Genomic DNA, 57671 nt, shown 5'->3' with positions numbered 1-57671 from the left:
TGATATAAAACTTCAGCTAATTCATTGGCATCTTTTACTTGTTTAACACCACAACCAATAATACGACCATACGTTGCAAGCTGCTCATACGCACCAATTCTGTATGTATCAGTGGTGATTAGGGCAACTTTGTCGGCGCCATACTTTTGTGCGCCTAATGCGGCAAGTTTAGCTACTGTGGTTGTTTTACCTACACCAGTAGGCCCAACAAGTGCATACACACCCCCTTGGCGAAGAATTTCGTTGTTGGTGGTTTGCATTTGATCTTCAACCATTTGCAATAATGCTTTCCAACCTTGCTGACGCGATACGTCATCTGGGATAAAACACGCCATTTGCTCTGCAACGTCTTTATCTATTCCCATGCCAACTAAACGGTCAATCATGCATGCACGTGTAGGGTCGCGACGTGCCATATCTTGCTGCATTAAACCCGATACTTGGTGTTCTAGTAACTGGCGAATTGCGTTCATTTCATCACGCATCGCGCTCATTTGGGCGCTTTCATTGTTATTAGTTTGAGGACGCGGAGCCACAGGCGTATCTAAATCGTCAAAGTCTTGATCTAAGTCATCAAAGCCTAGGCTGTCTGCTTGGGTTTGCATGCGTTTTGGCGCTTCATTTTCGCGAGCAAACATATTTGTCGTACGTGGCTGTGCTGGCTCTTGGTAATGCTCAGACGTATCAATACCTGATTGCGAAAACATAGAGGCTAACTCAGGAGAGCGAGGGCGTGGCGACTGGCGCTCTAATAAAGCTTGTAAGCTATCAGCTACTTTTGCTTGTGGCTCAGGTTGCGCACGCTTAGGCTCTGGCTTTACAAAGTTATGAGTAGGCTGTTGCACGGCTCTTTGCGGAGCAGGCGCTGCCTGTGGTTGTGCTGCGGCTTTAGGGGCTGCTTTGTCGTAATCTACTGCGGCAACAATTTCTACACCATTAGCGAGTTTTTTGTTCGACATAATAACGGCATCAACACCTAGCTCATCTTTAACTTCTTTCAGTGCGGTGCGCATATCTTTGGCAAAAAAACGTTTAATCTTCATGGTTCAACCCCTGTTAAAATCTTTATTGTTGGCCTACTGAGCTGACAATCTTGATCTGTCTTTCATCTGGTACCTCTTGATAAGACATCACCCTTAAACCCGGTATGGTGTACTTAACAAAACGAGATAACACAGTGCGTAACATTCCTGACGTTAGCAATATTGAAGGTTCTCCGGCCATTTCTTGATTCTGATGCGCTTCGTTTAATGATGTTTGAAGTCGCTCAGCAAGGCTTGGTTCTATTCCGGCACCTTCGTCGCCTGCATTTTGTAATGACTGATGCAACATCTGTTCCAACTCAGGCGCCAAGGTTATGACAGGGATTTCTGATGACATTCCCACAGCGTCTTGAACTATTAAACGGCGCAGCGAAATACGCACTGCAGCTGTTAAAACATCGGCATCTTGACTACGTGGGCCGTACTCTACAAGGGTTTGAACAATAGAGCGCATATCACGAATAGCCACCCCTTCGTTTAATAAATTTTGCAGTACTTTTACAACGGTTGTCAGTGGTAGTACTTCTGGCACTAACCCTTCTACTAAACGTGGATGGCTTTTAGCTAACATATCAAGCAGGTTTTGAACCTCCTCATGCCCTAGTAATAATGCGGCACTGTTAGTTAATAACTGGCTAATGTGGGTGGCTACCACTGTGGCTGAGTCAACCACTGTGTAACCTAGTGACTGTGCTTCGTCTTTTTGATCAGGCTTTATCCATACCGCATCTAAGCCAAATGCAGGGTCTTTGGTTTCAACCCCTTTAATAGGGCCAAATACTTGCCCTGGGTTGATGGCCAGTTCATCGCCATGTTTGAGTTCGCCTTCACCACTTGAAACACCCATCATGGTAATACGGTACGCATTAGGGTCTAACTCTAAGTTATCGCGAATATGTACAGGCGGTACTAAAAAGCCAAGCTCCTGAGATAGCTTTTTACGCACCCCTTTAATTCGGTTGAGCAGCTCACCACCTTGAGATTGGTCAACAAGCGGAATAAGCCTGTAGCCAACTTCTAAGCCAATAACGTCAATTTGTTGTACATCGTCCCATCCAAGCTCTTTTTGCTCTTGCTTGTTTGCAACACCAGTACCGGCAACGGTACCACTTTCAGCCTCTTGGGCTGCTAGAGCAGCGGCTTTTAATTTTTGCTGCTGAGTAAAGTAAGCTAAGTAGCCGAGTAGTGCGCCTAAACTTAAAAAAGCAATATGAGGCATACCCGGAACTAACCCCATAATGATTAAAATACCTGAGGCGATAAATAATGATTTTTCGTTACCTAATTGGGCTTTAAATTGCTCACCCATGTTATGTGATTCGTTTTGGCGAGTAACAACAATAGCAGTACCAATAGAGAGCAGTAATGAAGGAAGCTGCGCCACAAGGCCGTCACCAATGGTAAGTAAAGTATATACTTCCATTGCGCGGCTAAAGCTCAAGTCGTGTTGGATCATGCCCACAAATAAGCCGCCAACAATATTAATAATTAATATCACGATACCGGCAATGGCATCGCCTTTTACAAACTTACTCGCCCCATCCATAGAGCCGTAAAAGTCGGCTTCGCGGGTTACTTCACTGCGGCGCTCACGTGCTTGCTCTGCACTAATAAAGCCAGCGTTTAAGTCGGCATCAATCGCCATTTGTTTACCCGGCATAGCGTCTAGCGTGAAACGAGCCGATACTTCAGAAATACGCCCAGCACCTTTGGTTATTACAACAAAGTTTATGATGATCAGAATTAAAAACACCACTAAACCTACCGCGTAGTTTCCGCCAATAACCACTGAGCCAAACGCTTCAATTACCTTACCAGCCGCATCTCCCCCATTGTGACCCTCAAGGAGCACCACGCGTGTGCTGGCAACATTTAGGGCTAAACGCATAATTGTAGCGATTAACAGTACCGCCGGAAACATGCCAAATTCGAGGGGTTTCATGGTGTAAACAGTCACCAGTAAAACAACTAAGGCAAGGGCAATATTAAATGAAAATAATATATCAAGAAGAAATGGCGGCAGCGGTAAAATAACCATACCCAGCGCTGCAAGTACTAGTAGCGGTGTGCCAACACCTTTGGCATACTCTTTTTTATCTTTGTTAAGTTGTTGTAATACCGCTTTAAAATCCATAACTCTACAATTCAATAAATTGACACTAGCCTGAAATTGCAATAACTATTCCAAGTATAGAGCCAGCAATAGATTCATTGAGTATTGATACAAAATTTAAAGCAAGTGAGAGACAAGAGCGAATGGGCTTTATGGTTTGAATTTGCAGCCCCATGTTGGTATTTAGGCAAGGCGCTCCTGTAAAGTGTGGTTAGCTCAGCTTACCCTAATCGTATTTAAAATCATCCGGAATAGGCAGTTTAGTCTTAAGCGGGATGGGGCGCTTTCCGCGGCCTTTTTTAAACCGTTTAAGCTGAAATACATAGGCTAAAACTTGAGCGACAGCGGTAAATAGCTGATCTGGGATCTGTTGGCCTATTTCGGCGGTATGATAAAGCGCCCGCGTAAGCATAGGAGATTCTACAATCGGTACTTCGTTACCTTTGGCTATTTTACGAATTTGCATAGCCATTTCATCTATCCCTTTGGCAAGTACAATCGGTGCACCTGCTCGCTCAGTATCGTATTTTAGCGCCACAGAATAGTGAGTAGGATTGGTTACAATTACGTCGGCATCGGGGACATCTTGCATCATCCTTCGCTGCGACATTTGCCTTTGTGTTTGCCTAATGCGCGCTTTAATTTGCGGATCACCCTCTGAGTTTTTGTACTCGTCTTTGATCTCCTGCATGGTCATTTTAAGTTGTTTGTTGTGGTTATAACTCTGATAAGGCGCATCTATTGCGGCAATAATCACCAAAGTGCACGACAACCCTAAAAACATCCACGAGAGTATTTCAAGGGCATGAATTATATTACTAGGTGCGCTTTCAATACTTAAGTGCAAAATTTCATCAAAAAAAGTTTGAATCAAAAACACCGCAAAAATAGCCACCAGCGCAAACTTTAATATAGATTTTACAAGCTCTATCGCTGCTTGTGGGCCAAACATACGTTTAAAGCCCTTCATTGGCGACATTTTACTGGGTTTAGGTGCTGCAGCTTCCCAACTAAAATTAAAGCCGCCGAGTAAGGTATTTCCTATAAATGCTGCAATAACAATAATTAAAACAAACATCGCCATAGGAAACAGCAACGCACTGGCCACCTCACTCCACACCGCAAACATTTTAGTGGTGTCGTAGGTTTCACTGCGATTTAAAGACAGCATCCTGCCCATAATATTGTATAAGCCTTTGCCTATTTCCGGCCCATATAACAGCAACGAAATTGCAGAAAAAATAAGTACGAACATAGTACCTAGTTCTTTTGAGCGTGCTATTTGACCTTTCTTTTTAGCATCTTCGAGCTTTTTGGAGGTGGGTTCTTCTGTTTTTTCTTGTCCTGAATCTTCAGCCATTGCCCCTCCTACACCGTACAGCCAACAAGACTACACATTAGCTCAATCATTTTTAACCACTGAAACTCAAATTGGGTTACAAAATTACCCAAGGTAGCCCAAATAATCATTAAACCGGCAACTAATGTAAACGGAAAACCTATTGAGAAAATGTTTAATTGCGGTGCTGCGCGGGTCATAATACCAAATGAAATATTAATAATGAGCATGGCCGTAAGGGGGGCTAAAGCCAATACCAGTGCAGTGGTAAACATCCAGCTGCCCCACGTTACTATGTCCCAGTAATGATCAACAGCCCACCACTGGCCGTTTATAGGCAACACCGAAAAACTATGCACCACCATTTGAATCATCATTAAATGGCCATTAAAAACAAAAAATAACAAGGTCGCTAAAATTAAGTAAAACTGGCCAACTGCAGGCACACTCGCACCATTTGAAGGGTCTATAACAGAGGCAAAGCCCAAACCGGTTTGCATTGCCAGTATTTGCCCAGCAAGCACAAAGGTATTTAGCATTAGCGTAGAGGCAAACCCTATTGCAACACCTATCAACATTTGCTGTATAACCACCAGCACCATTTCAAAAGAAAATAAATTAGTAAATGTTGCAGGAGGCAGCGCTGGCACCACTAAAAACGTTACCACTACCGCCAATCCCATTTTAATGCGGGTAGGTACGTTTTGCGCGCCTAAGCCCGCCATAATCATGATCATAGAGCTGATACGAACTAAAGGCAGTAAAAAATCACTTAACCATTGAATAACAACAGAAAAAGGAAATTCCACAATTAGCCTGCAATTTCAGGAATGAGTAACACTAGGCGGGTAAAAAAGTCCATTAGCTCTTGAGTAAGCCAATGCCCACCTACAATAAGTGCCCCAATGGTAATTAATAAGCGCGGTAAAAAACTTAGGGTTTGTTCATTAATTGAGGTTGCCGCTTGGAACACCGCCACCACTAAACCAACAAGTAAACCAGGTACCACAATAGCTGATACCAGCTTAATAACTAAAAACAGTGCATCGCTAAGAATATCAACAAAAATTTCTGGTTCCATGTTGTACTCCTAATGTTTAAAAGTGCGAATGTAAAACATGGTTTATGTCCCTAAGCCAAAGCTTTTGGCTAACGTGCCCATTACTAAGCTCCAGCCATCGACCAGTACAAATAACATTATTTTAAAAGGCAAGGACACTATCATGGGCGAGAGCATCATCATACCCATGGCCATTAATACCGAGGCAACCACTAAATCCACAATTAAAAACGGTATAAAAAACATAAAACCAATAATAAAGGCGGTTTGTAGTTCGCTGGTCACAAATGCAGGTATTAACACAATAAGCGGTGTGGCCTCTGGCGAGTCAAGCTGGTCATAACCGGCTATTTTGGCAAACGTTTCTAAGTCTTTTAATCGTACCTGCGAGAGCATAAAGGCCTTCATGGGCTCCTTTGCAAGCTCTAATGCTTGTACCGAAGTAACTTGTTCATTTAAATAGGGTTCTATCGCACGTTCGTTAACTTGCTGATAAATAGGCGCCATAATAAAAATACTTAAAAAAAGCGACATCCCTAATAAAACTTGGTTTGAAGGTGTTGATTGTAAACCAATGGCTTGGCGCAAAATGGCCAGTACAACAATAATACGGGTAAACGAAGTCATCATAATTATGGCGGCAGGAATAAAGCTCAGCGCCGTCATAATTGCCAGTACTTGCAAGGTTACAGAGTAATCTTGCGTCCCGTCGGCATTGGTTGTAATGGTTAGAGCGTCTATGCCCTCTGCACTGCTTGCGGCAGGTACAAATAACACAGCTAAAATAATCAGCAGCCACTTTATCATAGGGTTAATTCTTTTTATTTTGATTCGTTTGCGGGTTTAGTAGTTTGCTAAATCGCTTAGCAAGTTCTGGCAGTTCTTTTTCACTTAACGGCGTGTCTAATTTATGTAAGTAGTTAATACTGTGCGGGGTGACCCCTAATAAATGCTGTGTATTATCTATTTCAACCACCATTAAGCGCTCTCGAGAGCCAAGCGGTAAGCTTCGTACCACTTTAAATTCTTCGCTATTAGCTAAATTTGGGTTAAGTTTTTTAACAAAAAATGCCAGCACTACAATCAGTACTAGCACCGCAACCAACGACAACACCATAGACAAAATGTCGGCCGTAGGTGTTAACGTTTCTGCCTTTGTAAATACTGAGTTTGTTAAAGCAGCAAGGGAGCTCATCGTAATTTTTTGATCCGCTCTACCTGGCTAATAACATCCGTTAAACGAATACCAAATTTATCATTCACTACAACCACTTCGCCATGGGCAATGAGCGTACCATTTACTAATACATCCAGTGGTTCACCGGCTACACGGTCTAGTTCAACAACAGAGCCTTGGTTTAGCTGCAGTAAGTTACGAATATTTATTTTAGAGCGCCCTACTTCCATAGAAATGGTCACAGGAATATCTAAAATTGTATCGAGTTTACGCTTTTCGTCACCGCTAAGTTCATGTTTAGCATCACTTAGTTCATCAAGCTCTGCTACATGCGCTTCGGCGCTCTCATCACCGCCTTCGGCTTCAGCTAAGGCTGCTGCCCATTCGTCCATTGTGTCTTGATCATCGCTCATACTTTTAACCTTTTAATCAATTACCAGTCTAAGTCTACACCGTCAGAAAGGTGTAAATCATCTTCTAGTTCTGCTAATTCTGCATCTGAATCAATTTTCTTGCCGCCTTTGGTAAATACATGCAGCTCAGATTTAACTGAATCAGGGCGTTTAATTTTTTCACTAATTTGTAGCGCAACGTTATCGCGAGAACGACCCATTTTAGCTCTAAATGTAGGTAACTCCTCAACAAATACCGTAATATGCTCTGGCATTTCTACCGGTATAATATCGCCCGCTTTAAGTTCCATTATTTGTTTAAGAGACAAATCCACCTCAAGAAGTTGAGTCGACATATCCACCTCAACGTCCATAATTTCATCGCGTAAAGCTTTGCTCCAGCGCAAATCGGTGTCTTCTGTATCCGATTGTACACCCGCATCTAATAGCTCTCTAATGGGTTCAAGCATTGAATACGGCAAAGCGATGTGAAAATCGCCGCCACCACCATCTAATTCAATATGAAAAGAGCTAATAACCACAACCTCAGTAGGGCTCACAATGTTAGCCATTGCTGGGTTTACTTCTGAATCGAGGTATTCAAACGACACGTCCATAACCGGCGCCCATGCTTCCTTGTAATCTTCAAAGATAATTTTTAGCAGCATTTGCACGATTCGACGTTCGGTAGGGGTAAATTCGCGGCCTTCAATTTTGGCATGGTAACGCCCGTCACCACCAAAAAAGTTATCTACCAAAATAAACACTAAACGTGCTTCCATGGTGATAAGGCCAGTGCCTTTTAGCGGTCTAAAACGCACCATATTTAAACTTGTTGGTACAAATAAGGTATGAATGTATTCGCCAAATTTAATCATTTGTACGCCATTAATCGACACCTCTGCGGTGCGGCGCATCATGTTAAATAAGCTTATTCGCATATGACGAGCAAACCGCTCGTTAACAATTTCCAGGGTCGGCATGCGACCACGCACGATCCGATCTTGCGAAGAAAAGTCGTACTGTAATGTACTGCCTTCGCCGTCTTCACCTTCGTGTATATCTTCCTCTTCGACTTCATCAACGCCGTGTAAGAGTGCATCAATTTCGTCTTGGGATAATAAATCGCTCACGCTAGCCCCTTATTGCATCACAAAGCCGGTAAACAATACCCGCTCAATTACTTTTGTGCCTTCAACATCATTTAGCGCAGCTTGCACTTTTTCAAGCGCAGTAAAGCGTAATGTTTCTTTGCCTGCACTGGTGCTGAGCTCATCAGCTGTGGTGGTTGAAAACACGCTTAATAAGGTGCCTTCAATCAGTGGGATGTGCTTTTTAGCGGTTTCTTCATTTACATCGCCACGCACAAGTAATTGCACTTTTATTTGTACAATTCTATCTCTGCTTGACCCAGGTACATTAAACACAAAGGGTCTTGGCATAGCAACATACAAGGCACTGCCCATTTCAGCTGAAGAGCCTGAAGGTGTAGCCGAGTCGCTTTGCGCTGCGGTTGTTGTTTCTTCATCTAATGTTTCAACGGGTGCATTATCGCCCGCCATAAAAAAATAGCCTGCACCACCGCCTACAACAAGCAGGACTGCCACTATGATTATGATCAGCTTTTTTTTGCTTTTACCGGTTTCTTCTATTTCTAAACTTGTTTCTTCGGCCATTGTGATTCCTTTTATAGCAAAGGTACTTGCTTGTTTTAGTTATTATAATAGCAGTACTTAGGCATAGTAATCTATTGATGATGAAGTTTGTTGTCGAGAACTATGTGGGTTAGCTCCATCTTGCTCATCATTTTTGTCCTGCTGTGTATTTTTATTAGCCGTTTGACCTTGTGATTGCCCTTCGCCTTCATCGCTTTGCTCACTACCAGATTGCCCGTAAGAAATCGTACTTTCACCTAAATCAATTCCCTGCTCGGCTAACATTTCACGTAAGCGCGGCATTGATTGTTCAAGTGCTTCTTTAGCTTGCTGGTTTTGCACTACAAAATTTATTTGTGCTTGTTCAGCATCACTTCTGATACGAATTTGCATACTGCCCATTTCTGGCGGATCTAAGCGAATTTCAGCTTCTTTATTGCTAATGCTTAGCATTGAAGATACACGCTCTTGAAGCATTTTAGCTGCATCACTTTTAACAATATTAATAGCCTGCATCATGCTTGCATCTATATTTACCTGCTTAACCTGCGCGGTGCTGCTTTGTAATTGCTGCGACTGTATAGCTTGGCTCTCTAAAATAGACTGCTCATAACGAGCGTTGTCGTACTGAGTATTTATTTGTGCCTGCGTGTTATTAATGCCATCGGTTATCAACGTAAACACCTGAGCTACACGCGATAAACCAGTATTTGTTTTAGGCTCTTTAAGTAAGCTTTCCTGCTCGGCCTCTAGGGCGTTGAACTCATCTGGACTTACACCGTCCTGCTCAATACTAGAGGGTGCTTCAGCATTAATCATGGCTTTATTTTGCGGTGTATTCGCATTCATTGCAGCATTACTGGCTTGCTGCGCATTTAAAGCCGCATTTGCAGAGCTCGACACACTTTGCGCTTTGCTCTCACTAAGCTGCGTATCAAGCATAGTTTGTAAGTTGCTTATTGTTTCATTTACTTTTTTGAGCGTATCACCTGTTGGTTGCTCGTTACTCACATAGCTTTTTAATTGGCTAAGTAGCGCCTGCTTTTCATCGCTATTTAAGTTTTTTAACTGAGATTGAACTAGCTCACCGCGCGTGCTTGTCTCTTTTTCGTTTTGTACGACAAATTCTGTCAGTAATTGTTTAACGGAGCTTGCACGATCATCACTTTCACTTGGCGTGGTTTCAGTAAATGAGCTTTTAACGTGCTCGTTTAATTGTGCTCGTTGCGCTTCGCTTAATGAGTTGAGTACTTTAGATGTAGTTGATAGCTCTGATTGCGTAGATGAACGAGTCAGTTCTTTGGCTAATTGCTCTATGTCTGCATCGCTTATAGGCAGCGCACTTTCAGCATTTAATACAGTGCCTGGCGCTTTTGTATTCTCAGCACCTTTACCTTCATTATTTACAGAGGCTGCACTGCTATTAGTTTTATTAATTTGTGTTTGCACCGCTTCTGCTATTGGATTTTTAGCGGCACTACTTGCTAGGCTCTCATTTTTTAAAGACGGGGCTAAATTTTCTCCAGCGCTTTGCTTAGCTGCTTTAGTTTCAAGCTCGGCGCTCATAAACGCGCTTTTTTTGCCATTGCTATTATCGTCAGCTAAAAGAGTATCATCGGCTTTAGTCGTTATGGCATCGGCTTCATCAGTTTTACCTAATTGCGAAGCTAAAAAATTGACACTTTTATCACTCTTTTTAGCACTTAAATCGCTAAAATCATTATCGCTACTGCCGTGTTTTTTTACACTTACGTCAATCACTTGCGAGGAGTTTATTTGTGCTAAAACGCTATCGCCAGATAATAACGTATCTTGCGTGTCATCACTTGATGAAGCTGTCGGTTTTTTGCTATTGGCTAGCTGCTTATCATCTGTTGGCAATAAAGAGCCTGTTTGGCTAGGAGCCTCAGAATTAGCAGGCAATACAAAGGGTTTGTCTGCATCTTGTAGCTGGCTTAAAAAAGCATCACCAGATTCGTTACCTCCAGGTAAGTTATTGTCTTTAAATGCTAAAAAAGAGTCTTTTTCAGCTGTTGCCAACATTGAAATATCGTTTATTGCCATAATTCACCTACACAGCACTGCGGCAAGTTGCCACCGCACTTTGCCAAAATTAATTACCACCTACCAATAAAGCAATAAACGCGCCAGAGTTATAAACTTTTACGGCGCTGAAAGAATTGATTAGCAGAAAACTCGTCCAGCATTTTTTGCTCACTCTTTGCCATTAGCGCCGCCGCTTTTAGGTTTTGTTTTTCAATTAATTTTGCTACGGCTTTTGCTTTTACCTGCTGCTTTAACCACAAAGCTTTACGCTGTGTTACAACTTGCTTTGCGGTATTGACCGTACTGGCTTGCTGGCGAATCGCTTCTTCAATTTTTGCTATAAAGGCATGGTACTGACCAAAGCCCGCGCTTGATAAACCAGACTTTCCTTTCACATGTAATTGCTGAGAGTATTCTAATCTAAAGTTATTTAACCCTTGCAGCTTTTGTTGGTTAGCTTGTAAATTTTGATTGGCTTGTAAGTAGCTCATGCGCAGATTTTCTTCTTTGTCGTTTTCGAGCTTAAGCAGTAAATCGAGCTTATTTTTTGCCATTATGCTTGTCCTAGTAATTGAGCTAGGCCGTGTAAACCATCGTCGTAACTTATTACATCGCGCATACCTTGCTGTAAAAACGCATTTACGCGCGGCATCATATTTATAGCTTGATCAAGCATTTGGTCAGCCCCTTTTTGATACGCACCTAAGGTGATCATATCTTTATTTTGCTGATACATTGAATAAACTTGTTTTAATACGCGGGCCTGCTGCATATGAGGCTCAGACACCACTTGCGGCATAACACGAGAAATTGATTTTTCGATATCTATCGCGGGGTAATGACCGCTATCGGCTAAGTCACGCGAAAGTACAATATGCCCATCTAAAATAGCACGTGCAGCATCGGCTATTGGGTCTTGCATATCATCGCCCTCACTAAGCACTGTAAAAAACGCAGTGATAGACCCTTGCCCTTCGCCGCCATTACCCGCTCGCTCCACCAGCGCCGGTAATTTAGCAAATACAGAAGGCGGATACCCTTTTGTTGCAGGAGGTTCGCCAACCGCTAGCGCTATTTCGCGTTGCGCCATGGCGTAACGGGTTACTGAATCAAGCAATAACAATACGTTTAAACCTTGATCACGAAAGTACTCAGCAATGGTCACCGCACTTTCACAGCCTTTCAAGCGCATAAGGGGCGATGCATCAGCAGGAGCAGCTACCACAACAGAGCGTTTGCGCCCTTCTACACCGAGTATCTCTTCAATAAATTCTTTTACCTCACGGCCACGCTCACCCACTAGGCCAACCACAATAACATCGGCTTCACTGCCGCGGGTCATCATACCTAAGAGGACCGATTTACCAACACCAGAGCCTGCAAACAAACCCATACGCTGGCCTTGCCCTACAGTAATAACTGAGTTTATAGCCCGTACACCTACATCCATAGGTTGGCTGATTGGTCTTCTAGCGAGGGGGTTTATGGGGTTTTGTGCAAACTTTAAATAGTGTTCGGCGTTAATTTTTCCCAGGCCGTCAAGCGGACGACCTAAGCCATCTACAACGCGGCCCAGTAGGCTCATACCAACGGGCAAGCCGGTATCATTTACTTGTGGAATAACACGCGCACCGGGTAACACACCGGAAATGTGGTCATTAGGCATTAAGTAAAGGGTTTGCTCACTAAAGCCCACCACCTCAGCATCTACAAACCCTGACATAGTTTCTATTTTGCATTGGCTGCCTACAGGCGCACGTAGCCCTTTCGCCTCAAGGGTTAAACCGACTACTCTGGTTAAAATACCCGCTACAGCAGGTTTAAACGCTGCAATATGTTGTTGGTATTGATTTAAGCGTTCGCTTAGAGGTGCACGTTGAGCTGCCATAACACGCCACAAAAAAGATTAGATACCGCTATTATGCAAAAAGCTATCCAACGTTTCTTTGACACGGGTTTTTAGGGTCATATCTAAAGACGATTGTGGCGTTTTAACTTCGCAACCGCCGCGCTCGAGTGTGGGTTCTGCAATTAGCTGCCAATTATTATCTGCAATAGTTTGCTCACCATAGCTTTGCTTTACCAGCTCTAGGTCATCTGGATTTAAATGCACACGAACTTTTTCTTGCTCAGTATTTAATGCATCTATGCTTTTTTTAAGCGTATGTAAAATAACATCGGGCGATGTTTTAATTTCTTGATAGGTTATAGCTTCTGCCAACATAACCGCTAATTGCACTAAGTGCTTTTCTGCCAGTTCGTCCACTTTATCAAGCGGAGCGCTGAGGTTGTCGATTATGCTACGCAAGCTGGTTAACTGCTCTTCTATTAACGGCTTAACGTCTTCTTGGCCTTGTGTTTTACCAAGCTCTACGCCTTCTTTGTAACCTGCTTCTTTGCCCTCACCAACCCCTTTTTCAAAGCCATCTATGTAGCCTTGTTCGTGCCCTTGCTTTAAGCCTTCCTCATAAGCATCTTGCCTAATGCGCTCAAGCTCAGCCATAGTTAACGAAGGCAGTTCAGGCTCTTGCGGCTGAGTGTCTTCTACTGCTTCTTCTTCAACTTCTTTTTTATACAAATCAGAAAGCGGTGTGCCAAAAGCCGTTGAACGATTGCCAAAACTACGCTCATCAGGAGCAACGTCAGGTATTGGCCAGTTTTTTAAAAGCTCATCAGCATCATCTGCATGTAAAGGGCGACCTTTTAATTTAGACATAGCTTACAGGAACTCCTCGCCACCGCCGCCGCCTAGCTGAACTTCACCTGCGTCAGATAGACGCCTTGCCGTTGAAAGCACTTCTTTTTGGGCAGCTTCTACTTCACTTATTCTAACCGGTGCCATTGCTTCTAAGTCATCGGCAAGCATTTCGGCAGCACGTTTAGACATATTACCCAAAATTTTATCTTTAAGCGCTTCATCAGTCCCTTTAATGGCTTTCATTAGTACGTCTTGCTGTACTTCACGCAGTATGGCTTGAATACCGCGGTCATCCACATCCAAAAGGTTTTCAAATACAAACATAAGATCTTGAATTTGCTGAGACATTTCTTCATCGTGTTCACGAATAGAGTCCATCAACTGCCCTTCTACATTTGTATCTAGGTAGTTCATGATATCTGCCGCGGCTTTTAAGCCACCCATTTTAGCGGCTTGTGCGCCTGCTTGACCGGCAAATTGTTTTTCCATAATCTCGTTAAGTTCTTGCAATGCTGCAGGTTGCACTTCTTCAAGGTTCGCAATACGCATAGTTAAATCTAGGCGCACTTTTTCAGGAAATTGCGCTAGGATTTCTGCCGATTGCTCAGGCTCTAAATACGATAAAACAATAGTTTGAATTTGCGGGTGCTCATTACGAATAATATTGGCAACTTGCTTTGAGTCCATCCATTTAAGTGAATCTAAGCCTTTAGCGCCCGAGCCCATTACAATTTGGTCTATTAAACTAGCTGCTTTATCTTCACCTAATGCGGCGGTAAGCGCCTTTTTAATAAAGTCTTCTGACTGGAAGCCAATTGTACTAAAGCTTTGTATTTGTTCTATAAATAAATTGTGAACTGCGCTTATTTTAGATTGTGACAAGTCATCTAGCGCAGCCATTGCCATACCCACTTTTTGCACTTGCTTAGGCTCTAAGTGTTTAAGTATTTGCGCTGCGTCTTCTTCAGATAAGCTCAATAAAAGAATCGCGGCTTTATCTACGCCATCTAACTTGTCAACATCAAACGCTGGCGGGAGTTGTTTTTGTTCTTGATCAGTCATCTTCTGTTAACCACGCTTTCACTACTTGTGATGAGAGTTCAGGTTCGTTCGCTACAAGTGCTCTTACCGCTTTAAGCAAATCTTCGTCGCCATGTAAATCTGGCAGCTGTAGTGTACCATCGCTTGAGAAGCCTACAGAAGCAGAATCAAAGTCTTTATTTAGCATATCTAGCGTGCTATCGCCAATATCCACCCCAGAGCTTAATGCATCTTCATCGTACTCTTCGAGCGTATCATCTGGGTATATTAAGCGTTTAAGCATAGGCTTAACAACTGCCATAATAAGCACAATAATAACCAGCGCACCCAGTACTAAGCGGACGATTTTCATAAACCAGTCCTGCTCCCACAGCGGTACTTCTAAATCTAAATCAACTGCTTCGCGTACAAATGGCACAGTTACCACCTCTAATGCATCGCCGCGTTGCATATCAAAGCCTACCCCACCTTGTAATAGGCGACGTATATTTGACAAAGCCTCTACCGAGCGCGGCGCCATGGTTGTTTCGCCGTTTTCACCTACTTTTGGCACATAATCAACGGCAACCGAGACGCTAATTCTGCGAATAACCCCTGTTTGTTGGCGCTTATGCGAAATGGTGGTGTCTAGCTCAAAGTTACGTGTAGCCTCTTTATGCACTCGGCTTGGGTTCGTTGCCGTACCAGCATTACCTTGACCTGCCACTTCTGGAATAGTTGAATTCATAGGTGGTTGATTAGTGAGTGCCCCAGGGATACCTACCGCTAAGCCACCAATGTTGTTCTCTTCAAATGTGGTTTCGCTTCTTACTGCTGGTAAGTCTGGGTTGTAGCGCTTTTGTGTTTCTTCTACTGAGCTAAAGTCCATATTTAAATCAACTTGCGCCGTGTAGTTACCCAAGCCGACTACAGGAATAAGAATACTGTCTATTTTCTCTAAATACTCTTGCTCACGCTTTCTTTCAATGTCGTACTCTTTACGAGAGCGTGCTGCTAATGAATCTTGTGAACCTGAATTAAGTAAGCGACCGTTTTGATCTGTTACCGTAACACGTGAAGGCTCAAGCCCCTGTACTGCAGAGGCAATCATATCAACCACTGAGTCAATTTCTTCGCCATCAAGCATTCTGCCGCGCTTAAGAGTTAATACCACTGTGGCTGATGGCTTTTTTTCTCTGCGTGCAAATACGTTTTCTTTTGGAATGGCTAATAAAACTTTAGCGCGTGTTACGTTGTTTAATTCTTCTATGGTGCGGGCAAGTTGTTGCTCGCGGCCATGTTTTAAACGTTCACGCTCTAATCGTTGGCTAACACCAAAGCCCATATCTTGCATTATGATATCGGTGCCTGAGGTAGGACCTTGCTCTAGGCCTTCACGGGCCATTAGCAATTTAATGTTTTGATACTCGCTTTCATCAACCGAAATTACGTTGCCATCTAGCTCGTAGTCAATTTTTTGTGCATCTAAAAAATCAAGGGTTTGGATCAGCTCTTCTGTTGGCATTTTACCCAGCGGACGCATGTCTGGCTGACGTGCCCAAATAATCACAAATATAGCAATAGCTAAACAAATAGCCAGCGCAATAATAAGGGTGACTTGGCGAAGCACATCAACACCATTTAAGGCGCTTAAGTAGCCCGACTTTTGTTCTTGTTGCTCGTTATCTTCGCTTTGGTCAATACCGCCGCCAGCAAGAGCAAGATCTGTTGATTGATTAGATTGCGCCACAATAATTCTCCACTACCTACTTAAACAGGCATGTTCATAATTTCTTGGTATGACTCAACAAGTTTATTTCTTACTTGTACTGTAGCCTCAAATGCCACTGACGATTTTTGTGAGGCAATCATTGCCTCAGCAAGCGATACACTTCTATCACCCATTTCAACAGCCACTACTTTTTGTTTAGCATCTTGTTGTAAGCCATTAACCGTGTTTAATGCATCACTTAGTAAGTCACCAAATTGAGCAGACGATGTTGGCTGAGCTTGAGTAGGTAGCTTATTGATTTGATTTGTATGGCCTGCTTCTAAAGCCATTGATTGCATTTCTTGAAATAGCGCGCTGTTTTGAATTTTCATAATTTTCTCTGGCAAATGCAGTTAACGTTCATAAAGGGAATAAAGCACAAAGTGTGCCATAAAAATAAACCTTTAATTACATAAGGTTAACTATTATTTTTAAGAGTCAGAGATTTGACAACCCTAAACTAAGCGTGGTTAGTTTAGGGTTATATAGAAGAAAGGGATAAAGTTATGCGGGCAGCGAAATACCTAAATCGCGCATTTGCGCTAGTTTATAACGTAAAGTACGCGGACTGATCCCAAGTGTTTGTGCAACATCTTTACGTTTGCCTTGGCAGCGCGCTAGGGTCTCTAATATTATTTTATGCTCTTTATCTTTTAGCTCATCTTTATAGCTGCCAGTATCAACACTAGGCAGAGAGCTACTCGCCTCTGCAGGCGTTATTTTGTCATCATAATACGCGCCACTGGGAGTGTTCGCTTGTTCAGGCGCTATCTCCTGTGTAGGCGTACTGTTAATTGGCGCTTGCATTAAGTTTTCAATAAAAATGGCCTGTTCGCCAATTACATTGCCCGTTCGCAAAATAAGCGCACGTTGAATTACATTATCAAGCTCGCGTACATTACCAGGCCATGCATGGCTTAGTAATTTTTGTTCAGCGGCACTATCAAGCGTTGCTAGCGGCTCTTTACTTTTAACTAAATGGCGCTCTATTAAATGCTTAGCCAATACAATTATATCCCCTGGGCGATCACAAAGCGGTCGCCACATTAGAGGAAATACGTTTAAGCGATAATATAAGTCTTCTCTAAATTGATTATCTGCAACGGCTTCTTTTAGGTCGCGGTTACTGGTTGCGAGTACTCTTACATCGAGTGAAATTGTTTTTCGGGCACCTAAACGCTCAACTTCACGCTCTTGCAATACCCGTAATAGCTTAGCTTGCAGCCCCAAGTCCATTTCGGTTATTTCATCAAGTAATATGGTGCCGCCTTGGGCTTGTTCAAATTTACCTGGGCATGCTTGTATTGCACCGGTAAACGCGCCTTTTTCGTAGCCAAATAAAGTGGCTTCAAGCATGTTTTCGGGAATAGCCGCACAGTTTATTGCCACAAAAGGCGCATCGCATCGGTTTGATTTATCGTGAATGTAGCGCGCTAACACTTCTTTACCAGAGCCACTAGGGCCTAGCACCATAACACTTGCATCTGAGCGCGCCACTTTGCTCGCCAGTTCTAAAAGCGCAATACTGCTTGGGTCGGCAACAATTGGGCCGTCAGTGTCTTTTGGCTTTTCGGGTAAATACCGACTAACCATATTTAAAAGCACCTCAGGGGCAAATGGTTTAGCCATATAATCAATTGCGCCTAAGCGCATTGCCTCTACTGCATCATCAATCGTTGCATAGGCAGTCATCATTAATACGGGGAGATCTGGGTAGTTAAGCTTAATGCTTCTAAGTAAATCTAGGCCGCTCATCGCGCCCATTTGCACGTCACTGACCACTAATGAAAACTCAGATTTTTTTAATTGGATCATGGCTTGCTCAGCACTATCGGCTGCAACACAGGCAATACCCGACATTTCTAACGTGTCTATGAGTGCTTCTCTTAAACCTGCATCATCTTCAACCACTAGTATTGTATTACTCATGCTGTTTTCTCCTGCGTTGAGGCCGTGCATATGGGCAGCAATAAACTAAAACATGCACCACCATTGGCATTATTAACCACTTCAACACGTCCTTGATGCGCATTAGCCACAGAGCTTACAACAGCAAGCCCAAGCCCTGTACCTTGGCTTTTTGTGGTATAAAACGGTTCAAAAATTTTCTCTATTTGGCTCAACTCTACACCAGGGCCGTTATCGCATACGCTAATACGCACGGTATCGGGTTCGCTGCTATCGCGCTGCGCTTTCAATGTCACCAGGGCTTGGCTGCCAATAATTTGGATACTATTGTGAATAAGGTTTTGAATAGCACTGGCCAGCGCGGTTTTATTACCGGTAATTTCTATGTCTGGCTCTGGTAGCTCAACAACAAGTGAGCTGTTATTTAAGGCCACCATTGCATCGGCACCTAGTTTTACCTCGTTTAAAAGCTGCTGCATAGAAACCTGTTCAACCACTTGTTGCTCGCCGCTTTTGGCAAAAAGTAGCATATCGTTAACTTGGGTTTCTAAATCTTTTAAACGCGACATTAACTTAGTTTGAAAGTTATCGCGTGATGACTCTGGTAGCTTTTTAGAGCCCAAATTGGCCGCGTATAACATAGCCGCCGAAAGCGGTGTACGCACTTGGTGCGCAAGCGAAGCCACCATTTTACCTAACGCGCTTAGGCGCTGCATATGGGCTACGCGCTTTTGCAAACGGCGCGTTTCTGTTAAATCTGTCATTAATATTAATTGCCCAGGCTCTGGCGCTAGCGCAGTAATATCAAGCTTTATAAGGCGCCCATCTTTGAGCGACACTTCATGTCCATCATCTTGGTGGGGACGAAAAGAGCGCTGAATAATGTTAAACCACTTCTCTCCTTCGAGCGGCTCGCCTAACATATCAATCGCTATTTGATTGGCTTTTGCAATAAGCCCTTTGCCATCAAGCACTACAACACCCGCAGGCATGGTATCAACTAAGTGCGACAGCCAACTTGCCTGCTGTCTTAAATCACTTAATTCACCAATGTACTCTTCTTGAAGTAAACATGGGTTATACTGTTTTGCAGTAATAAACTGTGGTTTAAGTACACTCGCAAGGGCCATAATCAAATCTCTTAATGATGTAGATACAGGGCTAAATGCACAATTTATACCAATATTATTTTATATATTTTTCATTTAGTTACCTTACAATATCGCGTAACAAAAAAATGACGCACACTAAAAGGAATAATAATGAGTGAGCAAAATAAATGCCGTTGTGCATGGCTCGACGCCACAAAGCCTGATTATGTGAAATACCATGATGAAGAATGGGGAGTCCCCCTTTATGACGATACGAAATTATTTGAATTTATTACCCTCGAGTCGGCGCAAGCGGGCTTAAGTTGGTACACCATTTTAAAAAAGCGCGCAGGCTATAAAAAAGCATTTGCTAATTTTAATGTGCAAAAAGTGGCTAACTTTACAGCCGATGATATAGAACGGCTAATGCAAGATGAGAGCATAGTGCGGAACCGCTTAAAAATTGCTGCCACCGTTAATAATGCTCAACGGTTTATTGAGATTCAAAAAGAATTTGGCAGCTTTAGTAATTACCAATGGCAATTTGTGGGCAATAAACCAATTATTAGTGATTTAAATAGTGTTGAAGATACCCCTGCAATTACCGAGGAGTCAAAAGCGTTTGCAAAGGATTTAAAAAAACGAGGTTTTAAATTTTTGGGCCCTACAACGGTATACGCACATATGCAGGCCTGTGGCATGGTAAACGATCACAGTAATGATTGTTTTAGAAAAGAAGAAATTATAAAGGCGTTTAGTGAATAAGTGATTTATCAGCATAAAAGTGATCTGTTCATAAAAAGGTGAAGAGACGCTTCGCTTTTGAGAAGTAACGTGTAAGTTAATTGTGGTTTCTCATTTGATCTCGTTTTTTGGGGGGTTAAGTAATTAAAAGCTGCGCTTTTTACGCGAGCAAGCTTTGCGTCTACCGCCAAAGTTTAAGTTTGCGTTTATCTCGTAAACGCGAAGCTTGCTTGCGTGACGGGCAAAGCCCGTAAATTAATTCCTCAAAAATGAATAATAAATAACGAAAAGTCTTTCACCATTTGCATACTGTTAATCTCGCGATAGATTGTACTTTTTCATTTTTTCGACAAGCGTAGTACGCCTTACACCTAATATTTCTGCGGCGCGCGCAACAACGTAATCAAAACGCTCTAACGCTTGGGTAATTAAGCTTATTTCAAGCTCTGCTAAATAATCTTTAAGCTCTATACCCTCTTCGGGTAATACGCCAGATCCCGGTTGGCTAAATTCAGGCTCTGGTTCATTATCATAATCGCTAAAGCCTGAGCTAAAAATATCGTTAAAGGCATCTTTTTCAAGTAGCTCTTCAGGGTATTCTGGCTCGTATGCGTCTACCTCGATGTAGCGATATTTATTGGGTAAATCGGGTACATCCACTACTTTTTCAGGGAACATAATCACCATGCGCTCCACTAAATTAGCAAGCTCTCGAATATTACCAGGCCAAGCATGCTCTTTTAGGCTCTCTACCGCGCGCTCTGTAAATTTAGCCGACGTACCACTTTGCTCATTCACACGACGCATTAACTCTTTAAGTAATAAAGGTATGTCGTCTGCACGCTCATTAAGAGACGGGTTTTCAATAGGAAACACGTTTAAACGGTAATATAAATCTTCCCTAAAGCTGCCCTTTTCAATCATTTCCTCAAGGTTGCGATGAGTAGCGGCAATCACCCGTACATCTGCTTGAATCGCTTTTGTGCCACCTACACGCTCGTAGCTGCGCTCTTGTAATACACGCAATAACTTTACTTGCATTTGCAGCGGCATATCGCCAATTTCATCTAAAAATAGCGTACCGCCTTGAGCCAATTCAAAGCGTCCTTTACGTGCAGAAATAGCGCCGGTAAACGCCCCTTTTTCGTGACCGAATAGCTCGCTTTCGAGCAACTCTCCAGGAATAGCACCACAGTTTACTGGTACAAACGGCCCCGTATTGCGTTTAGATAATAAATGGACGTTACGCGCAACCACCTCTTTACCTGTACCCGATTCGCCTAAAATAAGCACGTTTGCATCGGTTTTAGCCACTTGCTCAATTAAAAAGCGTACGTTTTTAACTGCATCAGTTTCGCCAACTAAACCATCAAATGTTTTGTGTGGTTTATGCTGCTTGTGGCTCCCAGGCAACATACGTTGGTACTGTTGGCAGTCGTGTAATAACTGTGTGGTTACTTCGTGATTAAACGGCTCACAAATTAAGCCCACTACATTAGCAATACTTAATAAGGGCTTGAGTGTTTCACCAATCAGTAAAAAAGGCAGGGTTGGAAAACGCTTAATTAAGCTTTCATGATCTAAGCCTTGCAATGCACCTAAAATAACAATGCATTCTTGTTGTTGATACTTACTAGATACTTGCTCAAAATCACTTTCGTCAAGTAACTGCACAGCTTCCCCAATAAAGGTAAGCGATGCATTTAATCCTATTGCACGGTTATTATTATTATCTAAAATCAAGATCATAGTTAGCGAGCCATAATTTCACTAATTTATTTTATTAGCTAAATTGTAAGCGAGATCTGAATGGATGCAAGTAATAGCGGCGGTTTTTTGACATAAACGCCAAAAAATAGACGGATTAGTAAAATCAATCATACTTAAGAATTAATCATTAAGTATCAGTTTATATAAACCCAATATAAAAGCTTACTAAAATTTTAAAGGACAAATTACCCATTATACGAAATATATAAGCTATTATTTACTTAAGTTGAAAGCAGCAGTGCCGATAACTATACGATAGTAAAACGTTTGGCATTAATATTGCTTTTGTTTTGATATTAGTTTTACATAATTTTAGTAGTTAAATTTTAGGATTTTCCCATGGCACATGTCTCACTGAAAAAATACAGTCAAGTTCGTGCAAGTAACATTGCAGAAATGGCGCCGTATGAACAAATAAACCTTATTTTTAGTAATATTATTGGTCGCTTAGCCGCTACTAAGGGTTTTATTGAACGCAAAGAAATAGAAAAAAAAGGCGAAAACCTCTCAGCATGCATTTTATTATTAGGTGCACTGCAAGATGCGCTTAACTTAGAAGTAGAACAAGATCCTAGTATTTCTGATAATTTATTGGCGTTATACGCTTACTGCCAACGTAAGTTAACTCAAGCTAATATAAATAATGATATTGAAGCAGTTGTTGAAGTTTCAAGCATCATTAAAGAAATAAAAGAAGGCTGGGATAGTATTCCAGCAGATCAACGCAGCCCTGCGGTATAAGGCTATGGGTCAAAGCCTTTCAGCTAAAGCAAAGCATATTAATGAGCTGCTTAATAATATTGAAGCATTAGTACAAAGCAATAAAGCTGATGAAGCTAAACCTAGTATGGATACTTTAAATATTGAGCTTAAAAACTGGTGCGAAAGTGATGCCCCGCCAAAAGCTCAAGAATTAGAGGCTATTCAAGCTGCTATTAACACTATAAGCAAGCAAGCAATGGCTAAAAAGAACGAATCATCAAAAGCCATAATTAAGCAAAAAAAATCAGGTAAAGCTATCTCTGCCTACAAATCAGTTTAACTAAGTATCGCACAGCGCTATTTAAACTTAATTAAGCATAAAAAAACCGTTTATAAAACGGTTTTTTTATAGGCCTAACGAATTTTACTGGTTATGAATTGTTACTCACCACGCCAGGCATATTTTCAAGCTGTGCTTGCACATAACTACTTGTAGAGTTGAGGCTCGCTACCAGTAAATCCATGGCATTATATTGAGCATATAACCTGTCTGATAACGACTCCATCTTGCTGGCAAGGCTAAGTCGTTGGTCATCGATATCTTCTAGTTGATTTGTTTTACTGTCTATACGGTTTTGAATAATACCATCGGAATCTGTATAAAAGCTCATTAAGTCATCAAAAGACTGGGCAAAGCCGCCCTCATCTTCATCACTACCCACAAAAAACTGCTGTACTAAATCTACGTCTGAATCTATTTGCTCGTTTAGTGTTTCAGTATTGAGTGATAAAACACCATAGCGGTCTGTTTCAACACCTAATTGTGAAAGTGATAATGAATTACCATCACCTAAATCGACCGACTCAGTTATTTCACTACGCAGTTTTGACATAACACCACGAAGTAGTGAATCTCCCGCCATTACACCAGCGCCACTTTCACCTGATGCACCTAAATTATTACTAAGCTCTAACAGTTCGTTGTAACTAGTGATAAAGCTATTTAAACCTGCTTGTATATTATTATTATTTTCAGTGACTGATATATCGCTCATATCATCGTCGGCATCATGCAATTTTTTTGCGGTGATATCCACGCCATCAATTACATTGCTAAATTCATTAGTATTGCTTGATACCGTTAATGTGCCATCAATCGTTATTTGTGCATTTTGTGCAGCGTTTACTTCTGTTAGGTTTGTAGTATGGTTTAGCGGGTCTGCGTCAGATACATCGTAAGCTAACCGTGAGAGCCCACCAGTGTCAGTATTATTACCATCGTCATCTTGTACGGTAATAGTAATTGCATTGTCTTCACCAGTTTCTTTACTAGTAAGTACTAAATGCTGGCCATCATCACTGGTTACTATAGTCGCCACAACCGAGTCATTACTATCGCTGCCCGTAAAGGGGCCGTTATTAATTTGGTCGCGTAAATCTTCTAAGGTATTAGTTGCAGACAGAACAGTGGAAAAACTGTTTTCACCAGAGCCAATTGTAATTACACCGGCGCCAATTGCCTCATCGGCAGCAAATGCAGGAGATGACAATTTATGAGCTTGCGCTAATGCATCAACTTTTACGTTATAGCTTCCTGGTTGGGCGTCTTCATCTGCACTAATTGATATAAAGTCATCATTACCAGACGTACTACGCTTTTGGTAGTTATCACTATCGCCTAATGCTTCCATAGCCGTTTGCACCTGCTCTAAAGCAGATTTTAATGCGCCTGCAGCTGATATATCTGTAGTTAAGTTACTTTCAGTAGTATTTAAACGAGCCTCAGCAGGGGCCTGCTCAGCATTCACTAATGCATCAACAATGTCTGATACAGCTAAGCCAGAGCCCAAACCATTAAACGAAATAGACATACTTCACCTCTTTAAACACCTTAAAATAAGCTAACTCTAAATACACGAGTAACAATAGCCGCTAAACAGTTTGATCAATTAAAATACCCGCAGATTCAGAAAGCTTTGACACTAAGCTTAATACTTCTTCCGAAGGGTATTGCTTAATTACATCACCACTTGTTTTATCAAGTATTTTAATTACATCACGCCCTGAGTCTTCATCAACTTGAAATTGTAGACTACGGCTCATCTCTCCCATAAACTCCTGCAATTGTTGCGCCACTTTTTCAAGCTGTTCACGCTCAAGTTGTTGGTTTTGTGAACTATTGCCCTCAGAGCTTTGCTGCGTATAGTGATTGTTTAACTGGTTTTGCGAGCCTTGTTCATCCGTTTTATTTACGTCATCAACAGCGCGCTGAGTCAATGTCGCTCCAGACTGCCCTACTTGTTTATCTTCACCAGTTAAAGATGTTGATGCTATCGTAACTTCTGCGTTTGAAGTAATGGTGTTCATAACGCCTCCTAAACTTTGCCGAACTTGTATAGTTATTAAACTAACAATAGCTTAATTTATACCCTTAAACCACAAAAGGAGGTAGCTAAAGCCACCTCCTTGTTTTAAAACTAATACTGACTTTATGTACTAGCTAGCTGTTCATTAAGCTATAACATTTAACTTATTAACCTAATAAGCTAAGTGCTGTTTGTGGTAACTGATTCGCTTGCGATAAGATTGACGTACCTGCTTGTTGCAAAATTTGGTTTTTCGTCATCTCTGCTGTTTCAGTTGCAAAGTCAGTATCTTGAATACGACTACGAGATGCAGATACATTTTCAGAGATGTTTGCAAGGTTGCTGATAGTGTGGTCAAAACGGTTTTGAACAGCACCTAAATCAGCTCGTTGCCCATCAATATTCGCTAAAGCATTATCGATTATAGCTAATGCGTCTTGAGAGCTTTCTTGAGTCCCAATATCAACTGTATCTACACTAAATAAGGTACTGTTATAAGTAGCTGATGCATCTCCAATCAAAGACGCGTCTCCAGCCGCAACAGTAAATGCAGCTGATGAGTTTAACTGGATTGAGCCTACCACACGCGCAGAATCAGTTGTGCCGCTTACTAAACTAGTAGGGGTTCCTTCGTCATCTCCACTATAATCAAGAGCTGTAATATCTAAATCAGCAGCAACATTGGCTGGTGTTCCTGCGTCGTCGACTGCAGCAAAACCACTTATCGTAATATCATCACCTTTGTCATTAGAAAGGATGAGCTCATTGTCTTCATTAAATGAAGCTGTGACACCATGCTCACCTGTCTTGCTATTAATTGCCTTTGCAAATGATGCAGTATCATCCGCCTGAGTTCCTGAAGTAGTAATTGAAATATTTGAACTATCGTCTCCAGAGCCTATAGTAAATGATAGTTGGCCCCCATCAACCAATACGTCTGCATCATCTAAAACAACTTTCATCTGTGTTTTTGCCTGTGCATCAACTCCTGTTTGTCCCGAACGTGCATTAATTTTTTCTATTGCACTTCTGGCACTTGACTGAGCGTCTATTTCTACCTCAACTGAATCACCACCGCGTCCAACGATTGTATATTTTTCATTTGCAACCGTACTATTAGGAATAGAGCCATTCGCCGTTGCTGAGGTTCCAAACCCGCCTGCTGCTGCAGACTGAATGTCATATTGATTGGTACCTATAGCCGCAGCACTTACATCGCCTAATGAGACACTGATTGTTTCATTTGCGTTAGAGCCAACTTGGAAAGATTTAGAGCCAAAGCTACCATCTAATAGTTGCTGCCCACCAAACGAAGTGGTTTCAGCAATACGAGTTAACTCAGTTTGTAATGCCCCGACTTCTTTCTGCAATGCAGCACGATCATCAGCGGAGTTTGAACCATTTGCCGATTGCAGAGCAAGCTCACGCATACGCTGTAAAATATTAGTCGACTCTTGCATAGCGCCTTCTGCAGTTTGCGCCATAGATATACCATCGTTTGCGTTACGCTGAGCTACTGCTAGACCATTAACTTGTGAAGTCAAACGGTTTGAAATTTGTAGACCTGCCGCATCATCTTTTGCGCTGTTAATACGCATACCTGATGATAAACGTTCCATTGACGTTGCTAAATCAGAACCTGATTGAGATAGGTTACGTTGAGCGTTTAATGAAGATACATTTGTATTTACTGAAATCATAATAAAACTCCTGATTACTTTCGTAATGTGACTGTTTAGATTTAACCAAGAGCTGTCACAACTGTATGTTCAAGCTCTGTTCTGGTTAAGTTAACGGCAGGAAATAAATTATCTTTAGAAGTATTTTAAAAATAAATTAGTTTATTTGTTTAATAAACCATAATTACTTGTTTTTAAATAAAAATAATAATTTATTAATTTTCGCTATCTCAAAAAGCAAAAACGCACTTCAAATTGAAGTGCGTTTATAATAAAGAGTTATTAGTTAACTAGACGATTAGCCACCTAATAAACTAATTGCAGCCTGTGGTATCTGGTTTGCTTGAGAAAGTATTGATGTACCTGCTTGTTGCAATATTTGGTTTTTAGTCATTTGTGCAGTTTCAGTTGCAAAGTCTGTATCTTGTATTCGGCTACGTGATGCCGATACATTTTCAGCTATATTTGCAAGGTTACTTATTGTATGGCCAAACCTATTTTGAACCGCACCTAAATCAGCGCGTTGCTCATCAATATTTGCTAAAGCATTATCGATTATAGCTAATGCCTCTTGAGAACTATCTTGAGTTCCAATATCGACAGTATCCACACTGAACAAATTGCTACTGTAAGTAGCTGATGCATCTCCAATCAAAGACGCATCTCCAGCCGCAACCGTGAATGTACTCGATGAGTTTAACTGGATTGAGCCTACCACACGCGCAGAATCAGTTGTGCCGCTTACTAAACTAGTAGGGGTTCCTTCGTCATCTCCACTATAATCAAGAGCTGTAATATCTAAATCAGCAGCAACATTGGCTGGTGTTCCTGCGTCGTCGACTGCAGCAAAACCACTTATCGTAATATCATCACCTTTGTCATTAGAAAGGATGAGCTCATTGTCTTCATTAAATGAAGCTGTGACACCATGCTCACCTGTCTTGCTATTAATTGCCTTTGCAAATGATGCAGTATCATCCGCCTGAGTTCCTGAAGTAGTAATTGAAATATTTGAACTATCGTCTCCAGAGCCTATAGTAAATGATAGTTGGCCCCCATCAACCAATACGTCTGCATCATCTAAAACAACTTTCATCTGTGTTTTTGCCTGTGCATCAACTCCTGTTTGTCCCGAACGTGCATTAATTTTTTCTATTGCACTTCTGGCACTTGACTGAGCGTCTATTTCTACCTCAACTGAATCACCACCGCGTCCAACGATTGTATATTTTTCATTTGCAACCGTACTATTAGGAATAGAGCCATTCGCCGTTGCTGAGGTTCCAAACCCGCCTGCTGCTGCAGACTGAATATCATATTGATTGGTACCTATAGCCGCAGCACTTACATCGCCTAATGAGACACTGATTGTTTCATTTGCATTTGCTCCAACCTGAAATGCTTTAGTACCATAAGAGCCGTCTAAAAGCTGCTGCCCACCAAACGAAGTAGTTTCCGCAATTCGAGTTAACTCAGTTTGTAAAGCTGAAACCTCTTTCTGTAAAGCGGCTCTATCATCAGCAGAGTTTGAACCATTCGCCGATTGCAAGGCTAGTTCACGCATACGCTGTAAAATATTAGTTGACTCTTGCATGGCGCCCTCAGCGGTTTGCGCCATTGAGATACCATCGTTTGCGTTACGTTGAGCAACCGCTAAGCCGTTTATTTGTGAAGTTAAGCGGTTTGAAATTTGTAGGCCCGCGGCATCATCTTTTGCGCTATTAATACGCATACCTGATGACAAGCGCTCCATTGAGGTTGCTAAGCCTTCTCCAGATTTTGATAAGTTACGTTGTGCGTTTAATGACGATACATTAGTATTTACTGTTAATGCCATTTTTACCATCTCCTAGGTTTAAATAGAGTGTGGTTCAACACGTTTTAACAGGAACCACTATTCGATAATTTCTAATTATTAGAAAAGCATTTACTGTGCCAACTTTAAAATCTATGTAACAACCTGTTTTAAATCACTTTTTTAAAGTTATATTATAAGTTATCTGTTTAGCTGGAGTGACGACAATTTGTTGCCGCTATTTTGAGGGAGGTTTTTGCCGCTTTGTATTAGCTAAAGCGGCAAAGTATTTCTGCTTATAATGTGTTTATAAGTAATCAAATAAAGAAAGGTTAGTTAAACGGCCAAACGTGGCTTGCGATGCTTGCAGTGCGGTTTCTTGTTTAGTGAGCTCACTAATGGCTTCTGCCATGTCTACTTCTACTAAATCAGAAAGGTTGCTTTTGTTTTGAATATCTTGCGCAAGATTTGAGTCGCTTACGCTTTCAACCGCATTCATCCGCCCGCCTAAGCTCGCTTGCGTATACACAACTTGCTCGCTGGCGTTTTGAAGCTGTACTACACCATCGGCTAACACTTGCTGAAAATCATCGTTTTCTAGTGTGCCATCATTTAACCCCGTAATGAGTGATTGTAATGTATTAAGCACATTTTCTTTGTGCGGCTTTTCGAGGGTAAAATCAAGCTGCCCTGGTGCTGCGCCTTCAAATTCGATTTTCATGCCTGCAAAATCGATTGGCTCATCCGTTATCTCGCCTACTTGTGCAGGGCTTAGCGACACGCCGTCACGCAAAATTTCATAAGTATCAGGGTCGTTAGCGGTAGCGCCTGGTGTTATTACAACATTATACGTGTTCGCTGTTGCCGCTGCGGTTGGATCTGCATTGTAATTTTCTTGATGGAAACGGTCGAACTCTGTTTGACCATCGACATAAACCGTGCCCACTGTAATATTATTTGCAGGCGTAGTTACCGGGATAGCAGCTTGATTATCAGTAACATCTAACCTTGCATCACTTTTCTCGAACGTATCAAAACCGTTATCGCTTGATTTAATACTCACGCCTTCAGCAATGGTTATAACATGCTGGCCTTGATCCCCATTGTAGGTGTACTCACCTGTTGTAGAGTCAAATTGATAGGGTTGGGTGCTGTCTTGGTAGCCTGAAAATATAAACTTACCGTCTTCTGAGCGGGTATTCATTAAATTAACGAGTGTTTTTTGTATTTCACTCAGCTCTGCCGCGATTGACTCTAAATCATCTTGAGTATAAACACCATTGCCCGCTTGAATAGCTAGCTCTTGAGCTTGTTGAATATTGGTATTTATACTTTGTAAGATGGTTTCTTCGGTTTCAAGGCGGCCAGTTAATTGGTCGATATTTTTAGTATATTGCTCATTTGTTTGTATTTTATTTGAATACAGCATCCCTTGTGAAATAGCAGCAGGCGCTTCTGAGGTCGTTAAGTATTTTTTACCTGTTGTTACTTGCTCTTGTGCATTAGCAACACTTTGTTGGTTATCGAGTATTTTATTAATGTTGTTTTGATACATTAAGTTATTTGATAAACGCATAATTACCTCGCCGCACTTAATAAGGTGTCAAAAACTTCTTGAGCTGCAGCCAACACTTGAGCTGATGCTGAATATGATTGTTGGAAACGCAGTAGGTTGGCAGCTTCTTCATCAAGGTTTACACCCGAGAGCGACTCATACCACGCTTCTGATTGCTCTGCTAACGCATCAAATGCGCTGGCACTGGTAATGGCTTGGCCAGTGACTACGCCAATATCACTCACTAACCCTGAATAGGCTTGGTTAAACGTGTCATGATTGTCGGCAGCGGCTGTTGTCACTACATTTTTACGCACTAATTCGCCATTTTGTAAATCAGCGAGTTTTAAACCATTACGGTTATCATCAAAGCCGCCTTCGTTAAATTCAAGGGTAAAAGTGTCTCCAGTAGCTGGCGTGCCTTCAATATCAAAATCAAAGCCATAGTTGCTATAAGGTACGCCAGCCTGAGCCAGTACGCCCTCTGCTGGAGGCGTTACTGTAAACGTAGAGGTGCCATTTGCATCTGTAATTTGATATTCGTTTGCAGTGCCTGTTTTAACTAACGTGATATCGCCATTGGCTAAACCAGGGGTAGTGTTAAAGCCACCCGAGGTAACACTTGTTACTTCTCCGGCTGAAATAGTCGCTGTACCTACATTATCTATGCTGTTAGCTGTACGAATAGGCGATGCCAGTGCTAAGTCTTCACCGCGGCTTGTCGCAAGGGAAATACTGGTTGCCGCCTCTGAGTTAAGTTTAATTTGAAATTTATCCCCGATATTACCTGTACCTGCTACATCAATTTGTAAACCAAACGACTCCCCACTCGTAATATCATCTGAGTCGATAACACCTGATGGCGGTATCGCCGCTAAAGAGGCGCTGCCTATCGGCTCCCCTTTATTATCTATAGGCTGAATGCTCACTTCATTTGCATTAGCGGTATAAGTAACAATAAAGTCGCTGGCAGGCAGTTCACTGCCTTTACCAGCCTCAAGCGTGGCAGTTAAACTGGCGCCGCCGGTATTAGCTTGGTATGCATAAGCACCCACGGTAGGTATATTAAATATATCACCGCCTAGCTCGCCGTTAGCATCCATACCCAATTTATTTTGCTCGTTGAACGCATCAGCAATTGCCAATCCCATTTGGCCAATTTGATTTTGTGCAGGCACAAGTATGTCGTCTCTAAATGCGAGCAAGCCGCCAATCTTGCCTTTTAATTTAGTTGCATCTATTTCTAGCGGCACGGCTTTGCCGCCATTAACGTCAAGCGTCAATTCTTTAAAATTAGGATCGGGGTCGCCCGACAGTGAAAACAAGTTAAATGTACCGTTTTCCATAACTAAAGATTCACCGCTGCCCATAAAGACGAGTTTTTCGCCATTAGGGCCATCAAGTGTTTCTATATCAACAAGCTCTGATAATTCACGAATCGCTAAGTCGCGCTGGTTATAAATAGAGCTTGCGCTTGATGCGTTATTTGTGCCATTTACGACTGCTATTTCTTGGTTTAACGTATTTATATTTTGGATAAGTGAGTTGGCTTCTTCAGAAAAAATCTCAAGCTGCTCATTTACTATACCTTGTTGCTCAAGCACGATACCCGAAAGCCTATCCATTTGATCAACTAAGCTTTGCGCATCGGTCATTACTAATGAGCGAGCAACTGTTGAAGACGGCTGGTTTAGCGCCTCTTGCACGTTATTAAATAATGAATTTATACCCGTTGATAAGTTATTAGACTCTTCTGAAAAAATAGTATCAACACGGTTGGCTTCTGTTACAAATTGATCAAAAAACGATTTATTTGACGTGTCGCGGTTTAACTGCGACTGGGCAAACTCGTTCAATAACCTGTATGTTTCGCCGCGACCTACTTGGTTATCAACCATCGTGGTAAATTCAGTGCGCTCACGTACGTAGCCTTCTGTATTTACATTGGTGATGTTTTTACTGGTCGTTTGCAACAGCTCAGAGCTTGAACGCACCCCAGCACTGGCAATATTTAATAAACTAAACGACATATTACTTCACTCCTTGGGTAAACGCGCTTGTTGCAATATTTTTAAGCTCACTGCTATTTAGCACTTTTTTTATTTTACTCGCGTAATTAGGATCGGTTGCATAGCCTGCTTTTTGTAGCGAATCTAAAAATTCGTTTGGCTGTGCTGTTTTTTGTAATGCTTCTTCGTAGCGTGGGTTTTGCGTTAAAAAATCGACAAAGTCGTTCACGCTTTCTTTTATAGAATCGTAAGCTCTAAAACTTGCTTGCTTTTTAACAGGGGTACCTTGCTCAAATTCAAGCGTTACTTTACTTGCTTTATCGCCTTCCCAGCTTTTATCTGATTTAATATTGAACAGGTTATTTGAGCTATTCCCGTCGCTTTTATTAATAATATGCTTACCCCAACCCGTCTCAAGTGCCGCTTGGGCCACCATTACTGCAGGGTTTAAACCAATTTTTTCGGCCGCTGTTTTAGCATGCTCCCACACTGCACTAACAAACTCTTCAGCATTATCAAATGACGACTGCTGTGTAGGCTGTGTTGTGGTTTTAGTTTGTGTTGCCGCACTGCTGACTACTAAGTCATCTTTATTTGCTTGCTTTACACTGTGCACCTTTTCGTGCGGCAGTTCAGAGCCTGCGCGTTTATCACTCATAAAGTCGTTAGTAGTTCTTAATACTGAGCCAGGCATAAAGTTCTCAGCCTCTGGAGAAAGCTGCTGCACAATTAAATCAGCCAAACCCAAAGACCCATTTGATGAAAGCTCAGAAGAGAGCTGCTGATCGTGCATTTCTTCAAAAAACTTTACGCCGCTAGAGTTAAACGGGCTGTCTTCATCTTCAAATGCTTCGTTGGCTTTACGCATCCCTTTTAGAAGCATTTGTGTAAAAATAGCTTCAAATTGTGCCGCTGCTTTTTTTAGCGCCGCTTTAGACGCATCAGTAGATGCATCACCGCTGTTTAAAGCGTCTTGACGTAAAGTATTAAGATTACTTAAATCAAAAAAGTTTTGCTTATCGAGGTGATTTGTTTCCATCAGCTTTTTGACACAAAAATGAATAATGCTTTAAGAAATGCAAAAATTGAGCCAAAGAAAGGTAAACAGTAAAAAGCTTAAGTACCTTTTGAGTACTTAAGCTTTATGTGGAAGGGTAAATATTCTAAAATCTAACTAAATAACAACAAGCTGTCCGTTAATTGCACCCGCTTCTTTAAGCGCTTCTAAAATAGCCATTAGGTCTCCAGGTGCTGCGCCTACTTCATTTATAGCACGCACTAAGTCATCTAAGCTAACGCCGGGGTTAAAAACAAACGCACGAGAATCATCTTGATTAACGTCAATAATACTTTGCTGTGTAACAACAGTTTCGCCTTCTGCTAACGGATTAGGCTGCGTTACATTTTGCTGTTCAGCAATTGTGACTGTTAGGCCGCCATGGGTTATTGCCGCAGGCTGTAGCTTCACATTTTTGCCAATGACAATCGTTCCCGTACGTGAATTAACAATAATTTTGGCTGAGGTATCAGCAGGCTTAAACTCTAGGTTTTCAAGCGTTGATAAATAAGACACTCGTTGCGATGCATCACGTGGCGCAATAACGCGTACTGAGGCAGCGTCAATAGCTTGTGCACTATTAGGGCCTACCAAATTGTTAATTGTTGCTTCTAAACGTTTTGCCGTTGTAAAGTCAGGGCGGTTTAAGTTAAAAGTAATGTAGTCGCCTTGCATAAAAGGGCTTTTAACTTCGCGTTCAACAGTGGCTCCGTTAGGTACGCGGCCAACTGTCGGGGTATTAATGACCACTTTACTGCCATCAAGCCCTTGTGCTCCTAAACCACCCACAATTAGGCTACCTTGTGCTATGGCGTATACGTTTCCATCCACCCCTTTTAAGAAAGTTTGGAGCAAGGTGCCGCCACGTAAACTGCCTGCACTGCCAATAGAAGATACCGTAATATCAATTGTTTGACCCGGCTTTCTAAACGGCGGAAGCTCAGCGTGGACTGCCACTGCTGCTACGTTTTTAATTTTAGGACTTTGTGTTGAAGGCAGCGTAATTCCAAAACTGTTTAGCATGCCTCTAAAACTTTGTTGCGTGTAAGAGTTTTGCTCCCCTGTACCAGGTAGCCCCACCACTAAACCATAGCCAACCAATTGGTTAGCACGTACGCCTTCAACCATAGAGACATCTTTTATACGCTCGGCGCTGGCAGAAAATTGCCAGCCTAGCAGTATGATCAAAATAAACGCTTTAATGCTATTCATACTACTATCCTCTAAAACGGAAATAACGAGCTACTAAAGAAACGTGTTAACCACCCTGGGCTTTGCGCTTCTTGTGTTTGTCCTTTACCTGAATATTGAATTCGGGCATTAGCAATTCTATTCGACTCAACCGTGTTATCGGCGCTTACATCTTGCGGACGTACAAGGCCTTCGAGCCTAATAAACTCTTCGCCGGTGTTAAGTGTTAGCCATTTTTCACCACGAATAACTAAGTTACCATTGGGTAAAACACGCATAACATTCACCGAGATGTCGCCCACTAAGCTGTTTGACTGATTTGATTTAGAGTCACCAGTAAATGATGAATCACTACCAATGCCAAACTGAATACTGTCGCCACCTATATTTACTGGTAAACCACCTAATCCAATAACGGGGTCTAGGCTGGCTTCGGTTTCTTTATCGGTTTCGGTTTTAGCGGCTTTTGTAGCTTGTGTTGACTCTTCAAGCTTAACGGTAATTATATCGCCGGTTCTAAGTGCTTTTTTGTCTGAATACAAATCATTAAATGTATTGGTGTTAAACAACGAACCCGTTGCAACAACAGGCTCTGCTACAGGTTCTGGGTACATGGGTGCGTAGTAGGGGTCATCTTGAACCACTTCACTATTTTGCGTAGAAACACAGCCACTTAAAAATAAGGTGCCTGCTGCAAATAAAATAACATTACGCATAACTATCCCCTTGTGCACGATTATAACTGTTGATTGATGTAGCTCATCATTTCGTCAACGGCCGAGATTACTTTTGAGTTCATTTCGTAAACACGTTGAGTTTCGATAAGGTTAACCAATTCTTCCGTTACATTAACGTTTGATGTTTCAAGCGAGCCTTGAATAATAGTTCCTAAGCCTTCTACGCCTGGATTACCTTGAACAGGCGCCCCACTAACAGCGGTTTCGGTGTAAAGGTTTTGACCAATTGGCTCAAGACCCGATGGATTAATAAAGTCACTAATTGTTAGCTGGCCAATCACCACGTTATCGGCTTGCCCTGCAACGCGTACAGATACTTCACCATCTTGAGAAACTGTAATTGATTGCGCATCATCGGGTACATTCATTTCGGGCTGAACAACAAAACCCGCACCAGAGGTAACAATGCGGCCGTCTTCATCGGTAGTAAATTGCCCATTACGCGAATACGCAATATTGCCATCGGGTTGTAGCACTTCAAAAAAACCTTCGCCTGAGATCATCCAATCGAGTGAGTTTTCGGTGGTGAGCATATTACCTTGCGTAAACTCTTTTTGGTTAGCAACCACTTTTGCACCCGCACCTAGCATTAGGCCAGATGGCAGCTCGGTATCTTGTGAAGAACGCCCGCCAGGCTGGTTGATGTTTTGATACAGTAAATCTTCAAAAATAGCGCGGCTTTTTTTGTAACCTACGGTACTGGCGTTCGCCAAGTTATTTGAAATAACTGAAATATCAGTTTGTTGAGCGTCTAGCCCTGTTTTACTTATCCACAATGCAGGATTCATAAGTATGCCCTCATTTTAAAGTTAAACTATGCGCATCAACTGATCTTGACGTTCGTCAATCTCTTCAGCTGTTTTCATTAGTTTTACTTGTAACTCAAATTGACGTTGGTGGTTGATCATATCGACCATTTCGTGAACTGGATTAACGTTAGACATTTCCAGTGCACCACTTAACACTTTTACATTTGCAGAGGTATCGACGGTTTGCCCTGCTACAGGTCTAAATAAACCATCGTTGCCTTTTTCAAGCTCTCTGCTGTTTCCTTCAACAACGCGCAGCGTGTCTACTTCTTCTAAAAAATTTGCAGGCGCGCCTTGGGGGCGAACCTGTATGGCGCCATCTTCACTAAAACTTATTTTTTCTATAGGAACCGGTAAAATTACGGGGCCACCTTCGCCAATAACTTGACGACCATGACTTGTTACCAACATACCCTGCGCAGTAATGTTTAGCGTGCCTACTTTTGTATAGGCTTCGTTTCCTGAGTCATCTTGAACCGCAAGCCAGGCGTTATCGCTCATGGCAATATCTAAATCACGACCTGTTTCGATTATGCCGCCAGAGGTCATGTTAGAACCTGGTCGCTCTTGCATTGAAAACACGCGCGTTGGCAAGCCCTCGCCAAATGCTTGCATAGAGCGCGCTTGCGCAAAGTCAGCTTTAAAGCCTGTGGTGTTTGCGTTTGCCAAATTATTGGCTTTAAGTGCAAGCCCTTGTAGGCTTTGCTTAGCGCCAGAGGCTGCAATGTAGACCATTTTGTCCATAACATCGACTCACATAAAAAATCTCTGATCTGATAAATGCAAAATAGATGCCAGGTTAAATTTGACGCAGTATAAAGAAGGTATTGAACGGTTCAGCTAGGCTAATTTTAGCGACATAGCTACAAAAAAGGCTGCAAAAATGCAGCCTTAAAATCTTAACAAAAAAATAAGGTTAACTTATCTAATCTGCAAAATACTTTGCTGAATTGTTGAGTTAACTTCAAGCGCTCTTGAGTTCGCTTGGTAGTTACGTTGAGCGGTAATCAAATCAACTAATTCGTTTGTTAAGTTGGTATTAGATTGCTCAAGCGCGGATGAATTAATACTACCAAAAGTGCCCGAGCCTGCTTCACCGGCCACTGGCTCACCAGAGTCAATGCTTTGCTTCCAGCTGGTATCGCCTACTTGCGAAAGGCCTTGAGAGTTTGGAAAGCGAACCATAGCAACTTGGCCTAAGTAGGTTGAATCGCCATTGCTGTATGAGGCAACAATTTTACCGTCTGTGCCAATATCAATGCCCGCTAAACGACCCACTGTAGAACCATCTTGGTCGAGTGCTTTTACTTCAAAGCCACTTGAGTACTGAGTTGGAATACGGCCAGCTGTGTTGTTTTCATCACGCCAGTTTAGCTCAATACCTGTACTTGGGAATGTTGCGCCGTTATCAAGCATTGACGATAAACCAGTACCTGCACCTGCCGGTAAATTAATTTCATCAAACGTGGTGGCGTTAGTATTTGCTACACCATCTGTTGTGGCGGGTAAACCGCTAGAATCAAAACCAAGAGTGGTAATAGGTGTATATGGTGTAGTTGTTTGCTCTGCACCAGATGTACCGTTTACCACTTTACCATCAAGCGTAGCGTATACTTCCCAGCTATTGTCTGTACCACCTGCAGCTGCATCTTCTTCTTTTACAAAAAAGTATTGCAGAATATGTGGTTCACCTAATGAGTCGTAAACAGTAGTAGACGTCGACGAATTATAGGTACCGTTCGATGTCGGATCAAAATCGAGGCCTGTTGCATCAGCTGTTGCATCTAAGTTGAACGATAAAAATACGTTTTCGGTTGCGCGAGGCGAACCAGATGAATCAGGAATTTGAATTGGGTTAGTTGTACTTAGACTTACCGATGTGGTGTCCCCACTTGATGCATCAACCGGAAAAGCTTGTAAGTAATTACCTTTGGCGTCAACCATAAAGTTATCTTGGTTAAGCTTAAATGCACCTGCACGAGTGTAAGTTAAATCTTGCGACGAAATATCATCAGTCATTGCAAAATACCCTTCGCCGGTAATCGCTAAATCTAACGAGTTGTTAGTAAATTGCAGTGAGCCTTGATGAAATTGCTGTGCAACCATGGTTGTTTGCACACCATCACCATTTTTGGTTTTACCTGCACTAAACACAGATGCAGCATATACATCAGCAAATTCAGCCCGCGATTCTTTAAAACCAGTGGTATTTACGTTAGCAATATTATTTGCTGTTACGTCTAAGTCTTTTTGAGCGGCAGCTAGGCCTGTAAGTGCAATATTAAAGCTCATAATTCACCTCTAACTTTTAATCTAATAGCCTGCTAGCAGGCGAAATACTTTTTAATTGGTTATGCGATCTCTGCGACATCAGTCAACCTAACCGCACCCTCTTTAGTGTTAATAATAATGCCACTAGAGCCATTGATATTAACGCTTTCAATGTTTTTGAATGTTGCCACCGGTAAGCTTGAAAACTCGCCGTTGGTACTGCCCTCTGCAGTAATGGTGTATTCACCCTCTGGTAGGCGCTCACCGGATTCATTATTACCATCCCAGCTAAAGCGCACTGCACCCGCTGCTTGCGAACCCATATCGATAGTTCTAACCAGTTGCCCAGAGGCATCTGTAACTTTAATTGTTAAATTATCAACGGCTTCTTCAGCAACCGCAGACCCTTTTGCCTCTCCGCTTTCGCCAAGCTCAAGCGTATTAGATTCTAAAAGCGCTTGCTTACCAACCAGCGTTGATGCTTGTAAGGCAGAGTTTGAGGTCATTGACGAGGCAAGTGACTCAAAATTTGTGTTTAAATCTGTGATGCCTTGCGCCATGGTAAAATTAGTCATTTGCGCAATCATCTGATCGTTATCAGCCGGATTACTCGGATCTTGATACGATAGCTGCTGAGTTAGCAACGAGAAAAAATCTTCCTGCGTTAATGCATCGCTCTCTTCAGTGGTTGTCGCTACTTGGGTCTCTTGCCAAGTTATAGAGTCCAAAAAAGATGAACTAGTACTAATATCGTTACTCATAACCTACCCTCGGTTATCGCTGCCCAAGTAACAGCGTTTTGCTTAACATTTGCTTAGCTGCATCGGCAACTTGCACGTTTGTTTGATAAGAGCGAGAAGCAGAGATCATATTTGCCATCTCCTCAACAACATTAACGTTGGGTTTATAGATATAGCCATTTTCATCCGCACTTGGGTGATTAGGGTTATATTCAATTTGTAGTGGTTTGTTACTCTCAACAATTCCCAGCACTTTAACACCAACAGCGGAGCCCTGAGGGTTGCTGGCTGAGGCAGACGCTTTTGTCAGCTCGGCAGCAAATACAGGTTGGCGTGCTCGGTAAGTTTTGTCTTGGGATGAACTAATTGTATTAGCATTCGAAATATTACTCGCGGTGGTATTTAAGCGAACATTTTGCGCACTCATACCACTGCCTGAAATATCAAAAACGTTATATAAACTCATAATTATTATCCTTGACTACCGAGCGCTTTATTCAGGCCCTTAAATTTACTACTTAAAAATTGCAGGCTTGCCTGATACTCCATCGCATTCTGTGTATACAAGTTTCGTTCCACCTGTATATCAACTGAGTTACCATCGCCTGTATCTCCTTGATTTGGAGTACGAAATAATTCAGAACCACCTGCACTTCGAGTACCGCCAGCGATGTGTTTTTCATTGGTAGTAACCATGCTATTGCCGCTTTGCTGAGTTGACCTTGCCGCTTTTAATGCTGAGGCAAAGTCGATATCTTTTGCTTTATAGCCAGGCGTATCAGCATTCGCTATATTTGTGGCAAGTACTTCTGCCCGCTGTGAGCGGATCAACATTGCATGCGGGTGCACACCTAATGCTTTATCAAAACTGATAGCCATAACGTTCTCCAAAAAATTGACTTGCTTAAGTTAAAGCAATTTATAAGCCAGTAGTTTTTAGTTACGTTATTTTTTTATAGAGGGTTGTTATTAAATAAAAAAACGACGCTAAGAACGTCGTTTTTTAATAACAAAATGATAGGATTATTTTTTTTGGTAGATGATTCCAGGGTTACAACGAACCATATCAAACTCATTACTTAAGCCCGTCATCGACTCCGACGCACCCAAAAATAAATACCCTTTTGGGTTTAGTGCTTGGGCAAACTGACCAATTATTTTTGCTTTAACCTCTGGTGAAAAATATATAAGGACATTGCGGCAAAAAATAATATCAAACTTCCCCATTAAGGCGTAAGAATCAAGCAAGTTTAAATGTCTAAAGCTCACCTGTTTTCTAACTGAGTCGACAACTTTTGCCATACCGTTGCCGCTATCCATAAAGTACTTTTTACGGCGCTCTGCTGATAGGCCTCGCGCTAATGCCAACGCATCATATTCAGCGTTTTTACACATATCGAGCATTGTGTTAGAAATATCAGTACCAATAATTTGAGCCCCCATACGCAACACGCCCGGTTGCTTGGCCTGAAACTCAGCAACAGACATGGCAATAGAGTATGGTTCTTGGCCTGAAGAGCTGGCCGCTGACCAAATTTTTAATGGTCGGCGGGCGTCTTTAAACTCTGGAAACAATTTATTTTTTAAAAGCTCAAATGGGTATTGATCCCTAAACCACAAGGTTTCGTTAGTGGTCATGGCATCAACTACAGCGGCTCTAAGTTGCCGCTCATGAGGGCCAAGCGTTTTACTCACTAATTGTGATAAAGATTCAACATTAAAACGAGCCATAAGCGGCGCAAGCCTACTTTTTACTAAATACTGCTTGTTTTCGCCTAGCACAATACCACATTGCTGCTCTAAAAATGAGCGAAACTGATCGTAGTCACTTTGCTGCAAATCTTTATTATTCAAATTAATAACACCTATTGTTGTTTAGTCGCAATGAACCCATTTTTTAACTGCTGTTGCCAATTCATCAGGGTTAAATTTTGCTATAAAGTCATCCGCGCCTACTTTTTCGATCATCGCCTGATTAAACACCCCGCTCAAAGAAGTGTGTAAAATAACATGTAGAGGCGCTAATTTTGGATCTGCTTTAATTTCTGCTGTTAATGTATAGCCGTCCATTTCAGGCATTTCAACATCAGAGATAAGTAAACCTACACGCTCAGTAATATCATTTTTACAATCAAGCTCGGCTATTTCTTTAAGCCTAACTAAAGCCTCTTTACCATTTTTTGCAAGCTCAGTTTGCACGCCAAGTGGCTCAAGTGCTCTTTTTACTTGGTTACGTGCAACAGCTGAATCGTCGGCAATAAATACAATGCGCTCGCCTAAGTCTTTTTGTATTGCACTATCGGCGGCAAGGTCGGCACTAACTTCGGTATTTACTGGACAAATTTCGTTTAAGATTTTTTCTACATCGAGAATTTCGACCAATTCGTTTTCAATCTCGGTAACAGCCGTTAAATAAGAGTAACGCCCTGCTCCCGACGGAGGTGGCATTATTTTTTCCCAGTTCATATTAACGATTCGCTCAACGCCGCCAACTAAAAAGCCCTGCACTGAACGATTGTATTCTGCAATTATAATGAAGCTGTCTTTAACATTTTCAATAGGTCGGCCGCCTACGGCCATTGATAAGTCGATAACTGAAATAGTTTGACCACGAATATGAGCCACACCCCGAATGTATGCATTTGATTTAGGCATACTCGTTAAAGGAGGACATTGCAGTACTTCTCTTACTTTAAATACATTGATCCCAAAACGCTGACGCCCTCTGAGCTTAAATAATAGTAATTCTAGGCGGTTCTGCCCAACCAACTGGGTGCGTTGGTTTACTGAGTCTAAAATGCCTGCCATTCAAATCTCCTAAAGAAAACAAATAATGCGGAACGATAATTGCTTTCTGTTTATAAAGCTACATAACATCGCGGGAGCGTCTACTTTTTGACGCAAAATATTTATACCCTGTTTGAAACCATAAGCATAGTCGAAACATTATGAGTTTGTTAAAAAAAGTCAGAAGATACAGTGTTTTTTATTTTCTTGCTAGCCTCTGCTTAGCAACACCTTTGCATGCAAAAGTGTTTAGTAAAGATTTATTACAAGAAATAGCAATTTCTCATATTGCAGAGCAAGTTACCGTGCCACTTGAAAAAAATGTGGAGATTACCGCGCTTGCCCTCGATAGCCGCATTCCTGATAGAGTATGCGAAAACGAGCCAGAACTAGTCGTGCCAAATGAGCCGCCATTTACACGCCAGGTGACTGTACAAATAAAATGTAACGATGCGCAAAGCTGGACTCAATATGTCCATGTAAGAATCGTTAAAATGGCGCCCGTTGTGGTTGCCACGGCAAATCTAGCCCGTGGTGAAGTTATTACTAAGTCTCATTTAAGCGTACAAATGAAGCCTTCGCAGTTTGTTAGGGTACAATACTTAGATGACCCTTTAATGCTTATTGGCAGCCGCAGTAAGCGAAATATAAGAAGCGGTATGCCGGTTTTGCTTAACCAAATTTGTATGGTTTGCAAAGGCGACGCTGTTAATATTTATGCGAGTATTAAAGGACTTAGAATAAAAACCACGGGGATAGCACTTGAAGATGGCACCCTTGGTGAGCAAGTACAGATCAAGAATAAAAAATCCGGTAAAATTTTGAATGCACGCGTAGATGGTGTAGAGTCTGTGCAAGTAAATATTTAATTTCGATTTATACTAAAGTATCCTATGTATATGCCGATAACTTGGCATAAGTTGGGTAATATACAGGTTTATTATTATGGTTAATCAAGTTAATGGCAGTAATCAACAAGCTAATGCGCTTACAAACGCTAAACAGCAACAAGTTGATATTAAAAAAGATAACGCTGCAAGTACACAAACAACACAGACTCCTTCGCCTAAAGCGGCGAGCGATTCAGTGAGCCTGACGCCACAAGCACAGCAGTTAAAAACCCTGCAAGATAAAGCACAGCAATCATCTGGCTTTGATAGTGAAAAGGTCGCTGAACTTAAAAAAGCGATTACCGAAGGTAAATACCAAATTGATGCTGAAAAGCTGACTAAAAACTTAGCTGATTTTGAGTTTAACGTATATGGCTGATCACAATAGTTTAATTAGCGTTAAATTAAATGAACAAGTTAAATGCTTGGATTCATTATATGCGTTATTAAACGAAGAGCTTAGTATTATTGCCTCTCGCAGAGGTGAAGGTTTAAAAGAACTTGCCCAACAAAAAATGTCTTTTTTAACTAAGCTTACGCAGCTCGATAAAGAGTTGAATAAACTTTTTGCTGCAAATGATGAAAATGCCCCTGAAGTGACTGAACGAGTAGCGCAAGTTAAAGCGCAGTTAGCGCAGTGCCAAAAACAAAATAAAGTAAACTCACATGCTGCCCGCCAAGCACACTTAAGTGTAAAACAATTAAAAGATATTTTAATTGGCGCCCCAACCAGTATGACTTACGACCAAGGCGGTAGTGTGGTTAATACTGACAGCAAGCTGGTTCGTAACCTAAAAGCTTAACTGCTTTTATCTATCCTAATTTATTAAAAAAGCCCTTATTGAAGTCTCAATAAGGGCTTTTTTAGGTTTACTACTTAGCACAAAATAATAACCACACTTTTGATTAAGTGAGTTTTAGAAACCCACTTCAGCTATTTAACTGAAGTGGGTTACTGATTTAAATATCTGTTTGATTATTACCATTTTCAATTAAGTGTTTAATCATTTCCTCTGATTGATTTTGAACATCAACCGCTGGCGCTGCCTCATCAACACTTCCTCCACTTTGTGCAGGGCTATAAGCAATTGCAGAGCCTTCATCGTCAATCAAAGTATTAAGAGCAACGAGTTGCTCGGTGTCTTCGTCAATAATTACATCATTGATATTAAGGGTCTCTGTAGAGCTCATTGACACCGTTTGCTCTGTACTCGATAAAGCACTTACATTACTTAAATTAACCGTTTCTCCTAAAGCATCGCTGGTTACTGCTTCATTTGGCATAGTAGCGCCTAATGCTGCTTCTTCGCTAAACGGCTCAGCGGCCCCTTCTAAGCCAAATGTTGTATCGGTGACACTTGCACTGCTTCCTGCGCTAGCAAGTTGTGGGTCGTTTCCTTGGTCAATAATATTGTCATTAATATCCTTAATTAAATAATTACCGGCTTCATCAACTGTGATAAAGCGATAATCAGACCAAGAACCTAAATCAAGAACTGATAATAATGAACTCCAATTTCCATTCTCATCAGGTTGAATTTCCATAGCGCTTTCTAGCACATTTAAGTTTAGGTTTAACACCTCAAGGCCAAGTAAGTTTGCTCCTACAACATATACACTATTTCCTTCTTCTACTGTGCCTTCTGCAGTTAAACCTATTCCTAGTAAGCCCCAGTAATAGTTAGACACTTCGAAGTCTACCGGCGTTGAGTCAATCACTAACCCAGATAAGCCTCCACTTGAAGTAACATTTCCAGATTCATCAGTAGCGGTAGCCGTTACAGTGTATGCCCCATCGAGTAAAGCATTGTCTGGTGATACGCTCCATACACCTGTCTCACCCGCTGTTGTATCCTTGGTTACAACAGTACCGCTTTCATCTATAAAGCTTACGGTAATATCTTCATTTGCTCCTGCGGTACCGGTGATCTTAGGTGTGCTATCGGCTGTTAATTCTAAACCAGAGTTAATTACTATGCCTGAATCAACTATGCTGCTTATAGATTGCTCGCCAATATTACCTGCATTATCAAGTACGCTTACATCAACACTGTAGTTCCCTTCACTAAGAGGCTGCGAAGCTGTAACACTCCACGACCCGTCTGTGTTTACTGTTGTTGAAACATTGTGTGTTTCACCTAGTGCGTCAGTAAACATCACCATAACTGCAGCTCCAGCAAAACTTCCGGTTACCGAGCCTGTAATAGTCGGTGTGGGATCTTGGCCTACTGCAATAGGGTCTATAAATACAATAGGTGCTGTGTAATCAGTACTTGAAACCATGGTATCGCTTGATGAGTTTCCTGCAGCATCACTCACTGTTGCAGTAGCACTAAAACCGCCTTCACTAAGCGGCGTAACAGCTGTGACTGACCAAGTTCCGTTACCTGCCACTTGCGCAGTTAATGTTTGCGAATCACTATTAGCATCAGTAAGTACTACGCTTATGGTTGTACCTGCCGGAGCATCACTTGTACCTGAGATGGTTGGCAGTGAGTTATTCGTAACTGCAAGTTCATTAATTTCAATTGTAGGCGGAGTTAAGTCAACTATGCCATTAAGACTTGTAGAGCTTGTAAGGTTTAAGTTTTCGACTGTCGCATCAACCGTAAATGCACCTTCAGCTAATGGAATGGTCGGTATTAATGTCCATACACCAGCAATAGCTTGAGTGTTATAGGTTGTTGCATTACCACTGCTATCTGTAATAACAACTTCTACATTACCGTTTATTACATCGGTAGTACCACTAATAGTAGGGGTTGTATCGCTTGTATCTATTATTGGGTTAATTAATAGACTCGGTAAAGTGGTGCTCACAACGCCCGTTTGCGTCACCGTTGCTATATTGCCTGCGTTATCAATACTAATAGCCTCGACGGTTAAATCGCCCTCAGCAAGTAAAGGTGTAACAACAAGCCACGTGCCATCTCCTAATACTGTTGTAGTAACTTCATAAAGTGTGTTTGTAGAGTCGGTAATATTAACAGTGATTAAGCTACCGGTTTCTTCGTCACTGGTGCCAGTAATAGTAGGCGTTAATGTATTAAGTACACCAAAAGCGTCTATTTCTAACGATGGCGGTATGGTATCAATCGTCACTTGCTCAGTAGCAGACTGGCCTAGATTACCCGCAGCATCAGTAATACTTGCAAATACACTATATATACCATCAGGTAGGCTCGTGGTTAATAACGACCACGTGCCATCGCTACCAACAAGGGCATCAAATACTGTTGCGTTGCCGTTACTATCTATCACAGTTACATCAATGTCTGTGCCCGGAGCCTCCTCTGAAGTACCAGAAATAGTTAGAATGTCAGTATTGCTGATGCTCAACGGTAAAATATCTACCACAGGCACTAACGTATCAACAACAAACTCGAGCGTTTGTGTTACTACATTGCCGGCATCATCAGTGATACTCACGTTGGCAACATGCTGCCCTTCAGTCAGCGCATCAACCTCCAGTGAAAATAGCCCTGCTGCATTCACTGTTGTTGTTAGTACTGAGCCTCCGTCCAGCTGAATCTCTACCACTCCATTAATTAAATCACTGGTCCCTTGAATAATTGGAGTAGAATCTGACGTTGTACCAATCACTTGCAAATTAAGCGTTGGTGAGATGGTATCTACTACACTGCTTAGCAGCTGTGTAGCTGTGATCCCGACTTCACTTAATACATTCACAGTTACAGTAAACACGCCCTCAGCAAGTGATTGAGGAACTTGTACAAGCCATGAATTATCTGCCTGCACTATGGCAACCAAATCTTGTGCTATGTTATCGCTATCTACCACTCTCACTAGCACTTCGGTGCCTGGGGCTTGGTCGGTCGTACCGCTAATTACTGGTAAATCACCCTCGCCAGCTACAAAGTCAACTACCGCATTAAGTAACGGCGTTGAAGCATCTACATCTGCCGTCGTAATAGTGGTGGTGTTACCCGCTTCATCAGTTGCAGAGGCTTCAACAACTGATAAGCCAATGATATTAACCGCTAGGCCTAATAACACCCAGTCACCATTGGCATCAGTGGTTACATCGTAAGTTAAGTTAGCCAAATCACCTGCTAGTTCTAAATTAACGGTGACTGTTTTACCTTCACCTAAATCGGAAGTACCAGATAAAGATACTAGCTGCCCTAATACGAACGAAGGCACAATAGTAAGCTCTGGCCCTACTGTATCTACTTCGCCACCTGTTTTACTATCAACAGAGGTATTTCCTGCGCTATCAGTAATCGTTGCCGAAACACTGTAAACCCCCTCTGCTAATACGTTGTCTGCAGCGGCTTGCCAGTCTCCATTAGCATCCGTTTGTACGGTAATTTGATGCGATGCGCCTGCTGAGTCAGTAAACGTAACGAAAACGTTTGTATTTGGCTCGTTTGATGTGCCACTAATTAATGGCGTGCTGTCTTGGGTAAGTATTAATGAACTTTGATCAATACTAATTTCTGGCGCAATTGTATCTATATTAGCGTTAGTGATATTGCTGCCTGTATTTCCGGCATTATCAGTAATAAATACTTCTACTGAATATGCCCCTTGCGAAAGACTATTGCTTGCCTCTACTGACCAAGTTCCACCGGCTTGCACCGTTGTATTGACAGTATGCGCATTACCTTGGAAGTCGGTAAATACCACAGCAACCACATCTCCTACGGCTGCACCTGTTACACTGCCAGAAACGCTAGGTGTTAAATCTGTACTACCTACAATATCGTTAATGCTAACCACTGGTGCGGTTATATCAACCACACCGGTAGTGCTAGTATTTACAGGGTTCCCCGCGGTATCACTTGTTGATGCAGTAACAGTATATGTGCCTTCGCTAAGCGATAAAGGAGCTGCAACTGACCATGTGCCATTTGCACCTACTGTGGCATTAACTGTTTGCTCTGCGCCTAAGCTATCTGTAATCAAAATAGCGACTATGGCGCCCTGTGGGGCTGTACTTGTACCTGAAATTGTAGGCGTTGTATCATTACTCGTTAGTAGCGGTGTAATATTCAATTCTGGGGCTGTTAAATCTATCAGCCCTGTATCTGTTGCACTGCTGGTTAAGCCACCTTCAGTCACACTGGCTGAAACAGTAAACGTGCCCTCAGGAAGGATATTTGCTGCATCTACACTCCATGTATTATCAGTTACAGTTGTTGTAACCGTATGCGAGACATTATTAACATCGGTAATAGTAACCGTAACTAACGTACCATTTGCAGCACTACTTGACCCAGAAAGCGTAGGTGTTTGATCGTTTGTATCAACAATGGTGTTTATATTAATGGTAGGTGCATTAGTATTAAGCGTGGCAGTAGCATTTGCTTCACTACTGTTACCTGCAGTATCAGTAATGCTTGCTGAAACTGTCACTTGTCCATCAGTTAATGGCGTGGTTACATCAACACTCCAGGCCCCGCCTGCCCCCACAGTCGTTGTGTAGGTATCAGTGCTATCACCATCAGTAATTGTGACATTAATTGTAGTACCTTCAACCTCATTAGATGTACCTGAAATACTAGGCGTGCTGCTATTAATTGTACCTAATGCGTCAATGGTAATGGTTGGTGCTTGAGTATCAACAAGCCCTGTTCCAGTCGCTGAACCTGTATTATTAGCATCGTCGGTAATACTAACAACAACACTGTAATTTCCTTCAGGTAAATTAGGCGCTGTTGTTTGCCAATTACCATTTGCATCAACCGTAGCAGCTAACGTATGCGTATCACCATTACTATCTGTAATAACAATATCTACATTTGTGCCAGTAGGTTCACCAGATGTACCACTAATAACTGGCGTATCTGTGTTAAATACGGTTATGTCGTCCAATGCGACTATTGGTATCTGAGTATCAATTGTTAAGTCGATTGTTGTGCTAGTGATATTATTGGCGTCGTCAGCAACATTAATTTGCGCCGTATAGTTACCATCTGTAAGTGCAGTTGGTACCTCTACCTGCCAATTTCCATCAGCATCGACTACCGCAAAAAAGATTTGGCCATCAATGCTAATTATTACATCAGCACCTATGGCATCACTGGTGCCTGATAGGGTTGGCGTTGTATCTGCTGTAGTGTCGATAGGATTAACGCTAAGAGTAGGTGCTATGCTGTCTATTTCACCTTGTGCTTGCTCAGTGGTTAAATTACCCACATCGTCTCTTACCTCTGCGGTAACAGTGTACTGCCCTTGTGCTAACTCGGTTGGCACTTCAACAGACCAACTTCCATTAGCTTGAACTATGGCCGTAAGCTGCTGGCTTTGACCTGCACTATCTACGACGGTTAGTTCTACCTCGGTTCCTTGAACCATATCAGTAACACCAGAGATCACAGGCGTTGCATCGTTCGATAAGGCATCAACAGTCACAGTGAGCGCAGGTGCTTCATTATCAAAATTAAGTGAGTTGACGCTCGCAACATTACCGGCTGCATCACTTGCAGTTGCAGTAACATACGCAAGACTAAGCAAAGGTACTGTTATGTTGGCAAGTCCCCATGTGCCATCAGCATTCGTGGTAGCAGTGTAGGTAGCGCCTACAGCACCGCCAACAAGATACTCAGTAATGGTGATCACTGACCCTTCTGGTAAATCAGAATCCCCAGAAAGAGAGACTAAATTGCCTAGGGCAAACGAAGGAATGATCTCTAAAGTCGGTGGTGTTACATCCACTTCGCCGCTGTCTGTCCCTGTGCCCGTGTTGCCCGCTGCATCCGTGATGCTCGCACTCACACTGTAACTCCCTTCGGCTAAATCAGTCGCTGGGGTGGCACTCCAATTACCATTGGCATCAGTTTGTACATCAATAGTTTGTACGGCATTGGCTGCATCGGTAAAGGTTATCGTAACGGTGCTGTTTGGAGCATCACTGGTGCCCGTAACCGTTGGTGAGCTGTCGTTGGTGAGCGCTGGTGCATCCACACTCACACTTGGCGCGGTGGTATCGATGTTACCGCTGCCAGAGATATCAGTGCTGTTACCTGCGTCATCGCTAATACTGGCCTCAATGCTGTAAGGCCCTTCTGCAAGTGCCGTCGGTACTTCCACTGAAAAGTTGCCGCTGGCATCCACGGTCGTCGTAAAGGTTTGCTCGACCCCTAAGTCATCTGTAACGGTGAAGGTGATCACGGTGCCTTCAACCGCATCACTGGTGCCGCTTAGGGTCGGTGTAACATCGTTACTTGAACCTGGGCTGGTTAACTCAAGCGTTGGCGCAATGGTATCAACCTCCCCTGCACCTGTGGCGGTCGCTGTGTTACCCGCGGCATCGCTTACGCTTGCACTTACGGTATAACTGCCCTCAGCAAGGGCTGTTGTAACCGGCACTGACCATGTACCACTTGCGCCCACTATGGCGGTAATGGTTTGCTGTGCACCGGCATTGTCTGTCACAATAATTGTCACTTCACTGCCTTGTGGCGCATCACTTGTGCCGGAGATCGTTGGTGTTGTGTCGTTGCTAACGCCGTTATCTGTAATAACAAGGCTCGGTGGGGTTAAATCAATCTCACCGGTTTCGCTCGCGCTGCCGATATTACCCAGACCATCGTCTACTTCTGCGGTTACCGTGTATTCACCTTCAGCTAGTTCAGTTGGTGCAGCAACGCTCCATACGCCACCGGTTACGGTGGTATCAACAGTCGTAATATTACCCGCGCTATCTTCAAACGTTAAGCTAATGGTGGTGCCATCGGCTGCATCGCTTGTACCATTAATGGTTGGCGTGGTGTCGTTGGTATCAACCAAGGCATTAATGCTAATGCTTGGCGCGGTGGTGTTCAGCGTGGCTGTTTCACTAACCGTGGTGGTGTTACCGGCGTTGTCGCTCACACTGGCTTCAATGGTGAGCTCACCATCAACCAGTGCATTTGGTACATCGGCTGACCAGCTGCCACCCGCTTGGACTGTGGCTGTAAAGGTTTCGGTGGTAATGCCATCGCTAACGCTGATGCTAATTACCGTGCCCGCTGGTGCATTCGTGGTACCACTAATGGTTGGCGTGCTGTCGTTGGTAGCGCCTACAGTATCAAGTGTCAGTGTCGGGGCAAGGCTATCAAGGGTGCCCGATTGCGTAGCGCCTCCTGTATTGCCCGCCGCATCCGTAATGCTGGCTTGTACACTGTAGCTGCCATCAGGTAATTCTGGGCTGATTGCTTGCCAATTGCCGTTGACATCCACGGTGGCGGTGAGCGGTGTTTCATCGCCATTACTGTCGGTAATTACAATGTTTACAACTGTGCCTTCTGGCTCAGTTGAAGTACCACTAATAAGTGGAGTACTGTCGTTACCAAGTCCCAGTGCATCCACAGTTACAACTGGGGTAATGGTATCTACATTGCCACTGCTGTTGGCGGTACTTTCATTGCCTGCGGCATCAGTAATACTGGCCGTTACAGTAAAGTCACCTTGTGCCAGCGCACTGGGCACTTCAATATCCCAATGCCCATCCGTGCCAACGGTGGTGGTAATGGTTTGCACAACGCCATCACTGTCGGTCACGGTGAGTGTTACCGTGCCGCCAATTTCGTTACTGGTGCCTTGTAATGTCGGGGTTAAGTCATTTACATCACCCACGGTTTGCATGGTTAATGTGGGTGCTTGTGTATCGATGGTGGTGGTTTCACTCACGGTGGTTTCGTTGCCTACGCTGTCGCGTACGCTCACTTCAATTGTGCTTTCACCTTCACTGAGTGGTGTCGCTGGTGTGGCGCTCCACTCGCCGTTGACATCAACAAGGGCGGTAATGGTTTGTGGGTTACCGTCACTGTCGGTCACCACAATCGTTACTTGTGCCCCTTCGCCTGCGTCACTTGTGCCGCTGATTATAGGCGTGTTGCTATTGCTTTGTGCATCCACCTCAACCGTGAGTGTAGGTGGTGTGTTATCAAAGTCATCTGAGCTGATTGTGCGTGTGTTCCCTGCTGCATCTGTGGCTGTGGCAATCACAGAGCCTACATCCAGTAGTGATACATCAAGCCCCACCAAAGACCAATTACCGTTGGCATCGGTTGTGGTGGTGTAAGTTACACCCACTCCCCCGCCAATGAGTTGCTCGGTGATGGTGATTTCACTGCCTGCTGGTAGGTCAGACGTACCACTGAGGGTAACCAATAAACCAAGCTCGAAGGTTGGCGTAAAGGCAAGAGCCGGTGGAGTTACATCCACTTCACCGCTGTCTGTCCCTGTGCCCGTGTTACCCGCTGCATCCGTGATGCTAGCACTGACACTGTAGTTACCTTCGGCTAAATCAGTCGCTGGGGTGGCACTCCAATTACCATTCGCATCGGTTTGTACATCAATAGTTTGTACGGCATTGGCCGCATCGGTAAAGGTTACCGTGACGGTGCTGTTTGGTGCATCACTGGTGCCCGTAACCGTTGGCGTGCTGTCGTTGGTGAGCACTGGTGCATCCACACTCACACTTGGCGCGGTGGTATCGATGTTACCGCTGCCGGTAATATCAGTGCTGTTACCTGCATCATCGCTAATGCTGGCCTCAATGCTGTACGGCCCTTCTGCAAGTGCCGTCGGTACTTCTACTGAGAAATTGCCGCTCGCATCCACGGTGGTGGTAAAGGTTTGCTGGGCTCCTAAATCATCGATAACCGTAAAGGTGATCACGGTGCCTTCAACCGCATCACTGGTGCCGCTTAGGGTCGGTGTAACATCGTTACTTGAACCTGGGCTAGTTAAATCAAGCGTTGGCGCAATGGTATCAACCTCCCCTGCGCCTGTGGCGGTCGCTGTGTTACCCGCTGCATCGCTTACGCTTGCACTTACGGTATAACTGCCTTCAGCAACTACTTGTGAGGCAGCCACACTCCACGTGCCATTAGCTCCTAGGGTCGTTGTAACCGTATGGGTCATATTATTACTATCGGTGATCTCTACAGTTACGGTGCTGCCTTGCGGAGCATTCGCGGTGCCGGTGATCGTTGGGGTTGTATCATTGGTAACAACTAACTCATTCACTTCAATCGCAGGCATAGTGGTGTCAATAATACCGGTTTCTGTGGCGCTGCCGATATTACCCAGACCATCGTCTACTTCTGCGGTCACTGTGTATTCACCTTCAGCTAGTTCACTCGGTGCATCAACGCTCCATACGCCACCGGTGACGGTGGTATTAACAGTCGTAATATTCCCTGCACTGTCTTCAAACGTTAAGCTAATGGTGGTGCCATCGGCTGCATCGCTTGTCCCATTAATGGTTGGTGTGGTGTCGTTGGTATCAACCAAGGTATTAATGCTAATGCTTGGCGCGGTGGTGTTCAGCGTGGCGGTTTCACTAACTGTGGTGGTGTTACCGGCGTTGTCGCTCACGCTGGCTTCAATAGTTAGCTCACCATCAACCAATGCATTTGGTACATCGGCTGACCAGCTGCCACCCGCTTGGACTGTGGCTGTAAAGGTTTCGGTGGTAATGCCATCGCTAACGCTGATATTAATCACCGTGCCGGCTGGTGCATTCGTGGTACCACTAATGGTTGGCGTGCTGTCGTTGGTGGCACCCACAGTATCGAGTGTCAGTGTCGGGGCAAGGCTATCAAGGGTGCCCGATTGCGTAGCGCCGCCTGTATTGCCCGCCGCATCCGTAATGCTGGCTTGTACACTGTAGCTGCCATCAGGTAATTCTGGGCTGATTGCTTGCCAGTTGCCGTTGGCATCCACGGTGGCGGTGAGCGGTGTTTCATCCCCATTACTGTCGGTGATTACAATGTTAACAACTGTGCCTTCTGGCTCAGTTGAAGTACCGCTAATAAGTGGGGTGCTGTCGTTACCAAGCCCCAGTGCATCCACGGTTACAACCGGGGTAATGGTATCAACATTGCCACTGCTGTTGGCGGTGCTCTCATTGCCTGCGGCATCAGTAATACTGGCCGTTACAGTAAAGTCACCTTGTGCCAGCGCACTGGGCACTTCAATATCCCAATGCCCATCCGTGCCAACGGTGGTGGTAATGGTTTGCACAACGCCATCACTGTCGGTCACGGTGAGTGTTACCGTGCCGCCAATTTCGTTACTGGTGCCTTGCAGTGTAGGGGTTAAATCGTTTATATCGCCTACATTTTGTATCGTAAGCGTTGGCGCTTGCGTGTCGATAGTCGTGGTTTCAATCACGGTGGTTTCGTTGCCTACGCTGTCGCGTACGCTCACTTCAATTGTGCTTTCACCTTCACTGAGTGGTGTCGCTGGGGTGGCGCTCCACTCGCCGTTGGCATCAACAAGGGCGGTAATGGTTTGGGGGTTACCGCCACTGTCGGTCACCACAATGGTTACTTGTGCGCCTTCGCCTGCGTCACTTGTACCGCTGATTATAGGTGTATTGCTATTGCTTTGTGCATCCACCTCAACTGTGAGCGTAGGTGGTGTGTTATCAAAGTCATCTGAGCTTATTGTGCGTGTGTTCCCTGCTGCATCTGTGGCTGTGGCAATCACAGAGCCTACATCCAGTAGTGATACATCAAGCCCCACCAAAGACCAATTACCGTTGGCATCGGTTGTGGTGGTGTAAGTTACACCGACTCCCCCGCCAATAAGTTGCTCGGTGATGGTGATTTCACTGCCTGCTGGCAGGTCAGACGTACCACTGAGGGTAACCAATAAACCAAGCTCGAAGGTTGGCGTAAAGGCAAGAGCCGGTGGAGTTACATCCACTTCACCGCTGTCTGTCCCTGTGCCCGTGTTACCCGCTGCATCCGTGATGCTAGCACTGACACTGTAGTTACCTTCGGCTAAATCAGTCGCTGGGGTGGCACTCCAATTACCATTCGCATCGGTTTGTACATCAATGGTTTGAACTGTATTGGCCGCATCCGTAAAGGTCACCGTAACGGTGCTGTTTGGTGCATCACTGGTGCCCGTAACCGTTGGTGTGCTGTCGTTGGTGAGCGCTGGTGCATCCACACTCACACTTGGCGCGGTGGTATCGATGTTACCGCTGCCGGTGATATCAGTGCTGTTACCTGCATCATCGCTAATGCTGGCCTCAATGCTGTACGGCCCTTCTGCAAGTGCCGTCGGTACTTCCACTGAGAAGTTGCCGCTCGCATCCACGGTGGTGGTAAAGGTTTGCTGGGCTCCTAAATCATCGATAACCGTAAAGGTGATCACGGTGCCTTCAACCGCATCACTGGTGCCGCTTAGGGTTGGTGTGACATCGTTACTTGAACCTGGGCTGGTTAAATCAAGTGTTGGCGCAATGGTATCAACCTCCCCTGTACCTGTGGCGGTCGCTGTGTTACCCGCTGCATCGCTTACGCTTGCACTTACGGTATAACTGCCTTCAGCAACTACTTGTGAGGCAGCCACACTCCACGTGCCATTAGCTCCAAGGGTCGTTGTAACCGTATGGGTCACATTATTACTATCGGTGATTTCAACCGTTACGGTGCTGCCTTGCGGTGCATTCGCGGTGCCGGTGATCGTTGGGGTTGTATCATTGGTAACAACTAGCTCATTCACTTCAATCGCTGGCATAGTGGTGTCAATAATACCGGTTTCTGTGGCGCTGCCGATATTACCCAGACCATCGTCTACTTCTGCGGTCACTGTGTATTCACCTTCAGCTAATTCACTCGGTGCATCAACGCTCCACACGCCACCGGTTACGGTGGTGGTTGTGGTGGTTTCAGCGCCTGAACTGTCTACAAACGTTAAGCTAATGGTGGTGCCATCGGCTGCATCGCTTGTCCCATTAATGGTTGGCGTGGTGTCGTTGGTATCAACCAAGGTATTAATGCTAATGCTTGGCGCGGTGGTGTTCAGCGTGGCTGTTTCACTAACCGTGGTGGTGTTACCGGCGTTGTCGCTCACACTGGCTTCAATGGTGAGCTCACCATCAACCAGTGCATTTGGTACATCGGCTGACCAGCTGCCACCCGCTTGGACTGTGGCTGTAAAGGTTTCGGTGGTAATGCCATCGCTAACGCTGATGCTAATTACCGTGCCCGCTGGTGCATTCGTGGTACCACTAATGGTTGGCGTGCTGTCGTTGGTAGCACCCACAGTATCAAGTGTCAGTGTCGGGGCAAGGCTATCAAGGGTGCCCGATTGCGTAGCGCCGCCTGTATTGCCCGCCGCATCCGTAATGCTGGCTTGTACACTGTAGCTGCCATCAGGTAATTCTGGGCTGATTGCTTGCCAATTGCCGTTGACATCCACGGTGGCGGTGAGCGGTGTTTCATCGCCATTACTGTCGGTGATTACAATGTTTACAACTGTGCCTTCTGGCTCAGTTGAAGTACCACTAATAAGTGGCGTACTGTCGTTACCAAGTCCCAGTGCATCCACAGTTACGACTGGGGTAATGGTATCAACATTGCCACTGCTGTTGGCGGTGCTCTCATTGCCGGCGGCATCAGTAATACTGGCCGTTACAGTAAAGTCACCTTGTGCCAGCGCACTGGGCACTTCAATATCCCAATGCCCATCCGTACCAACGGTGGTGGTAATGGTTTGCACAGCGCCGTCACTGTCGGTCACGGTGAGTGTGACCGTGCCGCCAATTTCGTTACTGGTGCCTTGTAATGTCGGGGTTAAGTCATTTACATCACCCACAGTTTGCATGGTTAATGTGGGTGCTTGTGTATCTAAAGTAATTGTATCGGTTACTGTTGTTGTGTTTCCTGCTTCATCAGACACGCTCACTTCGATGGTGTTATCACCTTCATTCAAGTCTGTTTGAGGGGTTACTTGCCAACTTCCATTGGCATCTACTGTGGTTGTTAGTGTTTGTTCAACACCGTTTTCATCGGTGATCACTACAGTAATCGTTGTACCTACATCGGCATCACTCGTACCTGAAATAGTCGGTGTTGTATCATTGGTTACAGCATCAAAATCAATGGTTAAACTTGGCCCCGCAGTATCAATATTACCGGTTGCTGTATCTAAAGCACTATTGCCTGCAGCATCAGAAACCTCAGCCTGTACTGTATAATCCCCTGAAGCTAACTCTTGAGAAAGCTCTACACTCCAATTCCCTTGTGCATCCGTTGTCGTATTAAACGAGCGAACAACTCCTTGTGAATCTGTAACAGTCAAGCTTATTACAGTGCCAGATACAACGCCTGTAGTATTACCAGCAATAATTGGTGTTGTATCATTACTAGTTTCTAGATCGTTAATTTGTATGGTTGGCGGCGTAATATCAATTACGGCATCAAGTTCTGCTATGGCTGAACCACCGCCTAAATCAGTTACTGTTGCACTGATTGATACACTTCCCTCAGGTAAATCGGCTGGCGGAGTAACACTCCACTGTCCGTTTGCATCAACAACCGTAGTTAAGGTAATAGTCGCACCTGTAGAGTCTGTGATCTGAACTTCAACAGACGAACCTACTTCTGCATTAAATGTATCACCGCTTATTTGTGGGGTTTGATCGTTGGTTTCACCAATCACATCAATAGTGATAGTTAACGCACTTGTATCAATAGTACCAGAGGCGCTTGCAGTACCTTCATTGCCAGCGCTATCGCTAATAGTAGCATCAACAGTATAGCTACCTTCAGCTAAAGCTACGGGTACTTCTACTGTCCAACTTCCATCTGCAATGACTTGTGCAGTGATTGTTTGCACTGCACCATTAGCGTCCGTTACAGTTAAAGTAACAGTTGAGCCTGTAGGTTCCCCGCTTACCGTACCTGATAGAGTTGGTGTAGTATCACTTGTATCACCTAGCGCATTTATGTTCACAACCGGCGCAGTTGTATCAACCTCCCCTGTGGTAGTGGCCGTGGTTTCATTACCTGCGTTATCGGTTACCGATACCTCAACGGTAAATTCACCTTCACTTAGCTCATTCGGTACATCCACACTAAAGGTACCATCGGCTTGCACTTCGGTAGTAATGGTTTGAGGGTTACCCGCTTCATCCGTCACGGTGATCGTAACAACGGTGCCCTCTGTCTCGCCCGTGGCAGACCCTGAAATAGTCGGTGTGGTGTCGTTGGTATCACCCACCGGGTCAATTAACACTGTGGGCGCTGCGGTATCTACTTCACCTGTGGTGGTTGCTGTAGTTTCATTACCTGCATTATCAGTTACCGATACCTCAACGGTAAATTCACCTTCACTTAGCTCATTGGGTACATCTACACTAAAGGTGCCATCGGCTTGCACTTCGGTAGTAATGGTTTGTGGGTTACCCGCTTCATCCGTCACGATGATCGTAACAACGGTGCCCTCTGGCTCGCCCGTGGCAGACCCTGAAATAGTCGGTGTGGTGTCGTTTGTATCACCC

Annotated in this window: 44 protein-coding genes (1 of these 44 running past the window's edge); 6 read left to right on the top strand and 38 right to left on the bottom strand. The window is 43.4% G+C overall.

The features are described from left to right. The 19 genes from flhF to MTF64_RS03120 all read right to left on the bottom strand — a co-directional run. Window positions 1-1043: the 5' portion of a flagellar biosynthesis protein FlhF gene (flhF, locus tag MTF64_RS03210; protein ID WP_248450559.1), read on the bottom strand. It extends 433 nt beyond the left edge of the window; 1043 of the gene's 1476 nt are visible here — the first part of the coding sequence; its start codon is at window positions 1041-1043; its stop codon lies off the left edge, out of view. Between the two features lie 22 nt (window positions 1044-1065). Beyond that, window positions 1066-3177, bottom strand: a complete 2112-nt coding sequence (gene flhA / locus MTF64_RS03205) for a flagellar biosynthesis protein FlhA (RefSeq protein ID WP_004588304.1) — start codon at window positions 3175-3177, stop codon at window positions 1066-1068. A 205-nt stretch (window positions 3178-3382) separates the two neighbouring features. Continuing rightward, complete coding sequence (gene flhB / locus MTF64_RS03200) at window positions 3383-4516, bottom strand: flagellar biosynthesis protein FlhB (protein WP_248450557.1); 1134 nt, start codon at window positions 4514-4516, stop codon at window positions 3383-3385. Between the two features lie 8 nt (window positions 4517-4524). Then, window positions 4525-5304, bottom strand: coding sequence for a flagellar biosynthetic protein FliR (gene fliR, locus MTF64_RS03195; protein WP_004588302.1), 780 nt, complete (start codon window positions 5302-5304; stop codon window positions 4525-4527). A gap of 2 nt (window positions 5305-5306) precedes the next feature. Next, entirely contained in the window at window positions 5307-5576 is a 270-nt protein-coding gene (gene fliQ, locus MTF64_RS03190) for a flagellar biosynthesis protein FliQ (protein ID WP_004588301.1), read from the bottom strand. Between the two features lie 42 nt (window positions 5577-5618). Continuing rightward, window positions 5619-6362, bottom strand: coding sequence for a flagellar type III secretion system pore protein FliP (fliP, locus tag MTF64_RS03185; protein ID WP_024032315.1), 744 nt, complete (start codon window positions 6360-6362; stop codon window positions 5619-5621). Window positions 6363-6366: 4 nt separating this feature from the next. Then, window positions 6367-6750 (bottom strand): flagellar biosynthetic protein FliO, encoded by a 384-nt coding sequence (gene fliO / locus MTF64_RS03180; RefSeq protein WP_248450555.1) that lies wholly within the window; start codon window positions 6748-6750, stop codon window positions 6367-6369. Then, window positions 6747-7145, bottom strand: a complete 399-nt coding sequence (fliN, locus tag MTF64_RS03175) for a flagellar motor switch protein FliN (RefSeq protein ID WP_004588298.1) — start codon at window positions 7143-7145, stop codon at window positions 6747-6749. The genes fliO and fliN overlap by 4 nt, the downstream gene beginning before the upstream one ends. A gap of 20 nt (window positions 7146-7165) precedes the next feature. Then, the gene (gene fliM, locus MTF64_RS03170; protein WP_004588297.1) at window positions 7166-8257 is read right to left on the bottom strand and encodes a flagellar motor switch protein FliM; all 1092 of its coding nucleotides are present in this window, start codon (window positions 8255-8257) and stop codon (window positions 7166-7168) included. 9 nt (window positions 8258-8266) lie between these two features. Next, window positions 8267-8800: a flagellar basal body-associated protein FliL gene (gene fliL / locus MTF64_RS03165; RefSeq protein WP_248450554.1), complete on the bottom strand. Its 534-nt coding sequence runs from the start codon at window positions 8798-8800 to the stop codon at window positions 8267-8269. Window positions 8801-8857: 57 nt separating this feature from the next. Beyond that, the gene (locus tag MTF64_RS03160; protein ID WP_248450552.1) at window positions 8858-10843 is read right to left on the bottom strand and encodes a flagellar hook-length control protein FliK; all 1986 of its coding nucleotides are present in this window, start codon (window positions 10841-10843) and stop codon (window positions 8858-8860) included. An 89-nt stretch (window positions 10844-10932) separates the two neighbouring features. Continuing rightward, window positions 10933-11379, bottom strand: coding sequence for a flagellar export protein FliJ (gene fliJ / locus MTF64_RS03155; RefSeq protein ID WP_004588294.1), 447 nt, complete (start codon window positions 11377-11379; stop codon window positions 10933-10935). Further along, window positions 11379-12713: a flagellar protein export ATPase FliI gene (fliI, locus tag MTF64_RS03150; protein WP_054982998.1), complete on the bottom strand. Its 1335-nt coding sequence runs from the start codon at window positions 12711-12713 to the stop codon at window positions 11379-11381. Before fliI ends, fliJ begins: the two co-directional genes overlap by 1 nt. Window positions 12714-12731: 18 nt before the next feature. Next, complete coding sequence (gene fliH, locus MTF64_RS03145) at window positions 12732-13541, bottom strand: flagellar assembly protein FliH (protein ID WP_096041359.1); 810 nt, start codon at window positions 13539-13541, stop codon at window positions 12732-12734. A gap of 3 nt (window positions 13542-13544) precedes the next feature. After that, window positions 13545-14585, bottom strand: coding sequence for a flagellar motor switch protein FliG (gene fliG / locus MTF64_RS03140; protein WP_096041358.1), 1041 nt, complete (start codon window positions 14583-14585; stop codon window positions 13545-13547). Then, on the bottom strand, window positions 14578-16293 hold the full coding sequence (fliF, locus tag MTF64_RS03135) for a flagellar basal-body MS-ring/collar protein FliF (RefSeq protein ID WP_004588290.1): 1716 nt from the start codon (window positions 16291-16293) through the stop codon (window positions 14578-14580). The genes fliG and fliF overlap by 8 nt, the downstream gene beginning before the upstream one ends. Window positions 16294-16313: 20 nt before the next feature. Continuing rightward, entirely contained in the window at window positions 16314-16646 is a 333-nt protein-coding gene (fliE, locus tag MTF64_RS03130) for a flagellar hook-basal body complex protein FliE (RefSeq protein WP_004588289.1), read from the bottom strand. A 172-nt stretch (window positions 16647-16818) separates the two neighbouring features. Further along, window positions 16819-18243 carry a sigma-54 dependent transcriptional regulator gene (locus tag MTF64_RS03125; RefSeq protein ID WP_064386716.1) on the bottom strand — a complete coding sequence of 475 codons (1425 nt, stop codon included), beginning with the start codon at window positions 18241-18243 and terminating at the stop codon, window positions 16819-16821. Further along, window positions 18240-19352, bottom strand: coding sequence for an ATP-binding protein (locus tag MTF64_RS03120; protein ID WP_064386717.1), 1113 nt, complete (start codon window positions 19350-19352; stop codon window positions 18240-18242). Before MTF64_RS03120 ends, MTF64_RS03125 begins: the two co-directional genes overlap by 4 nt. 132 nt (window positions 19353-19484) lie before the next feature. Between MTF64_RS03120 and MTF64_RS03115 the strand changes: the two genes are divergently transcribed. Beyond that, window positions 19485-20078 carry a DNA-3-methyladenine glycosylase I gene (locus tag MTF64_RS03115; RefSeq protein ID WP_004588286.1) on the top strand — a complete coding sequence of 198 codons (594 nt, stop codon included), beginning with the start codon at window positions 19485-19487 and terminating at the stop codon, window positions 20076-20078. 291 nt (window positions 20079-20369) lie between these two features. Here MTF64_RS03115 and MTF64_RS03110 read toward each other — a convergent pair whose 3' ends face one another. Continuing rightward, a complete protein-coding gene (locus MTF64_RS03110) occupies window positions 20370-21806 on the bottom strand; it encodes a sigma-54 dependent transcriptional regulator (protein ID WP_054982994.1) in 1437 nt (478 codons plus the stop codon). 360 nt (window positions 21807-22166) lie between these two features. Here MTF64_RS03110 and fliS point away from each other — a divergent pair, with 360 nt between their 5' ends. Both fliS and MTF64_RS03100 read left to right on the top strand, forming a co-directional pair. Continuing rightward, on the top strand, window positions 22167-22568 hold the full coding sequence (gene fliS / locus MTF64_RS03105) for a flagellar export chaperone FliS (protein WP_058548563.1): 402 nt from the start codon (window positions 22167-22169) through the stop codon (window positions 22566-22568). Window positions 22569-22572: 4 nt separating this feature from the next. After that, window positions 22573-22869: a hypothetical protein gene (locus MTF64_RS03100; RefSeq protein WP_248450551.1), complete on the top strand. Its 297-nt coding sequence runs from the start codon at window positions 22573-22575 to the stop codon at window positions 22867-22869. A gap of 91 nt (window positions 22870-22960) precedes the next feature. On the opposite strand, the gene fliD is transcribed toward MTF64_RS03100, so the two are convergent. The 17 genes from fliD to MTF64_RS02995 all read right to left on the bottom strand — a co-directional run bounded on the left by fliD (window position 22961) and on the right by MTF64_RS02995 (window position 41546). Next, window positions 22961-24400: a flagellar filament capping protein FliD gene (gene fliD, locus MTF64_RS03095; protein ID WP_248450549.1), complete on the bottom strand. Its 1440-nt coding sequence runs from the start codon at window positions 24398-24400 to the stop codon at window positions 22961-22963. A gap of 61 nt (window positions 24401-24461) precedes the next feature. Then, complete coding sequence (locus tag MTF64_RS03090; RefSeq protein ID WP_248450547.1) at window positions 24462-24896, bottom strand: flagellar protein FlaG; 435 nt, start codon at window positions 24894-24896, stop codon at window positions 24462-24464. A gap of 166 nt (window positions 24897-25062) precedes the next feature. Next, window positions 25063-26595, bottom strand: a complete 1533-nt coding sequence (locus MTF64_RS19885; RefSeq protein ID WP_282446961.1) for a flagellin — start codon at window positions 26593-26595, stop codon at window positions 25063-25065. Window positions 26596-26872: 277 nt separating this feature from the next. Next, window positions 26873-28411, bottom strand: coding sequence for a flagellin (locus MTF64_RS19880; protein WP_282446960.1), 1539 nt, complete (start codon window positions 28409-28411; stop codon window positions 26873-26875). A 265-nt stretch (window positions 28412-28676) separates the two neighbouring features. Further along, window positions 28677-29945, bottom strand: a complete 1269-nt coding sequence (flgL, locus tag MTF64_RS03055) for a flagellar hook-associated protein FlgL (protein WP_248450545.1) — start codon at window positions 29943-29945, stop codon at window positions 28677-28679. Between the two features lie 2 nt (window positions 29946-29947). Further along, on the bottom strand, window positions 29948-31954 hold the full coding sequence (gene flgK / locus MTF64_RS03050) for a flagellar hook-associated protein FlgK (protein WP_248450543.1): 2007 nt from the start codon (window positions 31952-31954) through the stop codon (window positions 29948-29950). Between the two features lies 1 nt (window position 31955). Continuing rightward, window positions 31956-32972 carry a flagellar assembly peptidoglycan hydrolase FlgJ gene (gene flgJ, locus MTF64_RS03045; protein WP_248450542.1) on the bottom strand — a complete coding sequence of 339 codons (1017 nt, stop codon included), beginning with the start codon at window positions 32970-32972 and terminating at the stop codon, window positions 31956-31958. A gap of 135 nt (window positions 32973-33107) precedes the next feature. Next, complete coding sequence (locus MTF64_RS03040; RefSeq protein ID WP_004588022.1) at window positions 33108-34202, bottom strand: flagellar basal body P-ring protein FlgI; 1095 nt, start codon at window positions 34200-34202, stop codon at window positions 33108-33110. Between the two features lie 11 nt (window positions 34203-34213). Beyond that, entirely contained in the window at window positions 34214-34897 is a 684-nt protein-coding gene (gene flgH / locus MTF64_RS03035; RefSeq protein ID WP_004588021.1) for a flagellar basal body L-ring protein FlgH, read from the bottom strand. A 20-nt stretch (window positions 34898-34917) separates the two neighbouring features. Further along, window positions 34918-35706 carry a flagellar basal-body rod protein FlgG gene (gene flgG, locus MTF64_RS03030; RefSeq protein ID WP_004588020.1) on the bottom strand — a complete coding sequence of 263 codons (789 nt, stop codon included), beginning with the start codon at window positions 35704-35706 and terminating at the stop codon, window positions 34918-34920. A 21-nt stretch (window positions 35707-35727) separates the two neighbouring features. Continuing rightward, window positions 35728-36471: a flagellar basal body rod protein FlgF gene (locus MTF64_RS03025; protein WP_024032339.1), complete on the bottom strand. Its 744-nt coding sequence runs from the start codon at window positions 36469-36471 to the stop codon at window positions 35728-35730. A gap of 177 nt (window positions 36472-36648) precedes the next feature. After that, window positions 36649-38019 carry a flagellar hook protein FlgE gene (flgE, locus tag MTF64_RS03020; RefSeq protein ID WP_154945920.1) on the bottom strand — a complete coding sequence of 457 codons (1371 nt, stop codon included), beginning with the start codon at window positions 38017-38019 and terminating at the stop codon, window positions 36649-36651. Window positions 38020-38078: 59 nt separating this feature from the next. Continuing rightward, entirely contained in the window at window positions 38079-38759 is a 681-nt protein-coding gene (locus MTF64_RS03015) for a flagellar hook assembly protein FlgD (RefSeq protein ID WP_004588017.1), read from the bottom strand. A gap of 13 nt (window positions 38760-38772) precedes the next feature. Beyond that, window positions 38773-39204 (bottom strand): flagellar basal body rod protein FlgC, encoded by a 432-nt coding sequence (gene flgC / locus MTF64_RS03010; RefSeq protein WP_004588016.1) that lies wholly within the window; start codon window positions 39202-39204, stop codon window positions 38773-38775. Between the two features lie 5 nt (window positions 39205-39209). Next, on the bottom strand, window positions 39210-39617 hold the full coding sequence (gene flgB / locus MTF64_RS03005; protein WP_064386728.1) for a flagellar basal body rod protein FlgB: 408 nt from the start codon (window positions 39615-39617) through the stop codon (window positions 39210-39212). A gap of 144 nt (window positions 39618-39761) precedes the next feature. Further along, window positions 39762-40592, bottom strand: coding sequence for a protein-glutamate O-methyltransferase CheR (locus MTF64_RS03000; protein WP_004588014.1), 831 nt, complete (start codon window positions 40590-40592; stop codon window positions 39762-39764). Between the two features lie 21 nt (window positions 40593-40613). Beyond that, window positions 40614-41546, bottom strand: a complete 933-nt coding sequence (locus MTF64_RS02995) for a chemotaxis protein CheV (RefSeq protein WP_004588013.1) — start codon at window positions 41544-41546, stop codon at window positions 40614-40616. A gap of 140 nt (window positions 41547-41686) precedes the next feature. On the opposite strand from MTF64_RS02995, the gene flgA reads away from it, so the two are divergent. The 3 genes from flgA to MTF64_RS02980 all read left to right on the top strand — a co-directional run bounded on the left by flgA (window position 41687) and on the right by MTF64_RS02980 (window position 43218). Beyond that, entirely contained in the window at window positions 41687-42394 is a 708-nt protein-coding gene (gene flgA, locus MTF64_RS02990; RefSeq protein ID WP_039972266.1) for a flagellar basal body P-ring formation chaperone FlgA, read from the top strand. Between the two features lie 76 nt (window positions 42395-42470). Continuing rightward, the gene (gene flgM / locus MTF64_RS02985) at window positions 42471-42794 is read left to right on the top strand and encodes a flagellar biosynthesis anti-sigma factor FlgM (RefSeq protein WP_004588011.1); all 324 of its coding nucleotides are present in this window, start codon (window positions 42471-42473) and stop codon (window positions 42792-42794) included. Continuing rightward, a complete protein-coding gene (locus MTF64_RS02980; RefSeq protein WP_054982970.1) occupies window positions 42787-43218 on the top strand; it encodes a flagellar protein FlgN in 432 nt (143 codons plus the stop codon). Before flgM ends, MTF64_RS02980 begins: the two co-directional genes overlap by 8 nt. 157 nt (window positions 43219-43375) lie before the next feature. Here MTF64_RS02980 and MTF64_RS02975 read toward each other — a convergent pair. Beyond that, window positions 43376-57671 (bottom strand): Ig-like domain-containing protein (locus MTF64_RS02975; RefSeq protein WP_282446959.1); only part of this gene is annotated, 14296 nt, incomplete at its 5' end.

It is taken from the genome of Pseudoalteromonas sp. 2CM41L (genome assembly GCF_023161905.1).
In the GTDB taxonomy this organism is placed as follows: domain Bacteria; phylum Pseudomonadota; class Gammaproteobacteria; order Enterobacterales; family Alteromonadaceae; genus Pseudoalteromonas; species Pseudoalteromonas atlantica.
This window is presented reverse-complemented; position numbering and strand designations above follow the sequence as displayed.

Excerpts from the sequence above, each read along its gene's own strand:
- flhA (WP_004588304.1), bottom strand. The coding sequence starts at position 3,177 with ATGGATTTTAAAGCGGTATTACAACAACTTAACAAAGATAAAAAAGAG.
- flhB (WP_248450557.1), bottom strand. The coding sequence starts at position 4,516 with ATGGCTGAAGATTCAGGACAAGAAAAAACAGAAGAACCCACCTCCAAA.
- fliQ (WP_004588301.1), bottom strand. The coding sequence starts at position 5,576 with ATGGAACCAGAAATTTTTGTTGATATTCTTAGCGATGCACTGTTTTTA.
- fliP (WP_024032315.1), bottom strand. The coding sequence starts at position 6,362 with ATGATAAAGTGGCTGCTGATTATTTTAGCTGTGTTATTTGTACCTGCC.
- fliO (WP_248450555.1), bottom strand. The coding sequence starts at position 6,750 with ATGAGCTCCCTTGCTGCTTTAACAAACTCAGTATTTACAAAGGCAGAA.
- fliN (WP_004588298.1), bottom strand. The coding sequence starts at position 7,145 with ATGAGCGATGATCAAGACACAATGGACGAATGGGCAGCAGCCTTAGCT.
- fliL (WP_248450554.1), bottom strand. The coding sequence starts at position 8,800 with ATGGCCGAAGAAACAAGTTTAGAAATAGAAGAAACCGGTAAAAGCAAA.
- MTF64_RS03160 (WP_248450552.1), bottom strand. The coding sequence starts at position 10,843 with ATGGCAATAAACGATATTTCAATGTTGGCAACAGCTGAAAAAGACTCT.
- fliJ (WP_004588294.1), bottom strand. The coding sequence starts at position 11,379 with ATGGCAAAAAATAAGCTCGATTTACTGCTTAAGCTCGAAAACGACAAA.
- fliI (WP_054982998.1), bottom strand. The coding sequence starts at position 12,713 with ATGGCAGCTCAACGTGCACCTCTAAGCGAACGCTTAAATCAATACCAA.
- fliH (WP_096041359.1), bottom strand. The coding sequence starts at position 13,541 with ATGTCTAAATTAAAAGGTCGCCCTTTACATGCAGATGATGCTGATGAG.
- fliG (WP_096041358.1), bottom strand. The coding sequence starts at position 14,585 with ATGACTGATCAAGAACAAAAACAACTCCCGCCAGCGTTTGATGTTGAC.
- fliE (WP_004588289.1), bottom strand. The coding sequence starts at position 16,646 with ATGAAAATTCAAAACAGCGCGCTATTTCAAGAAATGCAATCAATGGCT.
- MTF64_RS03125 (WP_064386716.1), bottom strand. The coding sequence starts at position 18,243 with ATGAGTAATACAATACTAGTGGTTGAAGATGATGCAGGTTTAAGAGAA.
- MTF64_RS03120 (WP_064386717.1), bottom strand. The coding sequence starts at position 19,352 with ATGGCCCTTGCGAGTGTACTTAAACCACAGTTTATTACTGCAAAACAG.
- MTF64_RS03115 (WP_004588286.1), top strand. The coding sequence starts at position 19,485 with ATGAGTGAGCAAAATAAATGCCGTTGTGCATGGCTCGACGCCACAAAG.
- MTF64_RS03110 (WP_054982994.1), bottom strand. The coding sequence starts at position 21,806 with ATGATCTTGATTTTAGATAATAATAATAACCGTGCAATAGGATTAAAT.
- fliS (WP_058548563.1), top strand. The coding sequence starts at position 22,167 with ATGGCACATGTCTCACTGAAAAAATACAGTCAAGTTCGTGCAAGTAAC.
- MTF64_RS03100 (WP_248450551.1), top strand. The coding sequence starts at position 22,573 with ATGGGTCAAAGCCTTTCAGCTAAAGCAAAGCATATTAATGAGCTGCTT.
- fliD (WP_248450549.1), bottom strand. The coding sequence starts at position 24,400 with ATGTCTATTTCGTTTAATGGTTTGGGCTCTGGCTTAGCTGTATCAGAC.
- MTF64_RS03090 (WP_248450547.1), bottom strand. The coding sequence starts at position 24,896 with ATGAACACCATTACTTCAAACGCAGAAGTTACGATAGCATCAACATCT.
- MTF64_RS19885 (WP_282446961.1), bottom strand. The coding sequence starts at position 26,595 with ATGATTTCAGTAAATACAAATGTATCTTCATTAAACGCTCAACGTAAC.
- MTF64_RS19880 (WP_282446960.1), bottom strand. The coding sequence starts at position 28,411 with ATGGCATTAACAGTAAATACTAATGTATCGTCATTAAACGCACAACGT.
- flgL (WP_248450545.1), bottom strand. The coding sequence starts at position 29,945 with ATGCGTTTATCAAATAACTTAATGTATCAAAACAACATTAATAAAATA.
- flgK (WP_248450543.1), bottom strand. The coding sequence starts at position 31,954 with ATGTCGTTTAGTTTATTAAATATTGCCAGTGCTGGGGTGCGTTCAAGC.
- flgJ (WP_248450542.1), bottom strand. The coding sequence starts at position 32,972 with ATGGAAACAAATCACCTCGATAAGCAAAACTTTTTTGATTTAAGTAAT.
- MTF64_RS03040 (WP_004588022.1), bottom strand. The coding sequence starts at position 34,202 with ATGAATAGCATTAAAGCGTTTATTTTGATCATACTGCTAGGCTGGCAA.
- flgH (WP_004588021.1), bottom strand. The coding sequence starts at position 34,897 with ATGCGTAATGTTATTTTATTTGCAGCAGGCACCTTATTTTTAAGTGGC.
- flgG (WP_004588020.1), bottom strand. The coding sequence starts at position 35,706 with ATGAATCCTGCATTGTGGATAAGTAAAACAGGGCTAGACGCTCAACAA.
- MTF64_RS03025 (WP_024032339.1), bottom strand. The coding sequence starts at position 36,471 with ATGGACAAAATGGTCTACATTGCAGCCTCTGGCGCTAAGCAAAGCCTA.
- flgE (WP_154945920.1), bottom strand. The coding sequence starts at position 38,019 with ATGAGCTTTAATATTGCACTTACAGGCCTAGCTGCCGCTCAAAAAGAC.
- MTF64_RS03015 (WP_004588017.1), bottom strand. The coding sequence starts at position 38,759 with ATGAGTAACGATATTAGTACTAGTTCATCTTTTTTGGACTCTATAACT.
- flgC (WP_004588016.1), bottom strand. The coding sequence starts at position 39,204 with ATGAGTTTATATAACGTTTTTGATATTTCAGGCAGTGGTATGAGTGCG.
- flgB (WP_064386728.1), bottom strand. The coding sequence starts at position 39,617 with ATGGCTATCAGTTTTGATAAAGCATTAGGTGTGCACCCGCATGCAATG.
- MTF64_RS02995 (WP_004588013.1), bottom strand. The coding sequence starts at position 41,546 with ATGGCAGGCATTTTAGACTCAGTAAACCAACGCACCCAGTTGGTTGGG.
- flgA (WP_039972266.1), top strand. The coding sequence starts at position 41,687 with ATGAGTTTGTTAAAAAAAGTCAGAAGATACAGTGTTTTTTATTTTCTT.
- flgM (WP_004588011.1), top strand. The coding sequence starts at position 42,471 with ATGGTTAATCAAGTTAATGGCAGTAATCAACAAGCTAATGCGCTTACA.
- MTF64_RS02980 (WP_054982970.1), top strand. The coding sequence starts at position 42,787 with ATGGCTGATCACAATAGTTTAATTAGCGTTAAATTAAATGAACAAGTT.